Here is a 57,671-nt window from a genome sequence, read left to right on the forward strand (position 1 = left end):
TATCGCGCTGTGCAAGGTGCTCGGCGGAGGATGGGAGTCAACGTATGCCAGACAGGACGGTCTTCATTGAACCGGCGTTCCGTTGCGTGCGACAAGATGTGTGTGTGGCGCGCGTCTTCCCGTCGTCGATTCCCAGTCAATAAGAGGTCAGCGAGCGAGCGTTTTTAGGACCCGTCAGCCCTTTCAACAACGGCCGGGACGACGTCGCCCGCATCTTTGCGCTCAACGCAGCGACCGGAAGCTCACACGAATCTCTTCCGAGAAAACTTGCGGCTGCTCCCAAGCCGCAAAATGTCCGCCTTTGGGAAGGCGGTTATAGTGAATCAGCTTGGGATACGCCTTCGCTGTCCAGCTTTGCGGGGCAGCGTAGATCTCATCGGGAAAGACGCTGACGGCAACCGGAATGGCAACATGCTTCGGAGCAAAGAAGTTGAGCTTGTTTTCCCAATACAACCGTGCCGAAGAAATTCCCGTGTTCGTGAGCCAATAGAGCGTCACGTTCTCGAGAACGTCGTCTCGCGTCAGCCCCTCGGACTGACCGTCAAACACGCGTGCGATAAGTGCCTGGCTGGCAGCGTCGTGGTCGAGCATCCACGCGGCGAGGCCGACAGGCGAATCTTCAATCCCGTACAACGTCTGCGGGCGGTTCGTCATCTCCTGGGCGTAGCCAAGACCGTGCTTATAGAAAAAGTCGAGCTGATCGTACGCGTGCCGCTCGTCGGCTGAGAGGTCGGTCGGTGGCGGGTTGCCGTACTTGAGCGCCTCTGCGATGTTGTCCGGCACGGTGGCCGGCATGTTGGTGTGAATGCCGAGCAGTTCCGGTGGCGCAAGGAGGGCCATCTGCTCCGTGACAGCATTTCCCCAATCGCCGCCTTGCGCCACATATCGTGTGTATCCGAGCCGCTTCATTAGCACGACCCACGCGCGTGCGATGCGGGCAGGGTCCCAACCGGTCGAGGTCGGTTTGCCTGAGAACCCGTAACCCGGGAGCGACGGAATCACCACATCGAATGCGTCTGACGCCGTCCCGCCATGAGCGGTTGGGTTGGTCAGCGGACCGATGATCTTCAACTGCTCGATGATCGAACCGGGCCACCCGTGCGTGACGATAACCGGCAACGCATTGGCGTCTTTCGAACGAACGTGGATGAAATGAATGTCCAGCCCATCAATCTCGGTGACGAATTGCGGCAGAGCGTTCAGCCTCGCTTCGACTTTGCGCCAGTCATAGTCGGTCGCCCAATACCGCGCGAGCTTCTGCATTGTCGCGAGCTGCACGCCTTGTGACGCATCAGTCACGGTCTCCCGCTCTGGCCACCTGGTCGCCTTGATACGCCTCTTCAAATCGATGAGTTGCGATTCCGGCGCGTGCACGCGGAGTGGACGAATAGCGGTCTTGTCACCGCCGCTCGACTTCGCGACTTCAGTAATGGTTTGAGTCGTTTCCGCGAAAGCGAGTCGACTCAAGGAGCCCGCAACAACGGCCGCCGCTGCCACGCCGATAAAACGACGGCGCGATGGGGTTTGGGGAAGGATATCGTCAGCCATACAAGCTCCTGGTGGCAATGAATCAGATGAGGTGGAGCGATGAGCGTGGCGGCAATTCAATATCCTGGGCAGACACGTTCACGATTGTCCAATTGAGCCGTCTATAGAGGCAGCCAGTTGGCAAGCCTCACATCGCTATCGCTTCGACCGGCCGCAAACCGCAGTTCGCAGCAGTTGCAGCGATTGTGTGGAAGTAAGCCCTCCGGGTAAACGACCAGGTTAGAACAACAGTTGTGTCGATCGCGAACAAATCCGTTGCCCTCGACCTTTCTCGCCGCCACTGTGTGCACGATGCGCGAAAGACTGTGGCGAGATGTTATGCAACGATGACAGTGCCGGTTAAGTAACCCGGCATTGCTTCACACCGCTCAATAGGGTGTCCTGATTCTTGATTGACCGATGCAGTCATGCTCATTGGTATCTGCCGAGTGGGTGCCTACACTAATTCGTGTGGACCGGATGTCCCGCGCGTTCTTTCTTTCGGGAATTTCTTCAGCATCAAAAAGGAAGCAAACATGAAACTGACCCACTTGGTCGTGGCACTGGTGGCAGGCCCTCTGTTTTACAACGGCAGCGCGATAGCACAGAACGACCAGGCGAGCGCCGCCGCGAATCAAAGCGCGCCACCGGAAGCCGGCGCGAAGCAGGAGTTCAAGATCAGGCGCGTGACGCCGGCATACTGGCGCGTCACCATCGACCATCCGCCATTCAATATCTTTGGTCCGGAATCCATACCGCAGTTGAACAGCGTGATCACCCAGATAGAGAACGATCCCGCACTGAAGGTGGTGGTGTTCGACAGCGCGGTGCCCGGTTTTTTCCTGACTCACTATGACTTTGTGCCGCCCCTCGAAGTCACGACGCGCATGCCGCCGGGTCCGACAGGCATGCCGCCACTACCCGACATGCTGACTCGCCTGAGCCGCTCTTCCGTGGTGTCGATCGTGTCGATCCGGGGCCGCGCTACTGGCGTTGGCAGTGAGTTGTCCCTTGCATCTGACATGCGCTTCGCCAGCCGTGAAAAAGCCGTACTGTCCCAATTCGAAGTGGGCGCCGGATTCGTGCCCGGCGGCGGACCGATGTCCCGTCTTCCCCGTCTGATGGGGCGAGGCCGCGCGCTGGAAATCCTGTTGAGCGGCAACGATATCAACGGCGAGCTTGCCGAACGATATGGCTATGTCAACCGCTCACTTCCGGATGCCGAATTGGATAAGTTTGTCGATACCCTGGCTCGCCGCATTGCATCCTTCGACAAGCAAACCATTGGGGAGATCAAGCACTTCGTCAACATCGCCACGCTCCCTCCCGATAGCGAGGTTGGGCCACAGTGGGATGCTTTCATTACCTCCGTACAACGTCCAGCGGCGCAGCAGGATATCAGGAGGCTGATGGAACTCGGGTTGCAGAAAAAGCCTGACGTGGAAATTCATCTCGACCGGTACACCGGCAAAGTCAATCAACCGGACAAGTAATTCACGCGCTTCGCGGCTGGCCGAGCTATCAGCCGCCAGGCTCATGTCGGCAATTGCGTGCCGGCCTGCTCAGCGACGATATAGTCGGCATACCAGTCCGGCCAGTTTTCGTCATGCTGTCCGGAGAGTTTCTCATGCTCGCCGTGCGCGGCCGCGGCGCGGCGCAGCGCCCCTGCGAGTTCTATTGCCGAAGCGAATGTCGTGATCCGCGCGTCCACCCTTCCAGGGAGCCGAGTGGTCACTTCCTGAAAGACCCAGCCATTTCCGTCAGGATCGCTGAACGAGGCGAACGAACCATAGCTGCGCCGCTCCGGTTGCGGGCCGCTCACGCGTCCTTCCTCACCCGCATGGTGGAAAAGGCCGCCAGCGTCATGGAAGACTTCGCTCACGTCGATGCCCCGCTCGACAAGCTCTGCGTGCGCCCTGTTTATATCGGACACAATGAGATGGAGTCCCTGCACCGAGCCCGGTTCTTCCGTCGTGACGCCCTTGCCGAAGAGGACCGAGCATTGCGAGCCGGGGGGCGTGAAATGGACAACCCGAAACTGCTCATCCTTCGCGATATCGACGTCGAGCCTCCAACCTAACCTGGCGTAAAACTGCTTGGCGCGATCGACGTCGGAGACTGGGATGACAACGATCTCGAGCTTCATGTCGACCGTCTGCACCGTACCGGCAGCCGTGTTGGCTTCGTTGGATGTCTGTGCATTGCTCATGTCAGGCTCCTCGTATTTCGGTGATTCAAGGGTGACTCATACGTTCTCAATCTCGACGGATTGCCTTCCTGATCTGGTATTCGACTCTATGTCGTGCGGCCTGATCGGATTGTAGTATCCGATGACTTACCAAAGGGGCGGTCTGCCGGCTGACGTATATCGCAAGTAGCGAGGCTTGAAATGAGGACGTTCGCCGACAACCTGGATGAAGGACCAAAGCGGCACACAACGGTGTATGAACCCGGCGGCATCAGACTCGAATTCGAACTCGACTTCGACCCGCGCAGATGATGGCGCAGACTTGCATGTCGAGGGTCTTCATTGCGACGATGCCCGGGTCACCGTCCCACCTGTTCGAACGGCGAAGGCCGCGCATACCGCGCCTCAACGGGCCGCCAACTGTAATCTTCCCGATAGTCCTTCAACGGCAGAACCGTCTCTGCATCCTTCATGTCATACCGAGCTGACGATCTGAAAAACTGGGTGCAATAATCGACGAATGTCCTGAGCCTGGCCGGGAGCAGTTCCCGGTGCGAGTAGAAGAGACAGATCTCAACCTTGCTGTCGAATGTCGTGCACAGCGGCAAGATATGCGTAAGGCGCGCGGCCTCGATATCCTCACGCACCATGGTTTCGGGCAATGCGGCAATGCCCGTCCCCATGAGTGCCGCCGCCCTAAGCAATATCTCGTTCCCGTCCATCGACGACATGGGAGACACGCTCACCCGTGTTTCGCTCTCCAGTAGTTCGACCACGTCCACGCCTTTCTTTCGTGAATCCGTGTCCACCAGGAGAAAGTGATGGGCCAATTCGGCGGCGGCCTTAGGAATACCGTACTGCTCAAGATAAGCGGGCGCCGCAACGAAGATGCGCTGTGACCTCGACAATGTGCGGCGAATCACGGCAGACTGCTCGACCAGATGCGGCGGAAGAATTGCCATGTCGAATCGGCCGTCATACAGGTTTGCGGCCCCCTCCTGAACGGAAACAATCAGATTCACATTGGGAGCAATGGCGTGATAGCCTCGCACCAGGCGCGAAAAGGTTCCGCTCATCAGCATCGGATGCACGATCAGCCGCAGCTTTCCGCTGTCGACTTCACGCGAGCGCGTAATGCGGCGATTCGCTTCGTCGAGTTCCTCGAGCAAACGGCAGCAACTGAGATAGTAGGGCTGTGCCGCCTCAGTCAAAGAAACGGACCTTGTTGTTCTAAGCAAGACCCTCGTCTGGATGCACCCTTCGAGCTTGGCGATCGCTTTCGATACCGACCCGGTGGTCACATTCAGCGATTCTGCAGCCTTGCTAAAGCTTTGATACCGTGCGGCAGCAACGAATGCACGCAACATGTAAAGCTGGTCCATCTCGCACCTCACTGGTCAACGTAGAGATCTGGAGCAGAGTATTCAGGTGCCGTGAATCGTCACTGGCGACACAATCCAAACAGCCGGGAAACGAATGAAGGGTAAGCGCGAACGCCGCGTGGCGCCATCGTCCGATATGGTGTAACGCATCGTGCGCTCGCGTGCTCAACTAATACGTTCGGATGCGCGCACCTATCCAGCCCGAATGCTCTTTCGGCAACTTTTTCGTGGCCTCAGGACGCCGCTATCGCACCGCATGATGTGCTAGCGAGGCGTCGTGGCAGTTCGCGAGGACGAGAATAGAAGCAGGAAATCGGGTGGCGGAAAGGAAAACATCTAGACCTGGTTTGCCTGCAACGGCTCGATCGCATTGAGGGCCGATTCGAGGATCATCGCGCGGGCATTGACCGGTGCAGGTTTCGAGCGCTGCGGATGAAATATGCGGTCCCCGCGCCTGATCCGTTGCCCGCTCAATACGCATATCCCTGATACCTTGGCGTTCGCCGCTCGCCAGACCTGGGCGCCGTAAAAGCAACTCGTCGGATCCCGCCACGCAATTGTCACGGTGAGCGAGGTGGTCCGCTCAATCAGACTCACCCTCAGGTGAGGCAAGCGACTAGTACCTGGCATCGCCTCGAAGCCATAGGACGTGCTGCGTTCTGGCACGGGCGTCGCATCAGCGCCCGCATTGGGGCACCGTAATCCCGATGACAACAGTCGTATCGTCTGAGCCCACGGGTCGACTCGGCTAACCAGCATGGCCGCGCTCCTTATGAATCGAAACGTAACGTTTCACTCTCACTGAACGGGACGCACGCCAGTAACAACACATTAAGCGCACCGAACAGACGTGCAATGACTCAAGCGCCCAGGGACGGTTGCCGCTGCGTCTCTCGATCCCTGGCAATGCTCCCAGCGGCGGCTCGTCAATCTATCGGTCCGTGCGTCCGTGTATTTTGCTCCAGAGCCATGATATGGCGATTGAGGTGTGGATAGAACGCACGCTCAGGAAAAGGGCTTTTTCCGCGGCAACACTTCTCGCATGAGCCCGATTGCTTCCGTGTCTGCGCGTGCTCCGCGCGTCTAAGCCCGGCGATCGGTATAACCGCGTTCTTGCGCGACGTGCCTATGGTCTGCGCCCAGTTGTTGATTCGCTCATGCGGCGATGCGCATGAGCGTCTGTTGAACGCTGGCCGCCGTAGCGTAGCCCGAACTGATCTGCCCAATCTTTCCGTTCAGCTCAACAAACAGCGATGGGAAGCCCGACACGCGCAGGCGGCGGGTCAGCGCGAAATCTGCACGAGTTGCCTGTATCGCTTCGTCCGAGGACCAAACGGTGAGGAACGCATCGGCGTCGACGTTAAACCCTGCAGTTTTCAACGCCGACGCGCCGATCGCCGCCAGAACTTTACCGTCCGTGGTATCCAGTCCATCGACATAGAACGCCCGCTGGAACGCGCCGAAGACCGTCAACAGATTGGCCGCGGGCTTGATCAGACGGGCCGTTACCACGGCGCGGCAGACCGGCTCAGTGTCATAGACAAAGTTCTTCCTCGCAAGCAACCCTTCGCGATTGAACTGCGCGCCGCTCGATTGCTCGACGCGGGCCCAGTGCGTCAGGCGAAACTGCTTGCCCGCGTCGTCCAGAACTTGCGTGGAACCTGCGGCCAGCCCACCGAGCACAACCTGTACTTCAAGGTCGGGCATCGCCCCTACGATGGTTGTCATCTCCTTGTGGAAGCCATAACACCAGGAGCACATTGGGTCGCCTACAAATATGAGTTTCATAGCTGATTCCATTAAATTTCTCTGTTGCGCGGATCCGTTGCGCCGATCTTGAAGAACGCGGTGATACGCCGCCGGGCGCCGTCCGTCGAAAGGATCATAGAACCGAACCGTGATGTCACGAACCGGGCCAGCCTCAATTCACTTTTTACACCGTGTAACCAAGGTCGCCCTGGTCGTCGATAGCTGCATGCAGATACTTTCCTGACGCGCGAGGTGCATCGACCGTTCATACCAAGGCATAGCCGAAGCAACTCGCCCGGATGCGTCCGCGGCTGCATGGCGCGGGCGGTCTACTCGTATCGACATTCTCGAGCCCGGATTTCGCTCCCATTGGATATACGGCCGTATGAGTTCCACACGCTTTTTCAGAGGCCATGCCACCCGTTCGTACAATGTCTTTCAGCGGCTGGGCCGTGTACCTTGATCTCATGGCGAGTGCGACCGTCTCGCGCGCCACCGGCCAGGAGGGCGAGTCGTGAATTCAACGGAAACAGAAAATTCGGTGATCAGTCTGCACGGCGACGCGCTCCCGTCAAAACCGCGCTGGATTCAGACCGACACCGACGCCGACACGGTGAATGCATTCTCCGAGCGCGTATTCAAAACACTGGTACTTGTCGTCTGCGGGTGGTCGTTGATTGAAGCGCCGCTAGAGTTAGGTGTGTCCGACACCCACGCCGGGTTGGTTGCCCTGCTCCTGTCGAAGCTCGTGGTGGTCGGCACAGGTCTCGCTGCAGTCGCCAAAGCACGCTTTGCTCGCGAAACGTTTGCTTTTCTCTGCGGTGCGAGCGTGCTGGCCATCGCACCCGCGCTACCGATGGAATTCAACCATTCCTTCGCGATAGCAGTGTTCTCGTCGATCGAATGCTTCAGCAAGGCTGCGTGCGTGATCGCATTCGGCGTCGCGTCGTCGCGAGAGAAGCAGTCGCGCCGGCAATAGCGTCCTCGACAGAAACGCGGTTGCGCATTGACGCACTTATTTGAGGAGGTGGATATGTCTCGCGTATTGCACAACTGGATTTTTGTCGGCACCAACGCCTACGACGAGTACACCTTCGTCCCGTGGCTCAACAAGAACGTGTATCGGCGCACAGTAGATTTGAGTCGTGTTTGCCTGCTGTAAATCAACGGCGCGCAATCTCGGGCACGTGGCCGGAAGGGACGCTCGGCGTCATTGATGCCATCTCGCCCACTACATGCACATCGAGTCTTCAGGACTCGCGTATCCGAAGGTATGAGTCAATCTTCGGATGCGAAGGATACGACTTCCGTCGCCCCGATCGCTCGATTCGTCAGAAGAAACGGCGTCTTGCTTTATCGCCGCTCAGGCTACCCGTTACGGTGTAAGTTGCCGCTCAACGACATCAGGAAAGACCGTGCGCAACAGGTAGCGATAAGCGCGAGCATTGCTTACTATACGAAAAGTATCGGCGCCAGCTTAGCGTAACGAACTTTTCGAAGATCGAGCGATGAAACATGACAACGTTGGGGCGGGAAGTGAATCATCGCCGGACTCGCTTGTGTATGTGGTCGACGACGACGAGTCCATTCGAGGCGCCCTAACCTCTCTACTCATGTCGGTCGGCATTCACGTGCGGGCGTTCGAATCGGCCGACGATTTTCTAGCCACGGACATGCCGGACGTGCCGAGTTGTCTCATTCTCGACGTTCGTCTGCGAGGCACGAGCGGCCTGACCCTGCAGCAGGAGCCCTTTAAAGAAAGTGTTCGATTTCCGGTCATATTTCTGACCGGGCACGGTGACATTGAAATGTCCGTCAAGGCAATGAAGGCGGGCGCATTCGATTTCATGACAAAGCCGTTCAAGGATCAGGATCTGATCGATACGATCGCCGCAGCGTTGAAAAGGGATAGCGAATTAAAGCGCCAGGAAAGGATCGTTGCGGGCATCCGTCAAACATACGATTCGCTGACAGCGCGCGAGCGGGAAGTCATCAGGCTGGTCGCCGACGGACTATTGAACAAGCAGATTGCCGACCTCCTGTGTCTGAGCGAGGTGACGGTCAAGATCCATCGCGCGCAAGCAATGCACAAGCTGCAGGCGCGCTCAGTGCCTGATGTCGTCAGAAAGTTACAGCAGGTGCTGCCTCTCCACTAAGGCGCCGGATAGCCATTTCTGTATTCGCTGCACTCTCGCCGCCATCTTCATCCGGGATGGATCCCGGCTAATACGAACTGTCACTAAAATCATTCTAAGGTCTTATTGTCGCCTCGTCCGTAGGACTGTAATTTGCCTAGAGGATTCAGCCTTTCTGGATCCTTTCGATGCCGTGCGGACTCGAGATGAGAACAAAGCGCTCTCCTGCAGTTATCGGGGTAGTGGACGACGACGAATTCGTCCGGATGGCAACGTCCAGTTTGCTTCGTTCGGCAAACTGGAGGGTCATTGTCTATGAGTCCGCCAACCATCTTCTAGGTGATACGCGCCGTTCGGAACTGAAGCTCGTTGTCGCGGATATTCACATGCCGGGCATGGACGGTTTTGCGCTGCTCGAATCGATCAAGCTATGGAAGCGGCCAGTTCCTGTCATTTTCATCACTGCCTACGCGACGCAAGAGCTTCTCGAGCGAGCCGAAGCCGGCGGAGCCGCTGGTTTCTTCTCAAAGCCAGTGGACGACGCACGACTGCTCGCGCTGATTGGCGAGATACTGCAGAAGTAACCCGGCCGAAGGTCCGTCCGTTTGTGAGCGTATATCGCGATCGCCTAATCGTTGCCCGGATGCGATACGTCGCCTTGCGCCGGCAACGTGAACTGAAAAGTGGCTCCTCTGGCAGAGTTCGACGTCACCCATAATCGTCCGCCGTGACTTTCCACAATCGAGCGGCAGATCGGCAGTCCCATCCCCAGCCCGTTGGGTTTGGTCGTAAAAAATGCCTCGAAGACGCCTTCCAGATGGTCGGCGTCCAGGCCTGGTCCAGAATCCTCCACGCTAATGCAGAGTTCGTTGGCACCGGACTTGCTGGTTCGGATCAAAAGTGTCCGCTCGCCGACGTCCGTTGCACTCATCGCTTCAAGTGCGTTGATCATCAGATTGAGCATCACCTGCTGCAGTTGCACCCGATCGCCCTGAATCTGCGGCAATCCATCAACGAGTTGGACGGCGAGTTCGACGCCGTGCTTGCTGGCTTCACCTCGCATGAACGCGATCAACTCGAGAATCGCTTCGTTGACGTCGAGGCCGTCCTTTCGCTGCGGCTCCTTTTTAAAGAAAGCGCGGGTGCGGTCGACGATGTTATTGGCGCGGCCGCCATCCGCGACAATCCGGTTGAGCGCCTGACGTACTTCGTCGAGATTGGGCGGGCGCGCCGCCAGCCAGCGCAAGGCCGCCCCGGCGTAGGCAACCGTTGCGGTGATGGGCTGCTTCACTTCGTGGGCAATCGATGCCGATAACTGGCCCATCGTCGCCACACGGTTTGAATGAGCGAGTTCCATCTGGAGTCCGAGATATCGCCGTTCGCTGTCGCGCACGTCCTGTTGCGCCCGCTTCTGATCGGTCAAGTCGAGTATGAAAGCGACGCCCTGCCCTTCGCGATCACCGAACGCCGCCGCACCGACCAGCACGGGCACCCGGCTGCCATCCTTGCGGAAGTATTCTTTCTCGAACGGTTTGGCGCTGCCGGTCGCCGTCAATTCGGCCCTCACCAGTTCGTCGAGGTCGCGCCACTCAGGCGGAGTCAGATCGGGCCACCGGATATGCCCTGAGAGCAGATCTTCCCGGCTGTAACCCACAATGCGCAGAAAAGCGTCGTTGGCTTCGACGACGTTGCCTTCAAAGTCCCAAATGTGGATCCCGATGATGTTGGAGTCCACCAGACGCCGAACCTTTGCCTCGCGCTCCTGGAGATCGGCATAGAGACGGGTGTTCTCGAGCGAAATGGCCGCCTGTGACGCCAGTAAATCGAGCAGCGAGGAGCGGCGCGCCGTAAAAACATGCGAAGTGGCCGTGTTCTCGAGATACAGCAGGCCGCCGAGTTTGCCCTGTCTGACCAGAGGCAGGCAGAACACGGACCGAGTCGCGCCGCTTGCCAGGTAGCTGTCCTGGGAGAACATATTGGGTATCAACGCATCGTCGATGATGACGCTCTTTTGCGTGTGGATCACGTAACGCAGAATGGCGGCAGGGACGGCAGAATTGGCAAGCGGCTCCCGGCTCAACTCGATCCCGTTTCCATTGATGCGCGCCTCTGCCTGGATCCGGTAGCCGTCCGGCTGTTGCAGAACAACCAACAGGCCGCGATCGGCGCCTGCGGTCTGCAGCGCGATCGTCATCAGGCGCTCGATCAGGCCGGTCAGCTCGATCTCGCTGGAAAGGGCTTGCGACGCCTTGAGCAGCGTCGCGGCGTCGAACTGCCGCCAATCGAAGCTAAGTGTCGACGTAGCATTGCTGCCATCCTGATTGGCGAGGCGGGGGAATTGACCGTCGAGTTGCGCGACTTTGCCGTCCGCGCCCCAACAGGCGAAGCAATGACGCGCGTTGCGCAAATACGCGTCGGCGCTCGTCCTGAGACCGCTGCTTAGATAGAAGCGCCCGGCAAGTTCGTTGGCGATGCCTTCGTGATGTAGAAAGCCATTTTCATGCGCGGCGTGGACCGCCTCTTCGTAAAGGCGCATGGCGTCGAGATCGCGGCCCTCCAGACGCGCGAGTTCGGCGCAGACAAGCGCGTAGCGGTTCTGATAGTTCTCCGGGCAGTGCTCCGCCCACATTTCGAACTTCTTCAGTTTCGCTGCAAGAATGCGCCCATAGACTTGCTGCTGTTGCTCGGATGCCTGCGGATAAAGCGCCGTCAAGGCGAGCACATGAAAGAAGTGATAGGTCGGTTCGATCGCCAGCGCCATGACAGAACTGAGGACCGCCTCCGCCCGGTCCGCAGCCTCCAACGCCTCGGCATACCGGCCATCGAGAAAGGCAAGCATGACCTTGATGATGCGATAGACGCCGATCGCGCAGCCGAAATTCGATTTGATGATGGCCTCGAAGCAGGCTGCTTCGTCGAACGTCTCGTCGTTCAGTTTCAACGGTTCAGTCGTCTTGCCGCGGAGACTGACGACAAATTGCCGCTCGACCCGGATCAACTCATAAACCGCGTCGTTGTGGCTCTCCCGCGCGAGCGCCGCGTACTTTTCCGAGAGCGTCTGCACGTCCTCCAGGGCGGTCCCTTTCTCGATCGTCTGCCAAACCGCATTGAATGCGACGTTGCCCGCAAAAACGAGGTCGCCCACTTCCAGGCACGCTGCGGTCGCCCGTTCGAGAACCGGCAGATTAGCTGCAATGTGGCAGCGCCAGAAATTGACATGGGCACCGTACAGGTGAAGCAGCTTTCCATTGAGGCGACGATTGCCGAATTTCTCGTTCAGCTTGAGCGACATCTCTGAAAACTGCACCGCGGTGGGGATATCGCCTATCAGGGACACCAGCATCAGCGCGTAATTGCCGTAAGCAAAACTGGAGTTGTCGGTATTGCCGTGCTGCAAGGAAAGGTTGACCGCCTTGAGGGTGATGAGCGGGTAAAACGCGGGCCGCGCGGCAAATGCGCAGTTCATCGCCTGAAGGAGAAGGTTGACGATCGCACGGATCGCAGGATCCGTCGCTACCGGTACCTCGACCAGTTCGTCGACGCAACGCCCAGCCAGATTGACGCGAATGTCCCGCAATCCGTCGTCGAGGGCCGCCTGAATGTCCTGATCGGTCTCAGGAAAGAGGATGCCGAAATCGCGCAGCGCAACGAGCGCGACTACGAAGCTCTCGTCATATCTTCCGGCGAGCTGATACAACTCGATCCGCAGGCTGAAGACCTTCGCACGATCGAGATTGGAGCGTGCTCTCGCGAGCATCATGTCGACCAGCGCGTCGGCTTCCGCAAAATCGCCGGCCAGATATTCGCACTCCGAAAACGCGAGATAGAGCTCGAACGTGCTGTCGTAGCGCTGCGTCCACGCGTCGGGCGACAGCAGCGCCACGCCTTCCGCCAGATAGCTGCGAGCGGCCGCGTAGGCGGTCGAATTCATCGCGCGCCTGCCCGCGATGAGGTTCAACGCAACGACCTGCTCGCGCTCCGACCCCGCCAGGATCAGCGCCGCGCCGCGATTGAGATGGTTGACGATATCGAAGATGGCATCCTCAAGCGCTTCTGGCGCGGTCCGCGACACCAGCGCCCGGCCAATCCGCAAATGCGCGGCGGCCCGCTCGTCGGCGGGGATCAGCGCATAAGCGGCCTCCTGCACGCGGTCGTGTGCAAATTCATAGGCGTTGGCCACGCGAAAAACGAGGCCCGTCCGCACGGCTTCCCACAGGTTCGCGTGCATTGTCTCTTCTGATCCGCCCTGAACCCACGTCAGCGCGATGACTTCAGCGATGTTGCCGAGACACGCCAGTTGCCCCAACGCGTCGCGCGTCAGCGGAGACAAGCGGCTCAGCTTCGCCGCCATCAGATCGGCGACGTTCTCGGTAAAGCCCTTCGCACGAATGCGCGGCAGATCCCAGCACCAGACCGTGGCGCGTTGATCGAATGTGAGCAGATCTTCATCGTCGAGCGCCGTTAGAAACTGGATCGCGAAGAACGGATTGCCGCCCGTCTTCTCGTGCACCAGTTGCGCGAGCGGCCCGGCCGTCGCGCTGTCGCAGTGAAGCGAATCGGCCACGAGTTGCGTGACGCTGTCCGGTGTGAGCGGCGCGAGTTCTATCTGCTGCACCTTCCCTTCGGCGTGGCTGATCGACTCGAGCGTGCGCGCAAACGGGTGCGACGCATCCACCTCGTTGTCCCGGTAGGCGCCGACCAGCAGAACATGCTTCACGTCCGGATGCGTGACGAGGTGTGCAAGCAGGTCGAGTGTCGCCGTGTCGACCCATTGCAGATCGTCGATAAACAGCGCGAGCGGATGCTCAGGTCGCGCAAACACGCCGAGAAAACGTCGAAATACCATCTGGAAACGGTTTTGCGCATCCTGCGGCGGCAGAACCGGCGCGGGTGGCTGCTCCCCGATGATGAGCGCAAGCTCGGGGATCAGATTCACGATCAGCTGACCGTTGGGCCCGAGCGCCTCCATCAGCGCGTGCCGCCACGGCTCGACCTCTGCGTCGCTCTGGCTCAGCAGGTTGCGTACGAGCGTCTGGAAGGCTTGTGCAAATGGCACATAAGGGATGTCACGTTTGTACTGGTCGAACTTACCGGACGCGAACAGGCCGCGTGGCGGCACCAGCACCCTGTGCAACTCGTTGACGACCGACGACTTGCCAATGCCCGGATAGCCCGAGATAAGCACCAGTTCGACCGCTCCGCTACTCACGACACGATCGAATGCTGTCACGAGCGCGCCGATTTGTGCCTCGCGTCCGTACAGTTTTTCGGGGACCAGCAACCGGTCGGACGCGTCGTGCGCACCCAGCGGGAACGGGTCGATGCGGTGGTGCGCCTCCCATGCCACGAGGCACGACCGAAGGTCGGCTTCGACACCCGCCGCGGTCTGATAACGGTCCTCGGCGGCCTTGGCGAGGAGCTTCAGCACGATGCCCTCGAGCGCCTTCGGAATACCGTCGACACGCTCGCCTGGCGGTGCCGGCCTGCGCGCAATGTGGCAATGAATCCATTCCATCGCGTCCGATGCGGTGAACGGCAGCGACCCGGTCAGCATCTCGTACAGCGTGACGCCAAGCGAGTAGAGATCGCTGCGCGTATCGATCGAGCGGTTCATGCGGCCCGTCTGCTCGGGCGCCATATACGCGAAGGTCCCGGCCACGATCTCCGGCGGCGCGGGCGGCTGATGTTCGTGCGGCAGTTGCGAGGCAATGCCGAAGCCGGTGAGCCGTACGTTGCCGTTCCCGTCGACGAGCACGTTCGCCGGCTTGATGTCTTTGTGAACGAGACCACATCGATGAACATGGCCGACTACCCTCGCCAGATTGACGGCGATGCGCAAAAAACGCGTGAGCTCCAGCGGCCGGCCGAGTGAGCGGTGCAGGGGCTCGCCGCCGTCGTCGTCGAGAACGAGCATGGGCGGCTCTCTGCGGCGGTAGAGCGCGAGCGGCTGAGCCGCCCAGCTGGAATCGAGCAACGAGGCTAATCCGTATTCGTGCTCGAGCCGTGTAATGCTCTGCGAGGCCGTGCGGGTGGCGACCAGCGCGAGCACCGAGACGGGATGGCGGGGTCTCCGGGCGCGATACAGGGAGAAGTCGCCGTCGTCATGCAGCGGCTCCAACTCATATCCGGTGAGATCCACGGTGGACTCCACTGTCGACCGGAGCGAGTGGCTTAGCTGTCGACCAGAGTTGGCCCGTCGACCAGAGTTGGCGCTTTAGCGCTTACTCTGGCCCATGGCGCGTTACTCGGGTCCCATGCGAAGCACTGACTCCAATCCCATGCAAGATGGTTGCTGTAAGGCTGCGAATTCCCTTTAGAAATTATTGTCTACGCTTCCCGCCTCCCCGGCTATCGCTTGCACCGTCGTCCCATTTATTGGATCACCTCTGGCGTGACGCCAGAAGCCGGACCACAAAAAAACGGCATGCGCGGCGCGCTTCTCGCGCGCGCGGCATGCCGCTGCATCAGGCCAGATCCTTCCAGTGCGCCGCACTGAAACAACCCGGCGGCGCATGCCGCTTACTGCTGCGGCAACGCGTAGGCAATCACATAGTCGCCGAGCTTCGTGCCGAACGAGCCATGCCCGCCCGCCGCGATCACGACGTATTGACGGCCGTTGATCGAATAACTCATCGGCGTGGCCTGGCCGCCCGCGGGCAAGCGGGCCTCCCAGACCTGTTTGCCGTTGTTCACGTCGAACCCGCGGATGTAGTTGTCCGCCGTCGCGCCGATAAACGCGACGCCGCCCGCGGTGACGATCGGACCGCCCAGCATCGGCATGCCCATCCTGAACGGCAACGGAATCGGCGAACTGTCGCGCACGGTGCCAATGCGCTTCTTCCACACGATCTCATTGGTCTTGAGATCGATCGCGGAGATGTAGCCCCATGCCGGCTGCTTGCATGGCAAGCCGAACGGCGACAGGAACGGGTTGATCACCACGCCGTACGGCACCCCGTATTGCGGCTGGATGCCTGACTCCGTGCCGCTACCCTTGGCGCCGGGCACCGGCTCCAGCGGGTTGCCGGGACCGCGCGGAATCAGACGCGAGACGAACGGCAGCGCGATTGGGTTCGCGACGGCGAACTGGCGGTCGGTGTCGACGGCAATGCCGCCCCACTCGAACATGCCCAGGTTGCCCGGGAACACCAGCGTGCCCTGCAGCGAAGGCGGCGTGAACGTGCCTTCATACCGCAGCTTGTGGAACATCACACGGCATACGAGCTGGTCGTACATCGTGGCGCCCCACATGTCGGCGTCGGTCAGGTTCTTCGACGGGCGATACGTGAGCTGCGAGAACGGCTGTGTCGGCTCAACGTGGTCGCCGGGGGCAGCGCCTTGCGGCACGGGCGTTTCGGGCGCCGGCACGACGGGTACACCCGTGCGGCGGTCGAGCACGAACAGGTTGCCGGTCTTGGCCGGCGCGTACACGACCGGCACGGTCTGGCCATCCTTGCCGGTGATGTCGGCGAGCGTGGGCTGCGACGGCTGGTCCATGTCCCACAGATCGTGGTGCGCGGTCTGGTAGAACCAGGCGAGCTTGCCGGTCGAGGCGTGAAGCGCGAGCAGGCCGCTGGCGTAATGCTCCTGCTCGGGCGTGCGGTTGCCGCCCCAGATATCCGGTGTCGTGACACCCATCGGCAGATAGACGATGTCGAGCTTCGCGTCATAGGCGGAGGGCGCCCACGAGTTGGGCGAATTCCACGTGTAATGCTCGCCCGGGCCCGGAATGTGATTCGGGTCCTTCGCGCCCGGATCGAACGCCCAGAGTAATTCGCCCGTGCGCACATCGAAGCCGCGGATGACGCCCGACGGCTCGCGGTTCGAGAAGTTGTCCTCGACCGCGCCCGCCACGACGATCACCTTGCTGGTGATGATCGACGGCGAAGTGGGCTCGTACATGCCCGCTGTCGTGACCGGCTGGGCGTGTTGAAGGTCGAGGTCGCCGTGGTTGCCGAAGCCCTCGCAACGTTGGCCTGTCAGCGCGTCGAGCGCGTAAAGGTGGCCGTCGTTGACCGGCAGGTAGATGCGGCGTGTACAGGCGGCCGTGGCATCGCTCGCTGGCGCGGGCGCGGGTGCGGGTGCGGGTGCGGGTGCGGCAGCGGCAGCGGCAGCGGTGGTGTCGCTCGCGGTGACCGTAGCGGCTGCGGCAGTATCGCTCGCTGGCGCAGCAGCGGCTGCGGCGGCATCGCTCATCGGCGCGGCAGCAGTGGCGGTGGCGTCGCTCGCCGGCGCCGCCGCGGGTGCGCCCGCCGTGGCGCTGGCCGACAGATCGACATACGACACGCCGCGGCAAGTCACGTGCTGGAACGACGGATCGGACTTCAGTCTCGGATCGAACTTCCACTTGAGCGTGCCCGTCTTCGCGTCGAGCGCGAACAGAATCTGATGCGGCGAGCATAGGTAAAGCAGATCGCCGATCTTGATCGGCGTGACTTCATTGGTGATCTCGACAGGATCGTTGGGCCCTTTCATGTCGCCCGTGCGGAAGGTCCAGGCCACCTGGAGATCCTTCACATTCTCAGGCGTGATCTGCTGCAATGGCGAGTAGCGCGTGCCTTCCTGGGTGCGCCCATAGGCGGGCCAGTCGGCGGCGTCGATCCCGGTGCTGGCGCCGCCCGCGGGCGCGGCAGCGCTCAGTGTGCCGTTGACCTGCTGCGGATCGTTGAAGCTTGCGTACACGAGCACGCCCGCCCATGCCACGAGCGCGATGACGAGCGACGCGACGCCTAGCTTGCGCTCGCCTTCCAGCCGCCAGCTCATGAGCAGCAGCAACCACACGCCGAAGATGACTAGCACACCGGAGCGCGGCGCGAGCGCCCAGAAGTCGGGACCCGACTCCAGCAGAGCCCAGATCGCCGTGCCGATCAGCACGAGCGCATAAAGCACGAGCGCGGCGGTACTGCGCCGCCAAAGCAGCCAGGCCACGCCCAACAGCACGATGCCTGTGATGAGATAGTAGGCGGAGCCGCCGACCGCGAGCAGCCATGCGCCGCCGATCAGCAGATAGAGTGCGGTCAGCACCGTGAAGAGCAATGTGATGACGCCGATCACGCCCCGCGAATTCGACTGACTGGTCATGATGATCTCAACCCTCTTGAGTGGATGCCGCCTGCCGCCAGTACCGACGCCGAATTCACGCGCCGGAGCATGGTAAAAAGCATATCAGAACGTGTGCATCATTCCGACGTACACGCCGGTTTGCGATTCGCCGGCTACCGGGCTCGTCGGCGACGACGAATCGCGCGGCGTCGCGAACACTGAGAACGTACCGTTCCTGCTGTTGTTCACATACGCGACGGTCCCATAGAGGAATGTACGCGCGTCCAGGTTATAGGTGGTCCCGAGTGCATAGAGCAAGGCATGGCTGCCAGGGTCGTGCGAAGCATCTCCCGCGCCCTCGCCTACCCGGATATAAAAGCCCGCCGCGGTCACGGCCCAGCGCGGTGTGGCCTCATACGTGGCGCCCAGCCAGTAGTGGTCGGCGCTGTCGGCCACGCCTGCGGGCGAATCGGGCGCCGCATAGTGCGTGTAGGCCGCCTGGATCTTGAACTTCTGCACGCGCACGTTCGCACCGACGAAATACTCGCGCGAGGCCGTGAAGATGTTGGATAAGCGGCCGCTCGAATCGCGTAGCTCGTCGTAGATGCCGCGCACGTCGAAGAGCGGCGAATGGTAGGTGAGCATGATGCCGTCCGAGCGGCCGAACTCGCCTTCGGCGCCGGTGTTGAATCCGCTCGCCTGATTGCCAAAGGCATATTGGCCCTGAACGTCAAAGCCATGAAAGACCGGGCTGTGGTACTCGACGTTGTTGCTGGTCTGCTGCCAGTTGCGTCCGCGCACGAGCGAAGCCGACGACACGGCCTGCTGCACGAACGGATCGAATTCCCAGACGCCGTCGCTGTCGATGAAAAGATTGCGCCCGGCCTGCAACTGGCCCCACGTCTCGTTCTTCAGGCCTACATACGCGCGGCGCGAGAAGAGCCTGCCGCCGCCCGTCGTGCCGTTCATGATCTGCAGCGCGGTTTCGAGGTCAAACAGTGCGGACATGCCGCCGCCGAGATCTTCGGTACCCTTGAAGCCCAGCATGCTGGTACCCCAGTCGCCGCCTTCCGCGCTCCAACGGCTCGAACTGCCACCCGTGCCGTTGGCAATGTGATTCAGGTATTCGACACCGCCATCGACACGGCCATACAGCGTCACGCTCGATTGTGCAGAAGCAGCCGTGCTGGCTGCGAGCAGGAGGACACCGCACAGTTTATATTTCACGTGAGGTTCCAGGTTGATTCTCCTTTCGTTCTCCTTGCCGTCCCGGACGCTGTGCTAATGGAAAGCGTACGGCGGAAGGTGACAGAGTCGGACTACCAACTCGATTGCTCGCTATAGCGGTCGTTGTGATTCGCGTGGATCGTCGAGCACACCCTGACGTTCAGGCGCTTGCGAATGCGCTCTGGCTAGAGCTATGCATATTAGGAGGCGCGGCAGCGACCTGGAATGACATATTTGTTGTAGCCGGTTACCCTGATTCGCTCACAGGTCTGCTCGTATCCCGACGCCCAGGCGAGGCACGCTGACGCAAAGAGCAGCCCGAAGCTGAGCTAATCGGGCGAAGATGGTTGGCAACGTTGCGCACGATCAGCGTCGTTCTCGCGGCTACGTCTTTCATGCCGTGAAGAATGAGTGCTTCGTGGGGCATCGAAACTGCCCGTTGAACCATTGGGCTTCGCTGGTTTCCTTATTTTTGACTTTGCTTCTTTCCAGCTGCCGGATTTCGCTTCTGACGGCATGACATGACATCGACCATGCAGCCGCCAGGACCTGAGCCCTATCGCGCTTTGCTCGCCCCACTCCAGCTAAACCCAAAGCTCGACTGCACCACAGGCGCCCACTTCGCGCACGCGCGAAAACCCAGCAGCGCGCCGCCCACGGCAAACAACACAGGAATCAGAAAATCCTGGCTCACACGGGTGAACTCGAACATGAGCACCACGGCTGTAATCGGCATCTGCATCGAGGCAGCGAGAAACGCCGTTGCGCCGACCACCGCGAATGCGCCCAACGACGCCCCCGGCCACACGAGGCTCCACAGTCCGCCGAGCACGATCGCCAGCAGCGCGCCATTCGCGAGCCCCGGCGTGAGCAGGCCGCCTTCGGCGCCCGCGCGCAAACTGCTCGCGGTGATCACCACCTTCAGCACCAGCAGCATCGCGGCGAGACTGATGGTCAAGCCACCATCGAATGCCAGTCCCGCAGGTCCCTTGCCATTGCCGAGCAACTGCGGGAAATGCATCGCGAGGACGCCGATCATCGCGAAGTTCAGCATCGACAACACCGGCAGGCGCCAGTTCTTCGGCGCGGCCGCCCGCGAGCGTTTCATCAGTTCCGCGAAGCTCCACGCCGCCACGCCGAAAATCGGACCGCACACCACGGACCAGACTACGAGCGTGGTGCTCAGCGTCATCGACGGCACGAGATATTGATGCTCGTTGCCCAGTCCCAGTTGTGCAACCAGCGCGGCCACCGACGAGGTCACAATGGCCGGCACCAGGGCGGGCCAGCCGAAGGTGCCCAGCAGGACTTCCAGCACGAACACCGCGCCGCCGAGCGGCACGTTGTAGACCGCGGCCAAACCGGCGCCCGCGCCGCACGCCACCATGATCCGGCTCTGCGCGACCGACAGACCCGCGCGACGCGACAGCCAGCCGGCAAGCGCCGAGCCGATCTCGCGCGGCGCGACTTCGCGGCCGAGCGGCGAGCCGAGCGCCACAGTGACGATCTGCAGCACCGCATGAATCGTCGTGCTCATGACGGGCATCTGCGGATCGTCGGACTTGACGGCCTGGCGAATGCTCACGAGCGGCCGGCCGAACCGATACAGCGCCCACCAGCCGAGTCCCGCGACCAGGCCGCAAAACGTCAGCACGAGCAGGCGGCGTTCGGGCGCGGCACCGCTGACGCCTTGCAGAAAACTCTCGGCGCTGATCACGTGCGTCACGCTGTAGCCGTATGCAAGATGCTGGATGCCATGCAGCAGCAGCGCGAGCAGCATGCCGCCGAGGCCGGCGCCGATACCCGTGAGCAGCGTGACCGCGGCGACCACGGCAAACGGACTCCGCTCGCGGCGTACAGGCTCGGAAGTGATTGATTTGACTGACATGGCGCGTCGACAAAGGCGAAATAAATGGGATGGCGACCATGGTATTCCGCGACGCAACATGAATCAAATTGATTTTTCAGCTCGACTAATGCGCATGCTACATATATTGGAAAGCGAAGCCTTTCCGGCTCACACGACGTGACTGGCGCGCTGCCGTCGCACGTGCCTAGCGAACGGAAACGAAGAACATCGACACCACGCACGCAACGCCGACAAACCAGACCAGCGAACGCAGCGACGCCAGGTTCGCCACATACAGCACGCCGTGCAGCACACGCGCGACGACGAACGTGATCGCGAGCCAGTTGATCCACGTACCCGATCCGCCCGTCTGTCCCGCCACAACGATCGCTGCGGTGAACATCGCGAGCGCCTCCCACGCGTTCTGATGCGCCGCATGAGCCCGCGCGCGCCAGCCTTCGAGACCGGCAAGATAAGCGCGAGGCGTGCGATTGTCGTAGCGCTTGCTGACTTTCGCCAGCATGGTCCACGGAAACGGCAACAGCGCCACGATGAGCAGGCATAAATGCGGAATGGTCATGGGTCAGTCTTCCTTGTATGCGCGGCGCGAAATGCCGCGAGCCGCTGTTATACCCGCCGGCCCGTGCCGCCGCCAATCGGAATCCCGCGAGCGTCACCTCTACCGATATGCAAATCAGCGAAAGTCAAAATGACCGGCCTGGCATGAAAATCACATCCGAATTAGATTACAAATAACAAACTAAACGGCACACACCGTCAATACAATAATTACATTTACCCGACATAAATCGTGCGCCGCATGAAATCGACTCCAGGGATTAATACGGATAAACGCTGGTTCATTCATGCAAGCGTTTAACAGTCGGCGTACACTCGCTCGAAGCCCATGCCACGGGGCGTGCGGGGCTGCGGAGCCACCCGTCGTTGAACGCGGGTGATTGGAGAACCAGGAGAACAATCAATGAGTTGGACACGGGAACAAAGAAACGTCACGATCGCTGCCTATCTGGGCTGGACTCTCGACGCATTCGATTTCTTTCTAATGGTGTTCGTATTGAAAGATATTGCGGCGGAGTTCAATACAAAAATCCCCGAAGTCGCCTTCGGCATCATGCTGACCTTGGTGATGCGTCCGCTCGGCGCATTGATTTTCGGCTGGCTCGCCGACAAGTACGGCCGCCGTCCCACGCTGATGGTCAACATCGCGTGTTTCTCGCTGCTGGAATTGCTGTCCGGCTTTTCGCCGAACCTGGCCACCCTGCTCGTGCTGCGCGCGCTGTTCGGCATTGCGATGGGCGGCGAATGGGGCGTCGGCGGCGCACTGACCATGGAAACCGTGCCGCCGAAATCGCGCGGCATCGTCTCGGGTCTTCTGCAGGCCGGCTATCCGAGCGGCTATCTGCTTGCCTCGGTCGTGTTCGGTGTGTTCTACCAGTACATCGGCTGGCGCGGCATGTTCTTCGTCGGCGTACTGCCGGCGTTGCTCGTGCTGTACGTGCGGGCGCATGTGCCGGAATCGCCGGCCTTCAAGACGCTCGAAAAGAAAGCGCGTCCGGGTCTCGTCGCCACGCTCAGGCAGAACGTCAAGCTGTCACTGTACGCGATCATTCTCATGACCGCGTTCAACTTCTTCTCGCACGGTTCGCAGGATTTGTATCCGACCTTCTTGCGCGTGCAGCATCAGTTCGACGCGCATACGGTATCGTGGATTACGATCGTGCTGAACATCGGCGCGATTTGCGGCGGCCTGTTCTTCGGTGCGTTGTCCGAAAAGATCGGCCGCAAGCGCGCGATCTTCATTGCTGCGTTGATTGCGTTGCCAGTGCTGCCGCTGTGGGCCTTCTCGACCACGCCGGTGCTGCTCGCGGTGGGCGCCTTCCTGATGCAGATCTCCGTGCAAGGTGCATGGGGTGTGATCCCAGTGCACCTGAACGAAATCTCGCCCGATGAAATTCGCGCGACGTTCCCCGGCCTCGTGTATCAGCTCGGCAATCTGATCGCGTCGGTGAACGGGCCGTTGCAGGCGAGCGCTGCGGAAGCGCACGGCAACAACTACGCGCTCATCATGGCCGTCGTGATCGGCATCGTGGCGGTGGTGATCGCCGCGCTGATTCCGTTCAGCCGCGAGCGCCGCGGCATCGACATGACACAGTCGGCCAGGCAGGTTGCGGCACAGGTTTAAGCGTTCGAACCAAACAGCTATTTTGCCGGCGCGTTATCGGGCACAATAGACGAAAGAGGCGGCTCGAACCGCCGCGACGCAGAACACGCGTCAGCCAACAAACGCAGGGCCTAACAAGGTAGCAAGCAATACGAGGCCGTTCCGATTTTCATCGGAACGGCCTTTTTTATTTCCGCGCGGTTTGACGCGCCGCGTGTATGGAAAGGCTGACCTTCGTCAGGTCTTCTAGAGGAGTTAGTCGACACCGACCCCTTGATGGCACACCTCATTTCTTCTTATCCTGAAAAAAACGGCCGTTTCAAATAAACATTTGAATCGCTTGTTTGCGGGCCGGATGCCCGGCAACTGGGAGACGCAACATGGCAGTTCGCACAACAGGCCGGCATGCCGGCGATACGAAGTCCCGCATCCTCGACGCCGCCGAAACACTCTTTATCGAATGCGGCTATGAGGCCATGTCGCTGCGCCAGATTACTTCGCGCGCCGAAGTCAATCTCGCGGCAGTGAACTATCACTTCGGCAGCAAGGAATCGCTGATTCACTCGATGCTGTCACGCCGCCTCGACCACCTCAACCAGGAGCGGCTCAAACTGCTCGACCGCTTCGACACCATGCTCGGCGAGCGCCTGACCTGCGAGCACGTGCTCGGTGCGATGTTCATTCCGGCGCTGCGCCTGTCGCGCGATCCGCGCGTGGGCGGCAAGGCGTTTCTGCGTTTGCTCGGCCGTGCTTATACCGATCCGTCGTCGTTCATTCGCGACTTTCTCAACGGGCACTACGCTTCGGTGGCGGTGCGCTTTTTCGATGCGTTCCAGCGCGCGTTGCCGCATCTGCCGCGCGAGGAACTCGGCTGGCGTCTGCACTTCGCGATCGGCGCGCTGTCGGGCGTGCTGGCCGGCACCGACACGGACAGCCTGATTTCCGAGTTCTCGCAGGGCAAGTCGATGAACGACCTGCAACTCATCGCACGCCTCGCCTCACTGATGGTGGCCGCGCTCAAGGCGCCGTTGCCTGACGGCTCGCAACTGGCCGCGTTCGCCGCGGTGCTCGGCGACGCCAGCGAAGGCGGTGTGGAGTGCGCTGGCGGCGGCGGTGCGGAAGGCGCGAGCGCTGCACGCACTGAAGACGGATCGGAGTCGCCCTCACCGGCCGTATCGGAAGGCGAACATCGTGGCGGCAGCATGGAAGCAGGTTCGCGTCAGCACGCATTTCACCGCGCGGCTTAACAATCGAGCGCCGCGGGCAGCGCGCCGTCATGAGCCGTCGCCCGCACGCGGCGAGGCAACGCGAGCGTGAGGTAGAAAATCAATAGAACGCGAACCGTCCGCGCTACGTGGATGCGTTCGCTCGCACCATCCAAAGAGGAGGAAGCGTCATGCCGTGGTTCATCCTGATACTCGTCATTGCCGCTATCGCGCTCGTCTACGTTCAGGCGCGCGCGGCTTGGTGGCTTGCCTTCATGATCGTCTGGGTGGCGGCCGCGCATGTCACCGGAGCGGCGGGCGCGGTCGCCACGACACTGCTCGCCATCGTATTCGTCCTCCCTGCCCTCGTGCTCGCGCTCAAACCGCTGCGCCGCAGGTGGCTCGCCAAGCCCGTGCTCGACATCTTCCGCAAGATCCTGCCGGAGATGTCGCCGACCGAGCGCGATGCGATCGAAGCCGGCACGGTCTGGTGGGATGCCGAACTGTTCTCGGGCCGCCCGCATTGGGACACGCTGCTCGGCTACGGCCCTGCCACGTTGACGGCGGAAGAACAGTCGTTCCTCGACGTCGAATGCGAGCAGCTCTGCGATCTCGCCAACGACTGGGAAACCACCATGGTCTGGCAGGACCTGTCGCCGCAAACCTGGCAGTACATCAAGGAACGCGGCTTTCTCGGCATGATCATCCCGAAGCAGTACGGCGGCAAGCAGTTCTCCGCCTACGCGCATTCTCAGGTCATCATGAAGCTCGCCACGCGCTGCTCGGCCGCCGCCGTTTCGGTGATGGTGCCGAATTCGCTCGGCCCCGCCGAATTGCTGTTGCACTACGGCACCGACGAGCAGAAAAACCATTACCTGCCGCGCCTCGCGCGTGGCGAGGAAATCCCCTGCTTCGCGTTGACGAGCCCCTACGCCGGTTCCGACGCAGCGGCGATTCCGGACGTCGGCGTCGTGTGCAAGGGGACGTTCGAAGGCCGCGAGACGCTGGGTTTTCGGGTCACGTGGGACAAGCGCTATATCACGCTCGGGCCGATTGCGACCGTGCTCGGCCTCGCCTTTCGCGCGCTCGACCCCGACCATCTGCTCGGCACGGACGACGAACCCGGCATCACCTGCGCGCTGATTCCGACCGACCATCCGGGCGTGAACATCGGCCGCCGCCACTGGCCGCTCAACGCCGTGTTCCAGAACGGCCCGAACTCCGGCAAGGACGTGTTCATTCCGCTCGACTGGGTGATCGGCGGGCGCGCGCAGGTCGGCAACGGCTGGCGCATGCTGATGGAATGTCTCGCGGCGGGCCGGGCGATTTCGCTGCCTTCGTCGAATGTCGGGATGGCGAAAATCGCCGTGCGCGGCACCGGCGCCTATGCCGCGATTCGCCGCCAGTTCCGCACCGCCGTCGGCAAGTTCGAGGGCGTGCAGGAAGCGCTCGGCCGCATGGGCGGCAACCTGTACGTGATGGACGCCGCGCGCCGCCTGTCGGCACACGCGGTGGATCTAGGCGAGAAGCCTTCCGTGATTTCGGCGATCGCGAAGTATCACATCACCGAGCGCGCCCGCATGGTCATTAACGACGGCATGGATATCACCGCCGGCAAGGGCATCTGCATGGGGCCGTCGAACTTTCTCGCGCGCGCCTATCAGCAGGTGCCGATCTCGATCACTGTGGAAGGCGCCAACATTCTCACGCGCTGCCTGATCATCTTCGGCCAGGGCGCGATTCGGTGTCATCCGTATGTCCTGAAGGAAATGGCCGCTACGCGCGAAACGGACCACGCCAAGGCGCTGCGCGATTTCGACGAGGCGTTCTTCGGCCACGTCAGCTTCACGCTCTCCAACGTGGTGCGCAGTTTTGTCTATGGCGTGACGGGCGGCGCCTTCATCGCCAAACCACGCATGGCGCATGCGCCGCTGCATGCTTACTATCGCGCGGCCACTCGCCTGTCCACCGCGTTCGCGCTGCTCGCCGATGTCTCGATGTTCGTGCTCGGCGGCGATCTGAAACGCCGCGAGCGCATCTCCGCGCGTCTGGGCGACGTGCTGTCCCAGCTCTACCTGGTCTCCGCCACGCTCAAGCGTTTCGAAGACGAAGGCCGTCAGGAAGAAGACCTGCCACTGGTCCGCTGGGGCGTCGAGGATTCGCTGTACAAGGCGCAACACGCGCTCGACGGCGTGCTCGCCAACTATCCGAATCGCCTCGCCGCCGGCCTCGTGCGCGTGCTCGCGTTCCCGTTTGGGCTGCCGTACCGCGAGCCGTCCGATCGCCTCGGCAGCGAGATCGCCGAACTGATGCAAACGCCAGGCGCCGCGCGCAATCGTCTGGTGTCCGATTCATATGTGCCGCATCCGGATGTCGACGCGCTCGGCTACGGCGAACTCGTGTTCGAGCTGAACCCGCGCTTCACGCAGATCGAGCAGAAGCTGCGCGACGCGGTCAAGCAAGGCCTGCTCGAACCGATGCCGCAGAGCCTGCCGCAACTGGCCGCCTGGACCGACGCGGCGCAGAAAAAAGGCCTGCTCGACGCCGACGACCGGCGCGTGCTCGACGACTACGCGCGTTACGGCGCGCAAGTCGTGAAGGTGGACGATTTCCCCGCCGACTTCGACATGCTCGCCAATCTGCAAAAGCGCAAGGAGACCCTGGAAAAGGCGCTAGGGCTCGCGGCCTGAGTTCGGCGCCGGCTTAAAAAAACATCCGGGGAAGGCACGCCGCGGGCGCCGAACTCGGTGCACACTGACACACGTTCAACGCCCGGCAGGGAGACTTCCTGCCGGGCGTTTCCCGAGGGGGCAACCTTGCGGCGTGGCCAGCGGAGCGACTAATAATATGAACGACTCTTATCTGAACTTCGTCAACTCGCCGTTCGGCGCGCGCCTTGCGCGTTCGCTCGGCTTGCCCAAGCCCGAGGTGCTGCGCCGCTATCGCGCGGATCAGCCCGAATTCGGCGGACTGGTGGCGATCGGCGCAGGCCGCGAACCGCATCTGCTCGACGCGCTGGCGACGCTCGTCGCGAGCATCGGCGTGACGAGCGTCGCGCATGAAAGCGCCGGCTTGTGGGTGCCGCTCGCCAACCGGCACGGTCTTATGACGGGGCGTTTCGAAGCGGCCGAGTCAGGCTCGCAGGGCAAACTCGTGGCCCTGCTGTTCGACGCGAGCGGCATCGAAGACAGTACCCAGCTCGAACCGTTGCACGGCTTCTTCCACGACACGCTGCGCTCGCTCGGCAGGTGTGGGCGCATCATCGTGCTGGGACGGCCGCCGGAAACCTGCGCGACGCCGCGTCAGTGGACCGCGCAACGCGCGCTCGAAGGCTTCATGCGTTCGCTCGGCAAGGAAGCGCGGCGCGGCATCACCGCGAATCTCGTGTATGTGGAGCAAGGCGCCGAGAACCGCGTGGAAGCGACGCTGCGGTTCTTTCTGTCGCCGCGTTCGGCGTATGTTTCGGGTCAAGTCGTGCGCATCGCCGCCGGTTCAGGCGTGAGCGGCGATGCCACGCCCGCGTTCGACTGGCGGCAGCCACTCGCGGGCCGGCGCGCGGTCGTGACCGGCGCGGCGCGCGGCATCGGCGCATCGATTGCGAGCGTGCTGGCGGCCGAAGGCGCGCACGTGATCGGCATCGACATTCCGACAGCCCGCGACGCGCTCGATGCAACCATGCGTCAGTTGAACGGCACCGCCCTCGCCTTCGACATCGCCGCGCCCGAAGCGCCCGCCCAGATCGCCACCGCGCTCGACGAACAAGGCGTGGATATCGTCGTGCACAACGCCGGCATCACGAAGGACAAAACCATCGCGAAGATGACCGACGCCGCGTGGCAAAGCGTGATCGACATCAACCTGTCCGCGCAGGAACGGATCGACGACGCCCTGCTTGCCGCCGGCATCCTGCGCGACGGCGGCCGCATCATCGGCGTGTCGTCGATCAGCGGCATCGCCGGCAATCTCGGCCAGACCAATTACGCCGCGTCGAAGGCCGGCGTGATCGGCCGCGTGCAGAGCATGGCGCCACATCTGCGTGCACGCGGCATCACGATCAACGCGGTCGCGCCCGGCTTCATCGAAACGCAGATGACCGCGAAGATTCCGCTGACCATCCGCGAAGCCGGCCGCCGCATGAATTCGATGAGCCAGGGCGGCCAGCCGGTCGACGTCGCGCAGACCATCGCGTGGCTCGCGCATCCGGGATCGGCCGGCGTGAGCGGCCAGGTCGTGCGCGTATGCGGACAAAGCCTGATTGGAGCGTGACCATGGGTGAGCCCGGTGATCCGTTCGGCGGCAGTCCGCTATCGAACACGGCGCGGCCGGATGCGGTGCGGCCGAAGACCGTCGTGATCGACACCTTGCCCGCGCCCGCCAAGCTCTATGCGCGCGCGTTGTCCGGCATCGTCAAACGCGGGCGCGAGACGCATCTGCCGCCGCTGCGGCTCGTGCGCCCCGCCGTCGCCCTCGACCCGGGGCCGATCTGGCGTTACGCGCGCGTGTGCGGTTTCATCCCCGAGCACGGCGTGCCACTCACGTATCCGCATCTGCTCGCTTTTCCCTTGCATCTGCTGATGCTGACCGACCCGGCGTTTCCGTGGCCGGCGCTCGGCCTGGTGCATCTGGCCAACCACGTGCGCCTGCGCCGGCCGCTCGCCTACAAGGACATGCTGCGCGTCGAGGTGGAATTCGGCGCGCTGCTGCGCCACGACAAAGGCCAGGCGTTCGTGCTGCACACCCGCATGTACCGGCGCGGCGAAGCGGTCTGGGACGGCGACAGCGTCTATCTGAAGCGCGGCGTGCCGGCGAGCGGCAGCGTGCTCGATCCGCTCGAACTCGGATCCGAGGCGCTGCAACGCATCGCGCGCTGGCAACTCGCGTCGCAACTGGGCCGCGACTACGCGAGCGTGTCCGGCGACTACAACCCGATCCATCTGACCGCGCTGTCCGCGAAGGCCTTCGGCTTCCCACGAGCGATCGCGCATGGCATGTGGACGCTGGCGCGTGCCGCCTCCGCGTCGCAACCGCCGAAGCCGCTTGCGGAAGCCACGCTCAGCGCCGAATTCAAACTGCCGATGCTGCTACCGGGCGAAGCGTCGCTATGGAGCGCGTCGCCTTCGCTGATCGAACGCGACATCGAAGTGCGCGACATTGCCGGGCAGAAACCGCATTTGCGTGGCCGTATGCAATGGAGGCTGCAATGAGATGCGTGCGTCGTGCGTCGTGCGTCGAAACATGCGTCGAGTCGTGGAATTCAGGGCGGATGAAATCGTTGTTGGATCAGGCCCGTCGCTAACAACCGTCACACCATTTGCCCCATTCGCACCATTCAATAACCAGGGAACGACCCGAAGGAGCCGAGCATGTCCAACCCGCTGCCAGCCGTGCGCCGAGTCGCCATCGTCGGGGGCAACCGGATTCCGTTTGCCCGCTCGAATACTGCCTACGCGACCGCGTCGAATCAGGACATGTTGACCTTCACGCTGCAAGGCCTGATCGACCGCTACAACCTGCACGGCGAACGTCTGGGCGAAGTCGCCGCGGGCGCCGTCATCAAGCACTCGCGCGACTTCAATCTGACGCGCGAATCCGTGCTATCCACCACGCTCGCCAAGGAAACGCCCGCTTACGACGTGCAGCAGGCCTGCGGCACCGGACTCGAAGCCGCGATCCTCGTCGCCAACAAGATTGCCTTGGGGCAGATCGAAGTGGGCATTGCGGGTGGCGTCGATACGACGTCCGATGCGCCGATCGGCGTCAACGAGCGGATGCGCAAAATTCTGCTCGAAGCCAATCGCGGCAAGAGCACCGGACAACGCGTCGGCGCGCTGAGCAAGCTGCGGCCCGGCATGTTTTTCAAGCCGCTCCTGCCGCGCAACGGCGAGCCGCGCACGGGCCTTTCGATGGGCGAGCATTGCGAGCTGATGGCCAAGCGCTGGAACATCTCGCGCGAGGCGCAGGACGTGCTCGCCTATGACAGCCACCGCAAGCTCACCGAGGCGTACGCGCGCGGCTTCGTCAACGATCTGATGACGCCCTACCGCGGCCTCGCGCGCGACAACAATCTGCGCTCCGACCTCACGCTCGAAAAACTCGCGGGCCTGAAGCCGGTGTTCGACCGCGACGCCGGCACGCTGACCGCCGGCAATTCGACGCCGCTCACCGACGGCGCCTCCGCCGTGTTGCTCGCGAGCGAAGAATGGGCCGCGCGTCATGGACTGCCCGTGCTTGCATACCTGAGCTGGTCCGAAACCGCCGCCGTCGACTTCTTCGACAAGAAAGAAGGCCTGCTGATGGCGCCCGCCTACGCCGTGCCGCGCATGCTGGCGCGCGCCGGACTCACGTTGCAGGACTTCGATCTGTACGAAATCCACGAAGCGTTCGCCGCCCAGGTGTTGTGCACGCTCGCGGCGTGGCAGGATGACGAGTATTGCCGCACGCAACTCGGCTTGCCGGGCCCGCTCGGCGCGATCGATCGGGCAAAACTGAACGTGAACGGCAGTTCGCTTGCCACAGGCCATCCGTTCGCGGCGACGGGTGGACGCATTGTCGCCGCCCTCGCGAAAATGCTCGCGCAACTCGACAAACCGGCCGGCACCGCGCGCGGGCTGATTTCGATCTGCGCGGCGGGCGGTCAGGGGGTGGTCGCGATTCTGGAACGCTGAGCATCGTGATGCGCTTCAACGTTCGCTGCGCCGCATGTTTTTGCTTCACACGCTGCCACACTCGCGTGAATTGCTTCGATGACTGGCCGCAAGACCAGCATACAAACAGATGAAGCCACAGCTTCAGCAACCATCTTGCATGGGACAGCTTTGCAAGGAGACGACCATGACCCAGCCCACTCAAGCCCCGCTCGCCGCCGCGTCCGCGGCGCCGAACGCAGCGAACCCGGCGCCTGCTGCCATGCAGGGTCAGGCGCCGCACCACGCGCCCAACACCGACGGCATCTGGTACGCATCCTATCCGGCGGACGTGCCGCACGAGATCGACGTCGCGCAATACGAATCGGTCGTGCAGTTCTTTGACGAATGCATCGCGAAGTTCCGCGAGCGTGTCGCGTATGTGAGCGTGGGCGCGAACCTGACCTACGGCGAACTCGGCCGCAAGGCCACTGCGTTCGCCGCGTATCTGCAAAGTCTGGGCGTGAAGCCGGGCGAACGCGTGGCGATCATGTTGCCGAATACGTTCCAGTATCCGGTGTCGCTGTTCGGCGTGCTGAAGGCCGGCGGCGTAGTGGTCAACGTGAATCCGCTCTATACGGTCCGCGAACTCGCGCATCAGTTGAAGGACAGCGGCGCGCAAACCATCATCGTGTTCGAGAACTTCGCGAAGACAGTCGAAGACGCGCTGCCCAGCACGAAGGTGCAGAACGTGATCGTGACGGGCCTGGGCGATCTGCTCGCCGACGGACTGAATCTGAAGGGACGTCTGCTCAATTTCATGCTGCGGCATGTGAAGAAGATGGTGCCCGCGTACAACCTGCCCAAGGCGGTGCCGCTGCTCGAAGCGCTCTCGACCGGCTACTCGCGGCCGTTGACGCCCGTGCGCCCCACACACGACGACATCGCGTTCCTGCAGTACACGGGTGGCACGACCGGCGTCGCCAAGGGCGCGATGCTCACGCACAAGAACATCATCGCCAATCTGCTGCAGGCGAAGGCGTGGTCCGAAGGCCAACTGACCGGCGACGTCGAAACGGTACTCACGCCGCTGCCGCTCTATCACATCTATTCGTTGACGGTGAACGCACTGATCTTCATGGGACTGGGCGGGCGCAACATTCTGATCGCCAATCCGCGCGACATGAAGCGCGTGATGATGATCATCCGTCACGAGAAATTCACCGGCATGACCGCCGTGAACACGCTCTATAACGCGTTCCTCGAAAACGAGGAGTTCTGCAAGCGCGACTTCTCCGATCTCAAGCTCGCGATGGCGGGCGGCATGGCGACGCAAAAGTCGGTGGCCGAGCGTTTCAAGGCGGTGACCGGCAAGCCGATCATCGAAGGCTATGGGCTCACGGAATGCTCGCCGATCGTGTCGATGAATCCGGTCGACCTCTCGAATATGCGCGACTTCGAAGGTTCGATTGGTTTGCCCGCGCCATCCACCCAGGTCCGTTTCAGGAAGGACGACGGCAGTTGGGCGAACATCGGCGAGGCGGGTGAATTGTGCGTGAAGGGACCGCAGGTGATGAAAGGCTACTGGAACCGTCCGGAGGAAACCGCGAAGGTGATCGACGACGACGGCTGGCTCGCCACCGGCGACATCGGCGTGATGGATTCGCGCGGTTACATCCGGCTGATCGACCGGAAGAAGGACATGATCCTGGTGTCGGGCTTCAACGTCTATCCGAATGAAATCGAAGATGTGATCGCGGCGCACCCGGACGTGCGGGAAGTCGCCGCAATCGGTGTGCCCGATGCCGCGCAAGGCGAACGGGTGAAGGTGTTCATCGTCAAGCGCAATCCGTCGCTGACGGCGGAACAGGTGATCGCTCACTGTCGCAAGAACCTGACCGGCTACAAGGTGCCGAAACTCGTCGAGTTCCGCGACGAGCTGCCGCAAACCAATGTCGGCAAGATTCTGCGCCGTGCCTTGCGCGACGAGGAACTCGCGAAGCAAAAGCCTGCCTGACAGGGAAGGCGCCTCGCGCCACCTTTCGGAGAGATTCATGAAGCACCGCCTGTCCGCACGCTCACGCCGCACGCCGGCCTTCATGCGCCTCGCCCGTTTTTCGCCGCAGACCGCTGGTTTGCGTGCGAGCTTGTTCGCGTCCTTCAGCGTCTCATTGCAAACCGTGCGGTCGCGCAAACTGCTGATCGCGGCGCTCCTGGCCGGAGCCGCTGCACTGGCGCCCACGGCGTTCGCGCAAAACGACGACACGCCCCCCGCGCTCGATACCGCCAGCGCGGTGAAGGCGCCCGCCACGCCCTCCTCACAGGTCGGCAAGCTCACGCTGGATCAACAGGTCAAGTGGCTGCGCGCCGCGCAGCAGAGCGGCGCGATGGAAAAGTTCGGCGACGCGCAACTGGTCGCGCTCTTCAAGTCGCTCGATCCGCTCGCGTTGCCGCGCTATATCAAGGAAGGGCCGAACGGCTATCCGTCGTACGAGTTCACGATGGCGCGTTCGGAACGCATTCATGGCCAGTGGCCCGACAAGCCCGATCACATGCTGGTGCGCGTCGCGCACGACCCGCTGCGCATCTACGCGACGTGGCTGCCCGACGGCGCGCGCGCCGGCCAGGAAATCATCTACGACGAGTCCAAACGGACCGATGAAATGTACGGACACCTGGGCGGCATCATGAATGTGATGCCGGTGTGGACGTCGCTGAACGGCGCCCTCGCCCGTGCGCAATCGAACCATCAGGTGCGCGATCTCGGCACGGAATACATTGCGAACCAGTACCTCAGCGAAGGCAAGAAATACATCGAGGCCGGCTTGCCGCGTTCGACCCAGGTGGAAGTCAAAACGGTCGATGGCGTGCGCGTGGTGGCCTTCACCTTCGAAACGCCGACTGGTCAGCCGCAGTTCTACGCGAAGAAAGAAACGCTCGGCCTCGACCTGCGGCATCCGTATTTCCGCACCGTCGAGTCTTATGACAACGACGGCAAGATCTTCGAGAAGATCGTGTTCGAAACCATCACGCCGAAAACATTCGACGACTCGACCTTCGATCCGAAGAACAAGGCGTACAAGTTCTAGCTCTTGGGCAATAGGCGCGGCGCGAAAGCGAATGCAAATGCGACGTGGGCACGCCGCGTATCCGAGCCCATGCTTTGCTCGTGACTGTGTTCGATCACATGTCCCGCGCTTTTAGCGAGTTGGTTCAGCACGAAGTAATCGGACGCGCGTGTGAGGCCGATCAGCGAGGCCGACGAAAGCGTGGACGTGGGTGTCGGCGTTGCGCAAAGCAGCGGTGCGAGTGTCGTGTACCAGAGCGCGCCGATATCGTCGCCGGTTTCGAAGACGGGCAACTGCCTGTGTGCGACATAGCCGGCGAATGCGGCGCCGTACGCTAGCGTGGAGTCGACCACCGCCACCGTATTGCTACGCGCCGCCGCATGCACGAGCCACGGCCACGCGCTGCCTGCCGCAGTCGAGAGGTAAGCGCCGGTCATCATGAAAGTGCGCCGGTCCATTCATCGCTCCTGTCGTCATGTTGCGCGTGCGGTCCGCGCCCTCAGGTGTAGCCGCGCCGGTCGCGCCATGCCGCCGGCCAGATGCCCTGCTTGCCCGGCGCGAGAATCCCGTTCGGGTCGAGCGCGTCCTTGATCGTTTCCGAAAACCGCAGCAATGCGCCGTCGTTGAAGCTGTATTGGGCCGCCGCAAAATCCATATACGCGAGATGCGCGCGATATTCGCCGTAGCCCGCCGCGCGCGCGTCGCTCATCAGCGAACGCAACAGCGCGCCGGCCTGCTCCACCTGGTTCGCGTCGTCGCGGTCGAAGATCGCCGCGAAAATGTGATGCAGATGTCGTACGCCCGCCGTAAAACCGCCGTAGTAATCGAAGCCGTATTCCGCGGCGCGCGCCTTGACCATCGTGTATTGGCGCAACGCGTCGCGCCCGGTCGCGGGACACACCGGCGCGAAGTCCACATGCGCGCCCGCGCCGCCGCGCCAGTCGAGCATGCGAAACGCGCTCATCGCCGGAATGCCGGCGAGGTTGCGATCGCCGCCCGCCGTGGGCTGCGCATCGCCCGCGTAACGCGCGGCCAGGAACCGCGCCTGCGGCACGCGCGCGAACGCGCGCTGCACGATCGCATAGCGCGCGTCGATCGATTCAGGCGTGCCGTATAACGCGAAATGCAGATTCCAGCGGCCCACGTTCAGTTTCTCGAGCATGGCGGTGACGGCGCTCTCGGGCATCACGCCCGGTCCGTCGTACCACTGCGCGCGCGCCGACAAGCCGGCCGCGCGGCGCAAACCGCCTTCGATCACCGCGTGATTGCGGATCGTTTCATCGAGCCGCAACGGCCGCAAAATCTCCACGATCGCTTCGAGATCCGCTTCATGTTGAAACTGGATTTCGCCGAGCAGATACGCGGGCGGCGCGGGCATCAGCCAGACGCCCAGCTTGGTGACGATGCCGTAGTTCGACTGCATGAACATCGCATCGAACGAGGGTCCGTAACCCGGCTGATATAACTGCCACGCGGTGCCGATTTCGATCCCGCCCATGCCGGTGCGCAAGACATCGCCGTTGGCCAGCACCACTTCCATGCCGCACTGCGACGCCGCATGATCGCCGTATGCGGTATAGCCGAAGCCACGTTCGAGCGTATTGCCGACCACACTGCCCCAACCGGCCGCGGGCGGATCGACCCACAGCTTGTAGCCCTTGTCGCGCAGATACGCGTACAGATCGAAGTAACTGACGCCCGGCTCGACCAGCGCATAAGCCATGGCCTCGTTCACTTCGATGATGCGGTTCATCCTGTGCAGATCGAGCACGACCGACCCGGCGAGACGCGGCGCCGCGCCGCCATACGCGAAGTTGCGTCCGGTCGAGACGGTCCACAGCGGAATGCGGAATTGATTGGCAATCCGCAGCACCGCGCGAATTTCGTCGACGGAGCCGGGCAAGACGGCGGCACTGGCCGAAAACGCTTCGCGCTCGCCGGGCGCGAACGGATCGAGATACGCGGCGAGTCCGTCCGCCGAGGTCACCACCTGCGGCTCGCCGACAATCGAGCGCCAACCGGCGAGCGCGCGATCGAACTGCGCGGCGGACACCTTCGGCGGCAAGCTACGAATCAAAGCGTCTCCTTGGCCGCCGCGAGTCAGCGGCACGAGTCACTGGCAACGAATCAGCGGCAGTGAGTCAGCGGCGCATTCCACCACCGCCGTGCGACATGCCGCCCCATGAGTGCATGGGCGTTGCGCCATGCCAACCGGCGCGGCCGCCCATGCCGAACGATCCGTGCACGCCATGCACATAGCGCACATGATCCATGTGATGAAAATGATGAAAGCGGTCGACGAACACAAACGACACGCCGACACCAAACACCACCGGCGGCCCCCAATACCATGGATCGTAGTAGTAGACGGGGCCATCCGCCAAGGCCTGCGCGGCGGCATCGTCCTCGACGATCTGCCACGTGCCGTCCGGTTGCAGGCAGGCGCGGCCGTTGATCTGCTGCATGACGCCGTCGATTTCCGCCTGCCCCGCCACGAACCGGCACGTCGACGCGTCCGATTGCGCTTCGACCGGCGCCGCGCACGCGGCGCACAGGCACATACAGGCTACGCCGCAATACAGCCCGCTGCCGAACTGATGAAATGTGAGCATGATTTTGCTGCCTCGACGCGCCGGCGTTGCGACCCGAAAGAAACGTGTCGGCACCGTGAAGACACCGTCGGTTTGCCTTGCTGAAGACCTTGCCGTGAACGCGCACAGACACGCGTCAACGGCACGGTCCAGCAACAGGTAAACGTTGCGTCGCGCGACGCTATTCCGCGTGCGCGGCGGGCGCGCACGCGGTTTCTGTTACCGGGTGTTGCAGAACTGGCAGATCGACGGACGGGCGGATCGGATCCGCGAATACCGTTACTGCCACGACTCCGGTTTTCCGCCGAGCGCGCTGCACACGTCGATGGCGATCGTGCGCAGCTTGCCTTCCGCGATTGGCCCGGACAGCGCGTAGCCCATGCCGTCGCTGACCCAGTAGAAGGTGCGCCGGTTGCCGTCGCGGAACAGGCGGAACGCGGTTTCGTCGCGTGAAATGCCGGTGACGTAGAGCGTGAGCCGTGCGCCGCCGGTGTTCTCATACATGAACTGCGCCGCCGGTCCCGCTTCGCCGGGCAACAGCCGCCCGCCCACCAGTGAATAGCCGTATTCCTGCAATGACGGCACCGAGAGCGGCCGGTTCAGCCGTTTGGAGAGCCAGCTGATCAGATGCTCTTCTTCGTTCGCGGCGACTTCCACCGGATGACGCCGCTCCGGCGTGTACACCGCGTAGGCAATGTCCGCGCGCTCGGCGAAGCTCGGCGGCTGGCTGCCCAGACCGCCCCACGCGCCACCCGTCAGACGCGGCGCGAGCGGCCCGAGGGCGAGCGCGAGCCCGGCGCCCGCCGCCAGCCAGCAGGCCGCGACGCCCGCGCGCTGCCACCACGAGGTCCTCCGGCGCAACACGATGAAAGCCGGCTCATCGGCCGCCTCGCGCTCATGGCGCTCGTTGCGCTCATCACGCTCACTGTGCTGCGGCGCGCCGCACAGCACGCGCAACGCGGCTTTCTGCGCGCGCCACGCGGCTACGCGCGCGGCGGCCTGCGGATGCTGCGCCAGTTGAGCCTCGATCGCGGCGCGCTCCGCGCCCGGCAATTCACCGTCGACATACGCCGACAGCGCTCGCAGATCGAGCCCTTCGGGCAAGCTGGAATCGTAGTCGTCGCTGTTCATCACGGGTTTCTCACTACTTTCAACGGTGGACTTTTACGCACCGGCCCCTGAGCCGGTCCCTCCGTCAGCAACGCGCGCATGTGTTCGCGAGCGCGCGAGAGCCGCGACATCACCGTGCCAATCGGCACGCCGAGCGCGCGCGACGCTTCCTGATAAGACAGTTCCTCCACGCAGACCAGCAACAGTACTTCGCGCTGTTCGACTGGCAGACAATACAACGCGCGTTGCAGATCGCGCAGCACGAGGCCGTCGACTTCCCCTTGCGGCGCTTCGAGATTACGCCACGGCGCGCTCTCGTCGTCGACGGCAATTTCGCGGCGGCCGCGTAACTGGTCGATGTAGAGATGCCGCAGGATCGTCAGGAGCCATGCGCGCAAATTGCTGTCCGGCCGGAACGCCGCCCAACGGGCGAGCGCGCGCTCCGCCGTATCCTGCACGAGGTCGTCGGCCCACGCGCGGTCGCCCGTCAGTGCGCGCGCGTAGCGGCGCAGCTGCGGGAGCCACGAAACCACTTCAGCTTCGAAATTCACCCGGCGGGCGGCGCTCAGTAGCCGCCGCTGCTGCCACTGCCGCTCGTGCTGGAGGCGCCGCTATCGGTCGCGGACGTACACGCGCTCGTCGCGAGCGTACCGCCCGCGAGTGCCAGCAGAACGAAAACAGCGGAAAGAATGCGGGATACTTTCATGGTGAGTCTCCTGTCGGCCAGAGTTGGCGCCCTGGCGCCTTACTCTGGTCCCATGCAAGATGCTTGCGGATGAGCGCCCGTACATCGGGTGCGGCCGGCAAGCCGGTCGGCCACGCGCACGATGCAGCGTCGCCATGCCTGATATAACGCGCTCAGGCGGTGATTTATTCCGCCCAAAGCACGACCATGCGCTATCTTTTTCCGCCATCCGCGCTGCAAAGGCCCGCGTGTGGCGGAAGAACGCGGCATTCGTCGGCAGATTCGTAACGCAACGTTACAGTCAATAGTTATCAGATGCTTCTGCGCCCACAAGCCGTTATAGTGGACGCAGTTCGCCCGCCGACGCGTTCCGCCCCCACACAGGGTAGAATCGCGGCGAACAACCGTCTTTCTAACCTGAATTGTCCATGGCTTCCGCAGAATCGCATCCGCAAAACGACTTCATGAACGCTGCGCGCAAAGAACGAAAGCGCGTCGAGATCTATCTTGTCAACGGCATTCGCCTGACAGGGTGCATCGAGTCGTTCGATCAGTATCTGGTGATGCTGCGCACGCCTGTCGGCCTGCAAGGCATCTACAAGCGCGCGATCTCGACGATCCAGCTCGACACCGGCACGCGTCCGGCTCCGCGCGCGGGGCGTCCCTCGCACGGCGAGCACACCACGCGTGGTCCGCACGGTTCGCGTGAACCGCGCGATCATCGTGAGCCGCGCGAACCGCGTGAACCGCGCGAGTCGTATGGCGCGCCGTCTTCGGACCGGCCTGCGTCGGATCGCAGCGGCGGCACGTCGGACGGCCCCGTGGTCGTCACGCGCCGCCGGCGTCTGTTCGGCACGGGCGGCGGCGACGGTGGCAACCACGGTGGTGGTCACCATGGCGGCGGCAATAACGGCAATAACGGCAATAACGGCAATAACGGCAATAACGGCGGCAGCGAGTAAGCGGCCACGGCAGCGTGCTCGGCTACTCCGCTGAATGGCCGAGCCGCTGCAAGATCTTTTCCAGACGCATCACCTGCAGTTCCGTCAGTTCGAATCCGCATTTGACCGCCAGCACGCGGCGGCGCCAATACACGGCGTCCAGCAAGCGCTGCGCCGGTTGCTTCGTTGCCCAATCCAGGTGTTCCAGTTCAGCTTCCACGACGTGTGACGCGTTGAGGCGCTGCGCCGCGCACGCGGTTTTTTTCCGGTTCATGTTGTTCGCTGCCTTGTTGTTCACGGGTTCTGGTTGCGCCCCTCCCGAGCGCGACACTGCCGGCTCACGGCATGCGTTGCGGTCTACCGGCCCACGCGACCGGCGCTTGCTTTTGTTGTCCCGCACCGCTTTCTGTCGACACACGGAAAACGAGTTGATGCGCAGTGGTTTTAAGTTTCGGCTGATGACATTGCGCCGGCTCGGAACTGGTTCGACTCGCGGCTTTGACGCAGCCGCCTGCGGCACGCAGTCTTAGGCCATTCGGCCGATGTTCGCCGAGGCCCGCTTTGCGCTATGCTGGTTTGCAGACTCTCTTCTCACGGAGCACGTCATGACCAGTAAGAAGCAACACGAATCTAAAACCGCCGAAACTCAGGCTTCCGACCAGTCCGCCGATAGCCGTCTCGACGAGGCGCTCGAGGAAAGCTTTCCCGCCAGCGATCCGATCGCCGTCGACATGGCGGACCCGCATCACGCGCCGGAGAAAGGAGCGTCTTCGGAGGGAAAGAAGCGGCAATAGAACCGCACGCATTGTTGTCTCGCGGAGCACAGGGAAACGAAGCAGTTGCCAAGGCCTGGCCGCCGCCGCGGTGCGTTGGGCGTGGGCGCTCATGCGCGTGCAAGACAAACGGGACTATTTGCGCCGAGCCTCGCATGCGACGTCACGCGACCACGCATGGAATAAACGTAGCGGGCTGTTACTGCTGGGGGATGGAGAATTGAGCGAGTCCGTGAAACGGCGACGCCGTTCGCGTGGACCTCGCGAACTACACGCGTTGCACGACGACGGCTGAATAACGGGTCATCGTGCCGGTGAGCCGGGCAACGCGTTCAACTCCGCGCCGCCCTGCCCACCTGGTGCTCTTCAGACCGCCGCACTCAATGCGAGGGCAAACCGCTTTCCAACTGGCGTTGCAGATCGCGCACCTGACGCTGCGCGGCACGCAGCTGATCTTGCGCGGAGGCCTTCTGCTGCGCGAGCGTCGCGGCTTCGGCACGCGTCTGCTGCTGCTGGGTCGCCACAATGGTCTGCTGCTGACGCGCGACATCGAGGTCCGCCTGCAAGCGGCTGGCGCGGTCCTGCGACAACGCGATCATCCGCTCCGTGAACGCCTTTTGCGCCTCGAGTTGCGTGCGGCGAATCTCGACGTCCGACAGTTGCACCGTCTGACGCGCGAAATCCTTGTAGATCATGTCGGCACGCCCCGCGTCCTGCGTCTTGATGACACGCCAGAAATTTTTCTGCTGGAACAACGCCACGTAGTACGTCATTTCCTTGCCGTAAAACAGCAAGCTCGCCCCGTAGCTGCCGTTATACGTGGTGCGCAATTCGCTCAGATCCGACCCGTGGATCATCTGCTGCAATTCCGCTACGTTGCCCGCAGCGGATTGCTTCGCTTCGTCGGGCGTGAGCGCCGAGGTCTGTGCCTGTCCTGTCGGTGAGGTAGCCGGCAACGCCGCCGTCGTGCCTGGCTGGGAAAGAACGCCGCCCCCGGCGTTGGCGTTGCTGTCAGACAGAGCCTGCGCATTGACGCCTTGCACTGCCCACATCGCGATGAATGCGGCGAGGGCAATTTGTCGTAGTTTCGACTTGTGGTCCATGTAATTCCTGCTTGAACAGTTTTTGTTTTAGTACAAACCGTCTCATTATTACTCACTTTCGCGTGTTTCGGGCTCTTCGTCGAAAATTTGATACTTGCGCATCTTCTCCCACAAAACCTTGCGGCTAATGCCCAGATAGAGCGCCGTATCCTGGCGGCGCCAACCGTTTGCGTCGAGCGCGGCCAGCACGCGGTTACGCTCGGCCATGTCCCATTTGCTGCGATCCACCAGCACCTCGGCGACGCTCTCCGCCGGCACCGGCTGGCTGGTGCGCGCGAGCGCGAGCAGCCGTTGCAGGCGCGCCGCATCCCATGTGCCGATCTGCCGCACGGTCACGCCGATGCGCTCGGCCAGATTGCGCAGCTCGCGCACATTGCCGGGGAAATACGTGTCGGCGACGGCGTCGGCGAGCCAGTACGGCAGATCGGGCAACGCGGCGAGACGCTCCGCGCCGACGATCTGCGCGATGAACGCCTTGAAGAGCGCAATCTTGTCGACGGCGCCCCGTTCTTCCAGCGACGGAATCTTCAACTCGATCACGGCAAGCCGGTAGTAAAGGTCGGCGCGAAACGTGCCGTCCTTCACGAGTTGCGGCAGCAGTTTGTTGGTCGCCGCTACCAGCCGGAAGTCGAGCTTCACCGGCGTGGCCGAACCGATGCGCGTGACCGCGCTGTCTTCGAGCACGCGCAGCAGCTTGACCTGCTGGTAGAGCGGCAGATCGCCGATTTCGTCGAGGAACAGCGTGCCGCCGTCAGCCTGTTCGAAGTAGCCTTTGTGCGCGACCACCGCGCCGGTGAACGAGCCTTTCGAGTGACCGAAGAACAGCGATTCGAACAGGCCGTCCGGAATCGCGCCGCAGTTCACCGCGACGAATGGGCCTTGTCCGTAGCGGCTATGTTTTTCGTGCAGCAGTTGCGCGATCCGTTCCTTGCCGACGCCGGTTTCGCCGTGCACCAGCACGCTCGTGTCGCAATCGGCAAAGGTGTCGACTTCGTGCAGCAGCGCCTGCATGCACTCCGAGTTGGCGATCATCGCGTCGGACTCGTGCGTCTTGGCGCTGTGCGCGCGCATTTGCAGCACGAGCTTCATGACCATGCCGCGCAATTCCGCGCAGGTGAAGTCGAGCGGCAGAATATGCGAGTACTCGGACGGGTACGTGGCCGGATCGTGTTCGCGCGGCGCGGCGCCGACCCACACCACTGGCATGCCATGCGCGGCCTGCCAGTCGCGCAGGATCAGCGCGCCGCTGTCGATCACCGACACGCTGATGATCGCAAGCGACGGCCGCAGCGTGGTCCGCTCGGGCGAGATCGCGATATCGTCCGCACGGAGCACTTCGACATCGAAGCTCGCCATGCAGCGCGCGACCCGGTCGACGATGTCGGCCTTGCCCTCCCAGACGTAGATATCGAGTTCCTCGATTTTGGTGGTGGTTCTCATCTTGGATTGGCTAGTTGACCAGTTGCGAGACGCCGCACGTCAGCGACATGTTGTGGACCGTGGCAGTGCCGACCTGAACGCCCAACAGGGAAAGTGTGGGGACCAGCACTGCGTCGAGCAGCGCGAAAACGGGTTGCAGCGCAGCCGACAGTACCGGCGCGAGGGCTGCGAGCAAGGGCTTGACGACCGATGTCAGGTCGAGCCCTGCGGCAGTCACGCGCAGCGTGTTCGGCAATGCCTTGAGTAGCTGCGCGGTCAGCGTCGACGCGTCGGTACCGACCGCGTTCGAGTTGACAGTGATCGACGAATCGAAACTGCCGGATGAGCCGTTAAACGTGATGGGCTGCGGCGAAGGCGGCGCCAATGACAATTGGCCGGTCCCGTTTATCGCGATCTTCGTGAGTTCATACGTGCCGGTGGCAAGGGTCCACACCGTGACGTCCGCGACATTGATCGACCCGCCACACGCCGCGTTCGCCCCGACGCAAACCGTTGCGACACTCGGCAGAACCTGAATCGTGGCGTTGGTCGCCGCCTTGCTCGACTCGCAATCGACCGCACTGAGCGTGGCCGTGCCCTGCGCGCTCGTCAACGAAAGCATGACCGGCGTGTTGAGCGCGGAAATGCTGATTGAGCCGATGCCCAGATTCAGGCTGATCGGAGCAAACGTCACCGGCAGCAGATTCACACTCGCATTCACCGCCGCCGAGCGCGCCATCGTCCGAGGCGTGCTCACTCCGCTGGCCGTGGTCGTGCCGCCCTCGCCCGCCGCCAGCGCGGGTGGATTGACGATCTGCAGCGAAATGCCGGCCACGCCGGCCAGCCCGGTCGCCACGTTGATCACCGGTGCCTTGCCCTGGGTGCCGTCCGGACTGCGCTGCGCAATCTGCGCGGCAGCCAGCAAGCCGTCGAACGCATTGATCGTCGCGCTCGCCGCAGCATTCGGATTGGCGAGGCCGAGCGCGAGCAGCCCGGGTGACGACGCGCCGCCGTCGCCGATCGTGATGTTCTGCCCGCCGGGAATAGCCACGGCCAGCTTCTGCAGAATCGACGCATTGATGGTGTCGCCGCCCGCCTGCAGCGCGCTGACCATCGCGAGCATCAGTTGCTGAAAGCTCACCGTGGTGCCGAGCAAACCCTGCATCGTCGATGCGCCGAGCGCCACCATCAGATCCTGCAACTTGATGTGCGCCGTCGCGAGGCTCTGCGTGTCGCCCACGCTCAGCGAAACGCTAGTGTTCAGCAAGCCGCCGAGGATCGCGTTCAGCAGCGCCGACTGCTGCGTATTGAGCGACGCGATGCCGGTGCCGAGCGAGAACGCGTCGATGTTGGACGCGAACGCGGTAGCCGTCGCCGAGACATTGCGGCTCGGTCCGACGAAGAAGTACGGCACGACCTGGGTCGTCTTCACCTGCACCGCATTGAGTGGATTGCCGTTGGTGCCGAAATACGTGCTCGAGCTCGTGTCCCAGCGGCCGCACGTGGTGCTGATGGTGCTGCCGGTCGAGGTGCCACCGTCCGTGGAGCCGCTGGCCGTGAAACCATTGGCGGCCGCGTTCTGCTGCGCGGCGGTGATGGCCGTCGCGCAACCGCCTGTGGAACCGATCACCTGGACCGCAGCCAACGCCGCCAGATCAGCCGTGCGCTGCAACTGCCGGCGCGCGAAATACACGTTGCCGACATCGAGCGCGCCGAGCGCCGCAATCGCCACGCTCAGCCAGATCGCCGCGATCACCGCGACCGCGCCATGCTGGCGGCGCGCGCCCGCGCGCCGCATCCACAGGGGATGTGCGTTATGCGCGGCAAGACCCATGGCGCAAGGCAATCGGCGCATGTCAGTTCGACCCGTCGCCGCTTCCGCCGAGCCCGCTGTTGACGGCCATCGCACCGTTGCCGCCGCTGCCCGTGTTCAACGCGGAGCCGTACAGATCGGGAATCTTGCTCTTGAACGACTCCATGTAGCGACGGTAAGCGAGCCCCGCTTCGGCGCCGAGCGTTGGCAGTGCCGGCGCGGCTTCTACGTTGCTGCTTTGCAGGTCGAGCCAGGTACGGGTCGCGTGACCGACTTCGCTGGCGCGTACTGTCGGCCGCGCGCCCTGCGGACCCGATTGGGCCGTTTCGCCCGTCTGCGCCATCGCGGCGAAGGACGCGCCCAGCAGCGCCCCGGCCGTCGCAGCCGTCGCCAGCCACCGGCACGGCATCGACGCCCGCCAAGCCCGCTTCGTTGTTGTGTTTTTCATGGTTGCCCCCTGTTTCCCTGATGCCTCACCACGGCGTCGCCGCGCGCTCACTGCGCGAAACGCTGCAACACGCGCGGCGCGGGCTCGAGGCCCTGCGCGCTCGCGACCGTGCGCGCACCCGTGCCGACCGCGCCCGATTCTTGATGCGCCGGCGCGCCGCGTATTTGCGCGCGCCTCGCCGCGGCCACTCTGCCCGCATCGCTGCGGATCGCGGCGCGCACCTCCGGTGCGAGCTTCTGCTGGTTCATGACCGCCAGCGCCTGCGCCTTGTCGCCATTGGCGAGCAGATAGAGCGCGACGTTGCTGACGATCTTCGGATTAGTCTGGTCGAGTTCGGCCGCCTTCATGAGCGGCACGCGCGCGCCGTCCACATCGCCGTCGCGCAGCCGTGCATAGCCGAGGTCCGACAAGGTCGCCGCATCGGTCGGCGCGAGCTGGACGGCCTGCTGCAATTGCTGCGCGGCGCGCGCGAAGTCGCCGGCCGCGCCCGCGATCAGACCGAGGCCGCGATAGCCGCGCGTGGCGAGCGGCGTCTTCAGCAGTTGTCCGTATGCGTTCGCGGCGGCAGCAGGCTGATCGGTCATGCGCAGCGCGTCAGCGCGCAGCAGAATCGAGTCGGGGCTCGCGCCGTACTGCTTGTCGTACGCGTCGATATGCGCGAGCGAAGCGAAGTACAGCCCTTGCGATTGCATCTGGTCGATCAGGCCGAGGTACATGCCGGGCGTGTCCGGCGCGGGGTCCTTATTGGCCTGCTGAGCCAGCACGGCGCGCTCGGCCTGCGGCCCGACGCCGTAGCCCGTGAGGTCTTTGGACGCACACGCGCCGAGCAGCGACAGCACGGCCAGCGCCGCGGCGCAGCGGGCGCCCTGTTTAACGGAATCGAACGAGAGACTGTGAGTCATGGCAAATCCTTAGTGCTTCACCGTGCCCAACGAATGCTGGACAGCCAGCACGCCGGGGCCGGCCGTGACGATCATCAACGCGGGCAACAGCGTGACGATCATCACGCCCGTCATCTTCACGGCGAGCCGGCCGATGCGTTCGCGCAGCATCGCGCGGCGCGCCTCGCGCAGTCGGTCGCCGAACTGCTTGAGCGGTTCCTGCACGGCGCCGCCATGCCGGTCGACCTGCACCAGCAAACGCACCACCGCGCGCAGATCCTCGTTGTCGTAACTCGATGCGAGCCGGTTCAGCGACTGCTCGCGCGTGCGGCCGGCGGCGAACTGTCGCTGCGCGATTTCCAGCTCGCCGGCGAGCACCGGCAACATGCCGCGAAAATCGTTGACCACCACCTGCAAGCTCTGATCGAGCGACAGACCCACGCCTTGCAGAAGACGCAGCAAATCGACCAGCAACGGCAATTCGTCGACCACCGCGTTACGGCGCTTGCTGGCGCGCCGCCGCAACACGACCTTCGGCAACATGAAACCCGCCATCATGGCGATGATCACCAGCGCCACATAACGCGGACCTTCCAGATGGCCGCTCGCCAGCGCGCCGGCCAGCACCGGCAGGACCAGCGCGCCGACGAGCCGCGCGATCAGAAAGAGGCCGCGCGTGCGCGTATCCACGAAGCCGCATTGTTCGAGCAGCCGGCGGTCTTCTTCGGCGACGACCTGGCGGCCGAACGGCGTATCTAGCCAGCGAATCCCGGTATGCGCGAAGCGTTCGAGCAGGCCCTTGAAACCCGTGGGCGGTGCGCTGCGCGCGGCTGCCTTCGCGCCACCCGGCGCGCCCTCCGCGCCACGTGCCGCCGCGGCGGCGAGCGCCGCGCTTTGCAACGCGCGCTCGTCGAGTGCGTGCCGCAGCGTGCGTTCGATGCGCCGCGCGGCCGCCAAGCGCGCCAGCACCAGGCCGGCGATCAGCAGCAAACCGAGCGCGGCCAGTGCGAGAGCGAGCGCGACGAGTTGTTGGGTCTGCATCGTCAATTCCTCAGGTTCGCGAGGCGGTACAGCAGATACGCCCCGATCAGCTGCAGCACGAACGCCAGATAGACGAGTTGCCGGCCGGTCGGATCGAACCACATCGACGCGAAATACTTAGGATTGGAGAGGATCAGAAAACCGCCGATGCCGATAGGCAACATGGCCAGCACCCATGACGACAGCCGCGTTTCCGCCGACATCGCCACCAGTTCGCGCTCGGCGTGCTCGAGATCGCGCATGAACGACGCCATCCGTTCGAGCATCACGTCGGCGCGACCGCCATATTTGACCGACAGACGCAGCACGGCGCCGACCAGTTCGAGTTCGCGCGCGCCGTAGATCATCGCGACCTGAGACAGCGCGCGATCGATTTCGACGCCGGTGCGCAGCATCGTCGATACATAGTCGAGGCATTCGCGCAGTGGCGCCTCGGTGGTTTGCAACGCGGCCTGGAAGGCGGCAGGCACGCTGTTGCCGAGCGTGATCAGACGCACGATGCCGTCGAGAAAAAGCGGCAACTGCCGCACGATCCGCTGACGGCGTTTGGTCACTCGCATCGTCAACAGAAAATAGAAGAACATCATGCAGGCGATCAACGCGACGCAGGCCGCGAGCGCGCCGCCCACCAGCGCGGCCCAGCCACACAGCACCAGCACCGTCGTGCCGGCGAGCGCGACAGGCCCTTTCGCATTGGCAATGCCCGCGCGCGCCATCGCGTGTTGCACCATGAAGCGCACGCGAGCCTGCAGATAACGCCAGTATGCGAGCCAGCCCGCATCGGCCGGCGGCGCTTGCGGCGCGATCACGCCGTGCGTCGCCACGGCGCGCGCAGCACTTTCCGCACCGCTGCCCATGCCGCCCGCGGCAACACCGGCCGGCATCGCCATGCGGCTGTCGATATAACGTTCCGCGCTCGCCTGGCCTTTGCGTTGCGCACCGCGCTGCCAGAGCAGCAATGCAAGCGCCGCGCACAGCAGCGCGAGCGCCGCGAAGACCAGGACCGCGCTAGACATTGAAGCCTCGGCCGAACCCGCCGCCACCGCCGAAGCCTCCACCGCCGCCGAAACCGCCACCGCCCGAACCGCCGAAGCCTGCGTTGCCGAACGCATTGCTTGTCTCGCCGCCGCCCAGCGCCTGCCGGAAACGCGCGAGCTTCGACGAGTGCGGATGAATGCCGAGCGAGACCCAGTTGTCGAGTTCGTCGCCTTCAGCCGTCAGGATCGGCTCGTAGCGATACAGCTCCTGCGTCGCGATGATGTTGTCCGACAGGCCCGTCACTTCGGTGATCGACAGAATGCGCCGACGCCCGTTGGAGAGCCGCCCGATCTGCACGATGAAGTCGATCGCGTTGGCGATCTGGCGGCGCAGGCTGGACTCGGTGCCCTGGAAGCCCGCGAAACCCGCCAGCATTTCGAGCCGGTACAGACATTCGCGCGGCGAGCTCGCGTGCACGGTGCCCATCGAGCCGTCGTGGCCGGTGTTCATCGCCTGCAGCATTTCGAGCACTTCACCACCCCGCACTTCGCCGACGATGATGCGGTCCGGCCGCATCCGCAACGTATTGCGCAGCAGGTCGCGAATCGTCACGACGCCCGCGCCGTCGAAACCGCCCGGCCGGCTTTCCAGCCGCACCACATGCGGGTGGTTCAGCGACAGTTCAGCGGTGTCCTCGATCGTCACGACCCGTTCCGGCTCGGGAATGTGAAAGGCCAGCGCATTGAGCAGCGACGTCTTGCCCGAGCTCGTGCCGCCCGACACCAGCACGTTGCAGCGCGCCGCCACCGCCGCTTCGAGCAGCGCGCCGATTTCCGGGCTATAGGTGCCGTTGCCGAGCAGATCGTCCGGCCGCATCGGATCCTTGCGGAACTTGCGAATCGAGACGATCGGCCCGTCGATCGACAGCGGCTCGATCACCACGTTCACGCGACCGCCGTTCGGCAAGCGCGCATCGACCATCGGATTCGATTCGTCCAGACGCCGGCCGATCGGCGCGAGAATGCGCCGCACGATCCGCAGCAGATGCGCGTTGTCGGCAAAGCGCACCTGGATGCGCGTGAGAATGCCGTGCCGCGACACGTACACGTCGTTGTAGCCGTTGATCAGGATGTCTTCGACGGCCGGATCGGCGAGCAGGTCCTCGATCGGACCGAAGCCCGCCAGTTCCTTGGTCAGCGCCTCGGCGATCAGGCGCACCTCGCTCTCATTGATCGGAATCCGGCGCAGCCTGACGAAGCTGTCCATCTCCAGATCGACGAACTGGTTGATCGCGTTACGCGACCAGCGGCCGAACTCGGAGCCGAGTTCTTCGATGCGCGTGAGCAGATGTTCGTGCGCCGCGTTCTTGATGTCCTGGAACTGCTGGCTATGCGCGAACGAAGGCGCGTCGTCGGCAAATTCGATTTCTTTTGCCATCGTCTATGACCGCTTGTGAGTGGTTGGAATGAAGCGCTTGAGCGCGCCGAGCGCCGCTTTGCCGCGTGCCCGCGCCACCGCGCGCTCTCCGCCGCCGAGCCGCTCGATCAGCGGCTCGAGCGCGCGCACATACGGATCGCGCGCGGCGACATCGACCAGCAGATGTCCCTGATTGACCGCCTGGCCGAGCGCGATGCGCCGCTCCGGCAAAGTGGTGAGCAGCGCAATGTCCAGACGCTGCGCGATCTGCGCGGCGGCGAGGCCGAGATCGGCGTCGAATTTGTTGACGATCAGCCGCACGTTCGCGGTATCCACACCCTCTTCGCGCAACGCGTCGAGCACGCCGACGGCCGACACGATCGAGGCCACGCCCTGATCGCACAGCAGCCAGGTTTCATCGGCGGCCTGCACGACATGCGCGACGAACTCGCTGTTGGCGAAGCCGCCGAGGTCGACGATCTGCTGGTCGAAGAACGCGCGCAGACGGTTCAGCAAACCGATCGACGACGAGTACGAGACCTCGCGCATATCGGCCAGATTCGGCGGCAGCGTGGTGAGCGCAAGGCCGCTCGCGTGATGCGACAGCGCGGTATGCACGAAGGTCTGATCGAAGCGGCGCAGATTGCGCACGGCTTCGACGAAATTGAATTCGCAGCGCGTGTTCAGCAGGAGCGAGGCGTCGGCGGCCGGCAGGCCGAGATCGAGCAACGCGGCCTGGCGGCCCTGCGCGACGTCGCGCCGTTGCAGCAGCACCGCGAGATTCGCCGCCAGCGTGCTCACGCCCATGCCGATGCGCGCGCCCAGCAGCGCGGTGACATGGCCATGACGGCTGACCGGCTCGACGAGGTTGTCGAGCACCTGGCGCGTGATCCGCAACGCGTCTTCGGCCGGCGCCGACAGATCGATGAAATCGCGCACGCCGGCACGCAACGCCGCCAATGCGCTTTCGGGTTCGGCAAGCGACCCCAGCGCGACGATCTGCATGCCGGGATAGGCGGCGCGCACCGCGCTCGCGGCAGCGCTCGCCGCCGCGGCACGGCCGCCGGAAAAATCGACGAACACCAGCGACGGATTGAGCGTCGCGATGCGCTGCATCAGCATCGACGGATCGAGTGTGGCCGCTTCGACCACGCCGGCGCCCACCAGCGTATCGGCGAGCCAATGCACGTGGTCGTCGGCGAGCGACGCGAACACGAAATAATCGGTGACCGCCCGTTCAGTCAATGAATGCGTTCTCGCGTTCATGTTGGACATCCTTATGCGGCATAGGCGGCAAAGCCCCCGCGTCGTACCGCTTGCCGGCGGGCGCACACAGTTCGCGCGCGCGCCGGCTCACTCCTGTGTTCATCCGGCGCGCAGCGCAAGCGCCTGCCGGCTTCACTTCGAAAATCCCGGCGACGAATCGCGCGCCGCCACGCCGCCGATCAGCGAACGCCACACCGGCCCATTGCGCTGCTCGGACTGCTCGCCCGGCGTCGACGGCAAGGTCGCGCCCCTGGCGAGCGGCGAGACCAGATGCGGCGTCACGATGATCACCAGCTCCTTCTCGTTCTGCTGATAGTTCAGTTGCTTGAAGAACGTGCCGATCACCGGCAGATCGCCAAGCAACGGCACCTTCGACACATTCGACGCCGTCTCGCGGTCGATCAGGCCGCCGATCACGAAGCTCTCGCCGTCGCCGAGTTCGACGGTGGTGTCAGCGCGCCGCGTAGTGAACGCGGGCACCGACACGCCGCTGATCGTGACCGCGTTGGCGAAGTCGAGCTGGCTCGCCTCGGGCGCCACTTTCAGCGCGATGCGCTGCGGGCTCAACACGGTCGGCGTGAGCGTGAGCCCCACGCCATACGGCTTGAACTCGATCGAAGTCGAACCGAGCGCCTGCGGCACCGGAATCGGCACCTCGCCGCCGGCGAGGAAGCTGGCGCTCTGACCGGACAAAGCCACGAGCGTCGGCTCGGCCAGCACGCGCGCGAGGTTGTTGCTCTCGAGCAGGCTCAGGTTGGCAAACAGGCCGTGTGTGGCGGAGTTGAAGATCAGGTTGAACGCGGACGAGATCGGCGTCACACCCGACAGACTCGGCGCCTGCCCCGCCGTCGCCGATACCGAGCTCAACGCGGATGGCGCGAACGAGCCGAACGTGAAGCCGTTGTTCTGCTTGAAGAAGTTGAAGCCCACTTCCTTGAGCACCGAACGGCTGAACTCGACGACCCGCACATCCACCTGCACGACCGCGCGGCTTGCCACGGTCGACGTGTCGACGACCGCGCCGTCCTTGCCGAGCGAGCCCTCGGCCGCGACCACGGCGCGCTGGTGGGCCTCCATCGTCGCCGACTTGCCGGACACCACTGCCGTGCCGCCGAGCACCTTGACGGCCGGCGTGTCGGCACCGAGCAGCGATGCGGCCGCCGGCGTGGTCACGTTGACGGTGTATTGCAGCGGCGCGTCACGGTCACGCGCCCACAGCATCAGGCTGGTGGTGCCGGCGGCCTTGCCGACCAGCAGCACGCCGCCGCGCTTGTCGCCCTTGATGATCAGCACGTCGGCCACTGACGGATCGCCAATCGCGACACGCTGCAGCGTGTGACCGACGGCGAGCTGTTGCTGCGCGCCGACCGTCAGGTCGATGCTCGGCGCGGGGGCGGCAAATGCGGCCTGAGTCGGCTGGGCCGCTTGCGCGACTTGCCCATGCTGCGCCGGACCGGCTGCATCTGTCGCCGCCGATACGGCCAGCAAAGCCAGACCGAGGCATACCGCCTTCCTGAAAACAAGAATCCGTTCTGTCATTTTGTTATCTTGGACGCGACCGGCCGTCCGCTCCCTGAAACCACTTACCAGGCGACCGTTTCGGCGCGCCCACCTCGTATCACTTCGATACCGCTCTTTGTGCTGTTCGTATTGCCCGCCACGCGCGTCGGCGGCGGCGGATGCGGCAACGGCGGCTTCGGGGCGGCAGCGCCCGCGTTGGCGCTGCCCGACAACGTGTCGAGCGCCACGCCGGCGGCGGCGCGCGTCGAATCCCGCAGCGGCTCGGCCGCGCCCGCATGAACCGCCGTCTTCAGCACGCCTGCATAAGCCGGTAACACGCTGGGATCGATTACTTCGGGATCCTTTGGATTGCGCAATGCAAAGATCAGACGCCCGGCGCTCTCGGCCAGCGTCAAACGGTCGATATCGGCGACCGGCACTGCCAGCACTGCAGTGCGGACCGTGCCGTTCGGGTCGCCCGCGCTGTCCCCGCTTGCGGTCGCATTGCCGAACGCGAGCACGCGCACTTTCGACATCAGCAAACGCGCCTGGGTCCGATCGATTTCACCGCCGTTACCGATGCTGCCGTCGCGCTTGAGCGTGAAAAACACATCGACGAAATTGCCCGGCCGCAGGCGGTTGCCGACCGCGTTGCCTTCGTCCACTCGCACGGCGAGCGCGCGTTCACCCGGTTCGACGCGCTCGGCGAGTCCCGACGACAACTGCGTTTCCAGCACCGGCGAGTCCGCGCTGATCTCCGCGTTCGGCACGCGGCCGGCCAGTTGCGCGGGGTCGCTGAACGCACCGTTCGGATTGATCGGCAGCGACTGCACGCGCAAATCGTCGACGGCGATGGCTTTGCCCACCGGCAACGCGCGGGTCGCCACCACGACAGGGAAGCTCGCGTGCGTTGCAGGCGTGACGGCCACCGGCGCGGGGCGGCGCGACAACGTCCACGCGAACAGGCCGAGCACGAGCGCGACCGCGATCAATACGCCCGCAAGAATTTTGGTCAGATTCGGCATGGAGATTGACTGCCTCGCTTGAACGATGCCGTGCCGTGCGCGCGTGCAATCACACGTTCACGGATGCGGAGGACGAGGGGGCTGGGCGCCGGCGCATGCGTCACTGAATGTTCTCCGGATTGAGTTGGACCGTGGCGCTGCTCGTGAGCGTGCCCGGCAGCACGAAGCCCAGCAACGGCAAGCTCGGCACGAGCGGATTGGCCTGGTAGTTGTAGGTCAGCAGGACGTTCACGCATTGCATCGCGCCGCTCGGCCCGCACGTCGTGGAAGACGGCGTGCATTGCATGGACTGCACGAGCGTCGCGGCCACCAGCTTCGCCGCCGCGCAGGCCGCGTTGCCGCGATTGGTCAGCGCGGTTTGCATCGACGTGTTGCTCTGCCAGTTCAAGGCGGCGCGCGCGCCCTCTTCCGCGGCCATCGTCAGATTCTGTTGCGCCACGAGGATCAGGCTGAAGGTGATGATCGCGTAGAGGATCGTGAAAAAGAGCGGGAATACCAGCGCGAATTCGACGGCCGTGGCGCCGCGTTGCGCACGCGCGCGGCGCACGTTGATGCGTTGATGTTGCGAGCGCGCGCGCTGCGCCGTGGCGGGGTTCATCGCACGCCTCCCGCCATGCCGTGCACAACGAGCCAGGCGCTTGCGGCCACAGTGAGACACGCGGCGTAGGGCGTAGAAGCTTTGCCGGCCAGTTCGAGCGTCGCGCCGGATTGACGGACCAGGCCCGCGATGCGCGTGCGGGTGGTGATCAGAAGCCACAATGCGTGCACACCGGCAGCGAGACTCGCGGCCATCCACAGTCCGGGCAACGCATGCATGCCGCACCATGCACCGAGGACGGCGAAGACTTTGACATCCGCGGCACCCATCACGCCGAGCGCGAAAAACGGCAGTAATGCAACGAGACCGACTAATGCGCCGATGCCTGCCTGAGCCGGCGAAATATCGAAAGGACCGCATTGAAAAAACGCGCAGCACAGTGCCGCCGCCAGACCAGCGACGACTACTGAATTGGAAATACGCCGCCAACGGCAATCACTAATAGCGACCACCGCTGCCCACGCGATAAACAACAAAATGCCCACGAAAACATTCATCTCGCACTCGACAGGCGAAGCTGCGCCATGCGGATTGCTATGCAATCCGCATTAGCCATTCAGCGATGCGTTATGACGCCGGCGAAGCAGACGGTCGTCAGGACGCCGCTTGCCTCGCGCAACGTTTACGGTTTGCCTTTTACGACGCCTTCGGCGCGACGATCAGATTCGCGACGTCCTGCAACACAGTCGAGATGTTCGAGCCGACGGAGGACACCGCGCCCGCAATGACGAGTACAACCAACCCTGCGATCAGACCATATTCGATGGCCGTGACGCCCTTGTTATCGCTCAGGAAGCGTTGTGTGAAATTTTTCATTTGAACCCTCGGACTTCATTTATTTCGTTCGTATACGTTCTGCATTCCCCGGCCTGGTGACTCGGTGCGCAGACCGTTGAGCTCTCATTCCCGGTCCTGTTTTGTTGCACCGCATTGCCGCGCCTTGCAGCCGCCCTTCAATCAAACGCTTGCGTATGAGCTGTCTGTTCGATAACTCACCTCCGTCGTCAATCTCTGAAGCTTTCGGGTTTTATAGCCGAACAATCGTTTTTAAGCAATTGTTCGCGGCCCTGCGACTGATATCGTGTGCATTTTAACCACTCACTCAGATTAACGTCAGTCCGTGCGTTGCAGCACATAGGACTAACCATAGGTTAGATTCGCTCCACTAATTATCTGTTTGAACAGAACGTTTCAAGCGCGCGGACCTGTTTCGCGCACCTGCGTTACGCCGTACATCGTAACGGCGCGCGCGGCTCGTTACGTTACGCAGCCCGTGCGAAAGCGCCGCACACCGCGTTACGTGCGCGCATTCTGGTTTAGCGCACGTTCCGTCAAATCCTCGCAAAGCCTTATTCCGTATGGCGCGGCGCCTCGCGTCAAAAAAATCTCCCGCATTTCTCAGTCGAAATGGCATGGCTCATGCAGAGACAGACACGCAGCAACATCCAACAACACATGCGATGCGAGGGCGGCATGAACATTCAAACGACCAACACGACAATTCGGGCAACCCTGATTGCAGCCAGCGTGGCTGCGATGCTTTCTCTTGGTGCTTGCGGAGGCTCCGGAAGCCTGAGTTCCGGCACCGGCAGCAGCGGTAGCGGCTCCGCCGGCGGCACGCTTTCCACTGCCGGCAGCGGTTCAATGGGTTCGGGCGGTTCGGGCTCGACCACGGGTAGCAACGGTTCGGGAACGTCGGGCACAGGTACCGGCACGGGAACGGGTACGGGCACCACTGCCGTCGCCAATGCGCTCGGCACGGTGGTCGGCAACACGGGTGGCGTGGTCAGCGATGCCGGCTCGACGGTCACCGGCATCGGTACCGTGATCGGTTCGCAAACCTTGCCTGGCGTCAACTCGCAAACCAGCCAGTCCGCCGGCGGCATCGTGCAGCAAGTCGGCTCGGCCGTTTCGACGCTCGGCAGCGGCGTGTCGCAAGGGCTCGGCCAGCTCGGCACCGGCGGCAACGCGGTCGGCACGACCGTGTCGAGCCTGGGTGGTGTCGTAGGTCATGTCGGCGGCGCAGTGACGGATACGGGCAACCTCGTGACGAGTCTCGGCAGCGGCCCGCTCGCTCCGCTGTCGGCGATCACCACGCCGCTCGGCGGCGTCGTCAACACGCTAGGCGGCGCAGTCACCAACGGTGGCAGCACGCTCACCACCGCCCTCTCGACGGGCCCGGTCCAGCAAGTCACGCAAACCCTCAGCACGGCGATCACGCCGATCACGTCGATGGTCGCCGCGACCACGCAGACGGTCGGCAACACCACAGGTCTCGGCGCGCCGCTCAACGGCCTGCTCTCGACGGTCGGCGGCGGACTCGGCAAAGCCGGCGCTCTGCTGAACGCGACCGGCGGCAACCCGGTCATGGCCGCGCTCGGCCATACGGTCACCGATACCGGCACGACGGTTGCGTCGGTGGGCGGCCTGTTCACGGGCGGCAGCGGCGGCAATCCGCTCGCGCCGCTCACCGGCGCACTCGGTGGCTTGACGGGCGGCGCCAGCAGCGGTCCGCTTGCGCCGCTCACCGGCGCGCTCGGTGGCTTGACGGGCGGCGCCAGCAGCGGTCCGCTTGCGCCGCTTACCGGCGCACTTGGCAGCGTGACCGGCGCAGTCGGCGGCGCATCGAGCAGCGGCAGCCCGCTGGCGCCCGTCACAGGCCTGCTCTCGAGCGTGACGAGCGGTCTCTCCAGCGTGGCCGGCGGCAGCAGCGGCCCGCTTGCACCGGTCACCGGCTTGCTGTCGAGCGTCACCGGCGCAGTCGGCGGCGTCGCCACGACGGCTACCGCCGCGCCGACCACGACGACTGCGGCCGCCTCCGCCAACTCGGGCGCCGGGCTGTCGCTGTCGACCAGCACAGGCAAAGGCACCACGAGCAATCCGCTCGCGCCGGTGACGTCGCTCGTCGGCGGCCTGCTCGGCGGGTTGGGTAAGAAGTAAGCAGCCTCCTCGGGAACATCGAAATACGTCGAGCGACACCCCGCCGGAGCGCGGTCCGCCAGCCGCGCCCCGACGCTTCCCGAAACCTGGCTGAACTGGGCCGCGCCACTCAGACACCCGTTGCAACGGCGCATTGAAACCAACGCACCCCGACATCCAGAAGACACCGCGGAGCACACATGCCCACTCAACGTTTTTTTTCTCTCCGTGCGACTCGCGCGACCGTGTCGTCGTTGCGCGCGCCATTGATCGCCGTAGCGGTCGCGGGCTTGGTCGCGGCGTGTGGCGGCAGCACCGTCAGCGCGCCGCCGACCACCTCGAGCACCGGTAGCGGCAGCGGCTCGGGTTCGACCAATACCGGCAGCGGCACCACCACGAAGACAGGCACGACCGGTGTCGCCACCGCGGCCGCACAGACTACGAACGACCTAGGCACGGCGATCGCCTCGCAGACCATTCCGGGCCTCAGCCCGCAAGTCACGCAAGGGCTTGGCAACGCGGTGTCGAGCACGAGCAGCACGCTGAACTCGCTGGCCGATGCCCTGAGCAACGGCGTCGGCCAGACCGGCACGGCGGCCAATCCGGTCGGCAGCACGGTCGCCGGACTCGGCTCGGTGGTCGGTTCGACGAGCGGTGTCGTGCAAGGGCTGAGCACCGCTGTCGGCGGCCTCGGCAGCGGCAATCTGGCGCCGCTGGCGGCGCTCACGACGCCGCTCGCCAGCACCCTCTCCACTGCCGCGGGCGCGCTGAACGCCGGTGGCGCGACGCTCGGCAATACGCTCGGCTCCGTACCCGTGCAGCAGATCACCCAACCGATCAGCACCGCCATCACGCCGATCGTGACGACGGCCGGACTCGTCACGCAAACGGTCGGCACGCAGACCGGTCTCGGTGCGCCGCTCGGCGGCGTGCTCGCGCAGGTAGGCGGCGCGTTGAGCTCCGCCGGCTCGCAAGTGGGCGCTGCGA

The 57,671-nt window shown here is 63.5% G+C and carries 48 protein-coding genes and 1 pseudogene (1 of these 49 running past the window's edge); 18 read left to right on the forward strand and 31 right to left on the reverse strand.

Annotated elements, in window-relative coordinates; translation table 11 throughout:
* Positions 1 to 222: 222 nt before the first annotated feature.
* Positions 223 to 1,548, reverse strand: coding sequence for an epoxide hydrolase family protein (locus PQR32_RS34715; RefSeq protein ID WP_408238281.1), 1,326 nt, complete (start codon positions 1,546 to 1,548; stop codon positions 223 to 225).
* 515 nt (positions 1,549 to 2,063) lie between these two features.
* Here PQR32_RS34715 and PQR32_RS34720 point away from each other — a divergent pair.
* Entirely contained in the window at positions 2,064 to 3,020 is a 957-nt protein-coding gene (locus PQR32_RS34720) for an enoyl-CoA hydratase/isomerase family protein (protein ID WP_408238116.1), read from the forward strand.
* A 41-nt stretch (positions 3,021 to 3,061) separates the two neighbouring features.
* Here the strand turns inward: PQR32_RS34720 and PQR32_RS34725 are convergent, their stop codons facing one another.
* Positions 3,062 to 3,736 carry a VOC family protein gene (locus PQR32_RS34725; protein ID WP_408238119.1) on the reverse strand — a complete coding sequence of 225 codons (675 nt, stop codon included), beginning with the start codon at positions 3,734 to 3,736 and terminating at the stop codon, positions 3,062 to 3,064.
* A 198-nt stretch (positions 3,737 to 3,934) separates the two neighbouring features.
* Here PQR32_RS34725 and PQR32_RS34730 point away from each other — a divergent pair.
* A pseudogene (locus tag PQR32_RS34730) lies at positions 3,935 to 4,027 on the forward strand (VOC family protein); the annotation flags it as partial.
* A 47-nt stretch (positions 4,028 to 4,074) separates the two neighbouring features.
* Here the strand turns inward: PQR32_RS34730 and PQR32_RS34735 are convergent.
* The 3 genes from PQR32_RS34735 to PQR32_RS34745 form a co-directional block, all read right to left on the reverse strand.
* A complete protein-coding gene (locus PQR32_RS34735) occupies positions 4,075 to 5,097 on the reverse strand; it encodes a LysR family transcriptional regulator (RefSeq protein WP_408238122.1) in 1,023 nt (340 codons plus the stop codon).
* A gap of 336 nt (positions 5,098 to 5,433) precedes the next feature.
* Positions 5,434 to 5,856 (reverse strand): DUF3331 domain-containing protein, encoded by a 423-nt coding sequence (locus tag PQR32_RS34740; protein WP_408238125.1) that lies wholly within the window; start codon positions 5,854 to 5,856, stop codon positions 5,434 to 5,436.
* 396 nt (positions 5,857 to 6,252) lie between these two features.
* Complete coding sequence (locus tag PQR32_RS34745; RefSeq protein ID WP_408238128.1) at positions 6,253 to 6,885, reverse strand: DsbA family protein; 633 nt, start codon at positions 6,883 to 6,885, stop codon at positions 6,253 to 6,255.
* Between the two features lie 475 nt (positions 6,886 to 7,360).
* Between PQR32_RS34745 and PQR32_RS34750 the strand changes: the two genes are divergently transcribed.
* The 4 genes from PQR32_RS34750 (at position 7,361) to PQR32_RS34765 (ending at position 9,565) form a co-directional block, all read left to right on the forward strand.
* Positions 7,361 to 7,825: a hypothetical protein gene (locus PQR32_RS34750; RefSeq protein WP_408238131.1), complete on the forward strand. Its 465-nt coding sequence runs from the start codon at positions 7,361 to 7,363 to the stop codon at positions 7,823 to 7,825.
* Positions 7,826 to 7,879: 54 nt separating this feature from the next.
* On the forward strand, positions 7,880 to 8,008 hold the full coding sequence (locus tag PQR32_RS34755; protein ID WP_408238134.1) for a hypothetical protein: 129 nt from the start codon (positions 7,880 to 7,882) through the stop codon (positions 8,006 to 8,008).
* A gap of 346 nt (positions 8,009 to 8,354) precedes the next feature.
* A complete protein-coding gene (locus tag PQR32_RS34760) occupies positions 8,355 to 9,002 on the forward strand; it encodes a response regulator transcription factor (RefSeq protein WP_408238137.1) in 648 nt (215 codons plus the stop codon).
* Between the two features lie 221 nt (positions 9,003 to 9,223).
* Positions 9,224 to 9,565 (forward strand): response regulator, encoded by a 342-nt coding sequence (locus PQR32_RS34765; protein WP_408238140.1) that lies wholly within the window; start codon positions 9,224 to 9,226, stop codon positions 9,563 to 9,565.
* A 44-nt stretch (positions 9,566 to 9,609) separates the two neighbouring features.
* Here the strand turns inward: PQR32_RS34765 and PQR32_RS34770 are convergent, their stop codons facing one another.
* The 5 genes from PQR32_RS34770 to PQR32_RS34790 all read right to left on the reverse strand — a co-directional run bounded on the left by PQR32_RS34770 (position 9,610) and on the right by PQR32_RS34790 (position 21,679).
* Positions 9,610 to 15,120 (reverse strand): trifunctional serine/threonine-protein kinase/ATP-binding protein/sensor histidine kinase, encoded by a 5,511-nt coding sequence (locus PQR32_RS34770; RefSeq protein ID WP_408238142.1) that lies wholly within the window; start codon positions 15,118 to 15,120, stop codon positions 9,610 to 9,612.
* A gap of 380 nt (positions 15,121 to 15,500) precedes the next feature.
* Positions 15,501 to 18,062 (reverse strand): glucose/quinate/shikimate family membrane-bound PQQ-dependent dehydrogenase, encoded by a 2,562-nt coding sequence (locus PQR32_RS34775; RefSeq protein WP_408238145.1) that lies wholly within the window; start codon positions 18,060 to 18,062, stop codon positions 15,501 to 15,503.
* An 84-nt stretch (positions 18,063 to 18,146) separates the two neighbouring features.
* On the reverse strand, positions 18,147 to 19,250 hold the full coding sequence (locus PQR32_RS34780) for a porin (RefSeq protein WP_408238148.1): 1,104 nt from the start codon (positions 19,248 to 19,250) through the stop codon (positions 18,147 to 18,149).
* A 556-nt stretch (positions 19,251 to 19,806) separates the two neighbouring features.
* The gene (locus tag PQR32_RS34785; protein ID WP_408238151.1) at positions 19,807 to 21,138 is read right to left on the reverse strand and encodes a chloride channel protein; all 1,332 of its coding nucleotides are present in this window, start codon (positions 21,136 to 21,138) and stop codon (positions 19,807 to 19,809) included.
* A 166-nt stretch (positions 21,139 to 21,304) separates the two neighbouring features.
* Positions 21,305 to 21,679 carry an MAPEG family protein gene (locus PQR32_RS34790; RefSeq protein ID WP_408238154.1) on the reverse strand — a complete coding sequence of 125 codons (375 nt, stop codon included), beginning with the start codon at positions 21,677 to 21,679 and terminating at the stop codon, positions 21,305 to 21,307.
* A gap of 402 nt (positions 21,680 to 22,081) precedes the next feature.
* Here PQR32_RS34790 and PQR32_RS34795 point away from each other — a divergent pair, with 402 nt between their 5' ends.
* The 8 genes from PQR32_RS34795 (at position 22,082) to PQR32_RS34830 (ending at position 34,198) form a co-directional block, all read left to right on the forward strand.
* Positions 22,082 to 23,302, forward strand: coding sequence for an MFS transporter (locus tag PQR32_RS34795; RefSeq protein WP_408238157.1), 1,221 nt, complete (start codon positions 22,082 to 22,084; stop codon positions 23,300 to 23,302).
* A 359-nt stretch (positions 23,303 to 23,661) separates the two neighbouring features.
* Positions 23,662 to 24,528: a TetR/AcrR family transcriptional regulator gene (locus PQR32_RS34800; RefSeq protein ID WP_408238160.1), complete on the forward strand. Its 867-nt coding sequence runs from the start codon at positions 23,662 to 23,664 to the stop codon at positions 24,526 to 24,528.
* Between the two features lie 149 nt (positions 24,529 to 24,677).
* Positions 24,678 to 27,176, forward strand: coding sequence for an acyl-CoA dehydrogenase (locus tag PQR32_RS34805; protein WP_408238163.1), 2,499 nt, complete (start codon positions 24,678 to 24,680; stop codon positions 27,174 to 27,176).
* Between the two features lie 157 nt (positions 27,177 to 27,333).
* Positions 27,334 to 28,752 (forward strand): 3-oxoacyl-ACP reductase, encoded by a 1,419-nt coding sequence (locus PQR32_RS34810; RefSeq protein ID WP_408238166.1) that lies wholly within the window; start codon positions 27,334 to 27,336, stop codon positions 28,750 to 28,752.
* A 2-nt stretch (positions 28,753 to 28,754) separates the two neighbouring features.
* On the forward strand, positions 28,755 to 29,690 hold the full coding sequence (locus PQR32_RS34815) for a MaoC family dehydratase (RefSeq protein WP_408238169.1): 936 nt from the start codon (positions 28,755 to 28,757) through the stop codon (positions 29,688 to 29,690).
* 159 nt (positions 29,691 to 29,849) lie between these two features.
* Positions 29,850 to 31,151, forward strand: coding sequence for an acetyl-CoA C-acetyltransferase (locus PQR32_RS34820; RefSeq protein WP_408238172.1), 1,302 nt, complete (start codon positions 29,850 to 29,852; stop codon positions 31,149 to 31,151).
* 166 nt (positions 31,152 to 31,317) lie between these two features.
* Positions 31,318 to 33,126, forward strand: a complete 1,809-nt coding sequence (locus tag PQR32_RS34825; RefSeq protein ID WP_408238175.1) for an AMP-binding protein — start codon at positions 31,318 to 31,320, stop codon at positions 33,124 to 33,126.
* Between the two features lie 37 nt (positions 33,127 to 33,163).
* The gene (locus PQR32_RS34830) at positions 33,164 to 34,198 is read left to right on the forward strand and encodes a DUF1571 domain-containing protein (RefSeq protein ID WP_408238178.1); all 1,035 of its coding nucleotides are present in this window, start codon (positions 33,164 to 33,166) and stop codon (positions 34,196 to 34,198) included.
* On the opposite strand, the gene PQR32_RS34835 is transcribed toward PQR32_RS34830, so the two are convergent.
* The 6 genes from PQR32_RS34835 to PQR32_RS34860 all read right to left on the reverse strand — a co-directional run bounded on the left by PQR32_RS34835 (position 34,195) and on the right by PQR32_RS34860 (position 38,584).
* Positions 34,195 to 34,635: a hypothetical protein gene (locus PQR32_RS34835; RefSeq protein ID WP_408238181.1), complete on the reverse strand. Its 441-nt coding sequence runs from the start codon at positions 34,633 to 34,635 to the stop codon at positions 34,195 to 34,197. The two genes, PQR32_RS34830 and PQR32_RS34835, sit on opposite strands and share 4 nt — an antisense overlap.
* A 41-nt stretch (positions 34,636 to 34,676) precedes the next feature.
* Positions 34,677 to 36,254, reverse strand: a complete 1,578-nt coding sequence (locus PQR32_RS34840; RefSeq protein WP_408238184.1) for an FAD-binding oxidoreductase — start codon at positions 36,252 to 36,254, stop codon at positions 34,677 to 34,679.
* A gap of 64 nt (positions 36,255 to 36,318) precedes the next feature.
* Positions 36,319 to 36,789: a hypothetical protein gene (locus PQR32_RS34845; protein ID WP_408238187.1), complete on the reverse strand. Its 471-nt coding sequence runs from the start codon at positions 36,787 to 36,789 to the stop codon at positions 36,319 to 36,321.
* 258 nt (positions 36,790 to 37,047) lie between these two features.
* Positions 37,048 to 37,899: a zf-HC2 domain-containing protein gene (locus PQR32_RS34850; protein WP_408238190.1), complete on the reverse strand. Its 852-nt coding sequence runs from the start codon at positions 37,897 to 37,899 to the stop codon at positions 37,048 to 37,050.
* Positions 37,899 to 38,429 carry a sigma-70 family RNA polymerase sigma factor gene (locus PQR32_RS34855; protein WP_408238193.1) on the reverse strand — a complete coding sequence of 177 codons (531 nt, stop codon included), beginning with the start codon at positions 38,427 to 38,429 and terminating at the stop codon, positions 37,899 to 37,901. The genes PQR32_RS34850 and PQR32_RS34855 overlap by 1 nt, the downstream gene beginning before the upstream one ends.
* 14 nt (positions 38,430 to 38,443) lie before the next feature.
* On the reverse strand, positions 38,444 to 38,584 hold the full coding sequence (locus PQR32_RS34860) for a hypothetical protein (RefSeq protein WP_168793469.1): 141 nt from the start codon (positions 38,582 to 38,584) through the stop codon (positions 38,444 to 38,446).
* A gap of 407 nt (positions 38,585 to 38,991) precedes the next feature.
* Between PQR32_RS34860 and hfq the strand changes: the two genes are divergently transcribed.
* On the forward strand, positions 38,992 to 39,525 hold the full coding sequence (hfq, locus tag PQR32_RS34865; protein WP_408238197.1) for an RNA chaperone Hfq: 534 nt from the start codon (positions 38,992 to 38,994) through the stop codon (positions 39,523 to 39,525).
* Positions 39,526 to 39,547: 22 nt separating this feature from the next.
* Here hfq and PQR32_RS34870 read toward each other — a convergent pair whose 3' ends face one another.
* Positions 39,548 to 39,778, reverse strand: coding sequence for a hypothetical protein (locus tag PQR32_RS34870; RefSeq protein WP_408238200.1), 231 nt, complete (start codon positions 39,776 to 39,778; stop codon positions 39,548 to 39,550).
* A gap of 331 nt (positions 39,779 to 40,109) precedes the next feature.
* Between PQR32_RS34870 and PQR32_RS34875 the strand changes: the two genes are divergently transcribed.
* Positions 40,110 to 40,298 carry a hypothetical protein gene (locus PQR32_RS34875; protein WP_408238203.1) on the forward strand — a complete coding sequence of 63 codons (189 nt, stop codon included), beginning with the start codon at positions 40,110 to 40,112 and terminating at the stop codon, positions 40,296 to 40,298.
* A gap of 359 nt (positions 40,299 to 40,657) precedes the next feature.
* On the opposite strand, the gene PQR32_RS34880 is transcribed toward PQR32_RS34875, so the two are convergent.
* The 14 genes from PQR32_RS34880 to PQR32_RS34945 all read right to left on the reverse strand — a co-directional run bounded on the left by PQR32_RS34880 (position 40,658) and on the right by PQR32_RS34945 (position 54,581).
* Positions 40,658 to 41,380, reverse strand: coding sequence for a DUF2968 domain-containing protein (locus tag PQR32_RS34880; RefSeq protein WP_408238206.1), 723 nt, complete (start codon positions 41,378 to 41,380; stop codon positions 40,658 to 40,660).
* A 48-nt stretch (positions 41,381 to 41,428) separates the two neighbouring features.
* A complete protein-coding gene (locus PQR32_RS34885) occupies positions 41,429 to 42,820 on the reverse strand; it encodes a sigma 54-interacting transcriptional regulator (protein WP_408238209.1) in 1,392 nt (463 codons plus the stop codon).
* A gap of 10 nt (positions 42,821 to 42,830) precedes the next feature.
* The gene (locus PQR32_RS34890) at positions 42,831 to 44,654 is read right to left on the reverse strand and encodes a TadG family pilus assembly protein (protein ID WP_408238212.1); all 1,824 of its coding nucleotides are present in this window, start codon (positions 44,652 to 44,654) and stop codon (positions 42,831 to 42,833) included.
* Between the two features lies 1 nt (position 44,655).
* A complete protein-coding gene (locus PQR32_RS34895; RefSeq protein WP_408238214.1) occupies positions 44,656 to 45,060 on the reverse strand; it encodes a DUF3613 domain-containing protein in 405 nt (134 codons plus the stop codon).
* Positions 45,061 to 45,107: 47 nt separating this feature from the next.
* A complete protein-coding gene (locus PQR32_RS34900) occupies positions 45,108 to 45,962 on the reverse strand; it encodes a tetratricopeptide repeat protein (RefSeq protein WP_408238217.1) in 855 nt (284 codons plus the stop codon).
* A gap of 9 nt (positions 45,963 to 45,971) precedes the next feature.
* Positions 45,972 to 46,982 (reverse strand): type II secretion system F family protein, encoded by a 1,011-nt coding sequence (locus PQR32_RS34905; RefSeq protein WP_408238220.1) that lies wholly within the window; start codon positions 46,980 to 46,982, stop codon positions 45,972 to 45,974.
* 2 nt (positions 46,983 to 46,984) lie between these two features.
* Positions 46,985 to 47,998: a type II secretion system F family protein gene (locus PQR32_RS34910; protein ID WP_408238223.1), complete on the reverse strand. Its 1,014-nt coding sequence runs from the start codon at positions 47,996 to 47,998 to the stop codon at positions 46,985 to 46,987.
* The gene (locus PQR32_RS34915; protein ID WP_408238226.1) at positions 47,991 to 49,397 is read right to left on the reverse strand and encodes a TadA family conjugal transfer-associated ATPase; all 1,407 of its coding nucleotides are present in this window, start codon (positions 49,395 to 49,397) and stop codon (positions 47,991 to 47,993) included. The genes PQR32_RS34910 and PQR32_RS34915 overlap by 8 nt, the downstream gene beginning before the upstream one ends.
* Before the next feature lie 3 nt (positions 49,398 to 49,400).
* The gene (locus tag PQR32_RS34920; protein WP_408238229.1) at positions 49,401 to 50,642 is read right to left on the reverse strand and encodes a fimbrial protein; all 1,242 of its coding nucleotides are present in this window, start codon (positions 50,640 to 50,642) and stop codon (positions 49,401 to 49,403) included.
* Between the two features lie 132 nt (positions 50,643 to 50,774).
* Positions 50,775 to 52,181, reverse strand: a complete 1,407-nt coding sequence (locus PQR32_RS34925) for a type II and III secretion system protein family protein (protein ID WP_408238232.1) — start codon at positions 52,179 to 52,181, stop codon at positions 50,775 to 50,777.
* Between the two features lie 44 nt (positions 52,182 to 52,225).
* Positions 52,226 to 53,167, reverse strand: coding sequence for a Flp pilus assembly protein CpaB (gene cpaB / locus PQR32_RS34930; protein WP_408238235.1), 942 nt, complete (start codon positions 53,165 to 53,167; stop codon positions 52,226 to 52,228).
* Between the two features lie 100 nt (positions 53,168 to 53,267).
* Positions 53,268 to 53,765 (reverse strand): TadE/TadG family type IV pilus assembly protein, encoded by a 498-nt coding sequence (locus PQR32_RS34935; protein WP_408238238.1) that lies wholly within the window; start codon positions 53,763 to 53,765, stop codon positions 53,268 to 53,270.
* Positions 53,762 to 54,262, reverse strand: coding sequence for an A24 family peptidase (locus PQR32_RS34940; RefSeq protein WP_408238241.1), 501 nt, complete (start codon positions 54,260 to 54,262; stop codon positions 53,762 to 53,764). The genes PQR32_RS34935 and PQR32_RS34940 overlap by 4 nt, the downstream gene beginning before the upstream one ends.
* Before the next feature lie 139 nt (positions 54,263 to 54,401).
* Complete coding sequence (locus tag PQR32_RS34945) at positions 54,402 to 54,581, reverse strand: Flp family type IVb pilin (protein ID WP_408238244.1); 180 nt, start codon at positions 54,579 to 54,581, stop codon at positions 54,402 to 54,404.
* Positions 54,582 to 55,238: 657 nt separating this feature from the next.
* On the opposite strand from PQR32_RS34945, the gene PQR32_RS34950 reads away from it, so the two are divergent.
* Together PQR32_RS34950 and PQR32_RS34955 are read left to right on the forward strand one after the other, a co-directional pair.
* Complete coding sequence (locus tag PQR32_RS34950) at positions 55,239 to 56,705, forward strand: collagen-like triple helix repeat-containing protein (protein WP_408238247.1); 1,467 nt, start codon at positions 55,239 to 55,241, stop codon at positions 56,703 to 56,705.
* Between the two features lie 179 nt (positions 56,706 to 56,884).
* Positions 56,885 to 57,671: the 5' portion of a collagen-like triple helix repeat-containing protein gene (locus PQR32_RS34955; protein WP_408238250.1), read on the forward strand. The gene runs 611 nt beyond the window's last position; 787 of the gene's 1,398 nt are visible here — the first part of the coding sequence; its start codon is at positions 56,885 to 56,887; its stop codon lies off the right edge, out of view.

It is taken from the genome of Paraburkholderia dipogonis (genome assembly GCF_046027395.1).
Classification (GTDB): Bacteria; Pseudomonadota; Gammaproteobacteria; order Burkholderiales; family Burkholderiaceae; genus Paraburkholderia; species Paraburkholderia dipogonis_A.

Bases quoted from the DNA above. Each gene is read 5' to 3' on its own strand.
- PQR32_RS34715 (WP_408238281.1), bottom strand. From the start codon at position 1,548: ATGGCTGACGATATCCTTCCCCAAACCCCATCGCGCCGTCGTTTTATC.
- PQR32_RS34720 (WP_408238116.1), top strand. From the start codon at position 2,064: ATGAAACTGACCCACTTGGTCGTGGCACTGGTGGCAGGCCCTCTGTTT.
- PQR32_RS34725 (WP_408238119.1), bottom strand. From the start codon at position 3,736: ATGAGCAATGCACAGACATCCAACGAAGCCAACACGGCTGCCGGTACG.
- PQR32_RS34735 (WP_408238122.1), bottom strand. From the start codon at position 5,097: ATGGACCAGCTTTACATGTTGCGTGCATTCGTTGCTGCCGCACGGTAT.
- PQR32_RS34740 (WP_408238125.1), bottom strand. From the start codon at position 5,856: ATGCTGGTTAGCCGAGTCGACCCGTGGGCTCAGACGATACGACTGTTG.
- PQR32_RS34745 (WP_408238128.1), bottom strand. From the start codon at position 6,885: ATGAAACTCATATTTGTAGGCGACCCAATGTGCTCCTGGTGTTATGGC.
- PQR32_RS34755 (WP_408238134.1), top strand. From the start codon at position 7,880: ATGTCTCGCGTATTGCACAACTGGATTTTTGTCGGCACCAACGCCTAC.
- PQR32_RS34760 (WP_408238137.1), top strand. From the start codon at position 8,355: ATGAAACATGACAACGTTGGGGCGGGAAGTGAATCATCGCCGGACTCG.
- PQR32_RS34775 (WP_408238145.1), bottom strand. From the start codon at position 18,062: ATGACCAGTCAGTCGAATTCGCGGGGCGTGATCGGCGTCATCACATTG.
- PQR32_RS34785 (WP_408238151.1), bottom strand. From the start codon at position 21,138: ATGTCAGTCAAATCAATCACTTCCGAGCCTGTACGCCGCGAGCGGAGT.
- PQR32_RS34790 (WP_408238154.1), bottom strand. From the start codon at position 21,679: ATGACCATTCCGCATTTATGCCTGCTCATCGTGGCGCTGTTGCCGTTT.
- PQR32_RS34795 (WP_408238157.1), top strand. From the start codon at position 22,082: ATGAGTTGGACACGGGAACAAAGAAACGTCACGATCGCTGCCTATCTG.
- PQR32_RS34800 (WP_408238160.1), top strand. From the start codon at position 23,662: ATGGCAGTTCGCACAACAGGCCGGCATGCCGGCGATACGAAGTCCCGC.
- PQR32_RS34805 (WP_408238163.1), top strand. From the start codon at position 24,678: ATGCCGTGGTTCATCCTGATACTCGTCATTGCCGCTATCGCGCTCGTC.
- PQR32_RS34810 (WP_408238166.1), top strand. From the start codon at position 27,334: ATGAACGACTCTTATCTGAACTTCGTCAACTCGCCGTTCGGCGCGCGC.
- PQR32_RS34815 (WP_408238169.1), top strand. From the start codon at position 28,755: ATGGGTGAGCCCGGTGATCCGTTCGGCGGCAGTCCGCTATCGAACACG.
- PQR32_RS34820 (WP_408238172.1), top strand. From the start codon at position 29,850: ATGTCCAACCCGCTGCCAGCCGTGCGCCGAGTCGCCATCGTCGGGGGC.
- PQR32_RS34825 (WP_408238175.1), top strand. From the start codon at position 31,318: ATGACCCAGCCCACTCAAGCCCCGCTCGCCGCCGCGTCCGCGGCGCCG.
- PQR32_RS34830 (WP_408238178.1), top strand. From the start codon at position 33,164: ATGAAGCACCGCCTGTCCGCACGCTCACGCCGCACGCCGGCCTTCATG.
- PQR32_RS34835 (WP_408238181.1), bottom strand. From the start codon at position 34,635: ATGGACCGGCGCACTTTCATGATGACCGGCGCTTACCTCTCGACTGCG.
- PQR32_RS34845 (WP_408238187.1), bottom strand. From the start codon at position 36,789: ATGCTCACATTTCATCAGTTCGGCAGCGGGCTGTATTGCGGCGTAGCC.
- PQR32_RS34850 (WP_408238190.1), bottom strand. From the start codon at position 37,899: ATGAACAGCGACGACTACGATTCCAGCTTGCCCGAAGGGCTCGATCTG.
- PQR32_RS34860 (WP_168793469.1), bottom strand. From the start codon at position 38,584: ATGAAAGTATCCCGCATTCTTTCCGCTGTTTTCGTTCTGCTGGCACTC.
- hfq (WP_408238197.1), top strand. From the start codon at position 38,992: ATGGCTTCCGCAGAATCGCATCCGCAAAACGACTTCATGAACGCTGCG.
- PQR32_RS34870 (WP_408238200.1), bottom strand. From the start codon at position 39,778: ATGAACCGGAAAAAAACCGCGTGCGCGGCGCAGCGCCTCAACGCGTCA.
- PQR32_RS34875 (WP_408238203.1), top strand. From the start codon at position 40,110: ATGACCAGTAAGAAGCAACACGAATCTAAAACCGCCGAAACTCAGGCT.
- PQR32_RS34880 (WP_408238206.1), bottom strand. From the start codon at position 41,380: ATGGACCACAAGTCGAAACTACGACAAATTGCCCTCGCCGCATTCATC.
- PQR32_RS34885 (WP_408238209.1), bottom strand. From the start codon at position 42,820: ATGAGAACCACCACCAAAATCGAGGAACTCGATATCTACGTCTGGGAG.
- PQR32_RS34890 (WP_408238212.1), bottom strand. From the start codon at position 44,654: ATGCGCCGATTGCCTTGCGCCATGGGTCTTGCCGCGCATAACGCACAT.
- PQR32_RS34895 (WP_408238214.1), bottom strand. From the start codon at position 45,060: ATGAAAAACACAACAACGAAGCGGGCTTGGCGGGCGTCGATGCCGTGC.
- PQR32_RS34900 (WP_408238217.1), bottom strand. From the start codon at position 45,962: ATGACTCACAGTCTCTCGTTCGATTCCGTTAAACAGGGCGCCCGCTGC.
- PQR32_RS34905 (WP_408238220.1), bottom strand. From the start codon at position 46,982: ATGCAGACCCAACAACTCGTCGCGCTCGCTCTCGCACTGGCCGCGCTC.
- PQR32_RS34910 (WP_408238223.1), bottom strand. From the start codon at position 47,998: ATGTCTAGCGCGGTCCTGGTCTTCGCGGCGCTCGCGCTGCTGTGCGCG.
- PQR32_RS34915 (WP_408238226.1), bottom strand. From the start codon at position 49,397: ATGGCAAAAGAAATCGAATTTGCCGACGACGCGCCTTCGTTCGCGCAT.
- PQR32_RS34920 (WP_408238229.1), bottom strand. From the start codon at position 50,642: ATGAACGCGAGAACGCATTCATTGACTGAACGGGCGGTCACCGATTAT.
- PQR32_RS34925 (WP_408238232.1), bottom strand. From the start codon at position 52,181: ATGACAGAACGGATTCTTGTTTTCAGGAAGGCGGTATGCCTCGGTCTG.
- cpaB (WP_408238235.1), bottom strand. From the start codon at position 53,167: ATGCCGAATCTGACCAAAATTCTTGCGGGCGTATTGATCGCGGTCGCG.
- PQR32_RS34935 (WP_408238238.1), bottom strand. From the start codon at position 53,765: ATGAACCCCGCCACGGCGCAGCGCGCGCGCTCGCAACATCAACGCATC.
- PQR32_RS34940 (WP_408238241.1), bottom strand. From the start codon at position 54,262: ATGAATGTTTTCGTGGGCATTTTGTTGTTTATCGCGTGGGCAGCGGTG.
- PQR32_RS34945 (WP_408238244.1), bottom strand. From the start codon at position 54,581: ATGAAAAATTTCACACAACGCTTCCTGAGCGATAACAAGGGCGTCACG.
- PQR32_RS34950 (WP_408238247.1), top strand. From the start codon at position 55,239: ATGAACATTCAAACGACCAACACGACAATTCGGGCAACCCTGATTGCA.